At 38.3% G+C, this 57,671-nt stretch carries 53 protein-coding genes and 2 riboswitches (1 of these 55 running past the window's edge); of the genes, 37 read left to right on the top strand and 16 right to left on the bottom strand.

The window, feature by feature from the left end; translation table 11 throughout:
- A protein-coding gene (locus CJ191_RS05305; RefSeq protein WP_102199195.1) for a glutamate-5-semialdehyde dehydrogenase crosses the window boundary here: on the bottom strand, nucleotides 1–925 show its 5' portion. 344 nt of this gene lie to the left of the window's left edge; 925 of the gene's 1,269 nt are visible here — the first part of the coding sequence; it begins with the start codon at nucleotides 923–925; the stop codon falls past the left edge of the window.
- 92 nt (nucleotides 926–1,017) lie between these two features.
- On the bottom strand, nucleotides 1,018–1,821 hold the full coding sequence (gene proB / locus CJ191_RS05300) for a glutamate 5-kinase (protein ID WP_070469208.1): 804 nt from the start codon (nucleotides 1,819–1,821) through the stop codon (nucleotides 1,018–1,020).
- A gap of 145 nt (nucleotides 1,822–1,966) precedes the next feature.
- Between proB and CJ191_RS05295 the strand changes: the two genes are divergently transcribed.
- The gene (locus CJ191_RS05295) at nucleotides 1,967–3,010 is read left to right on the top strand and encodes a M15 family metallopeptidase (protein WP_102199194.1); all 1,044 of its coding nucleotides are present in this window, start codon (nucleotides 1,967–1,969) and stop codon (nucleotides 3,008–3,010) included.
- An 84-nt stretch (nucleotides 3,011–3,094) separates the two neighbouring features.
- Here the strand turns inward: CJ191_RS05295 and CJ191_RS05290 are convergent, their stop codons facing one another.
- A complete protein-coding gene (locus CJ191_RS05290) occupies nucleotides 3,095–4,348 on the bottom strand; it encodes a diaminopimelate decarboxylase family protein (protein WP_070469206.1) in 1,254 nt (417 codons plus the stop codon).
- Nucleotides 4,349–4,857: 509 nt separating this feature from the next.
- On the opposite strand from CJ191_RS05290, the gene CJ191_RS05285 reads away from it, so the two are divergent.
- From CJ191_RS05285 to CJ191_RS05275, 3 genes are read left to right on the top strand one after another with little or no spacing between them, the layout of a single operon-like run.
- The gene (locus tag CJ191_RS05285; RefSeq protein WP_102199193.1) at nucleotides 4,858–5,820 is read left to right on the top strand and encodes an ABC transporter substrate-binding protein; all 963 of its coding nucleotides are present in this window, start codon (nucleotides 4,858–4,860) and stop codon (nucleotides 5,818–5,820) included.
- 21 nt (nucleotides 5,821–5,841) lie between these two features.
- Nucleotides 5,842–6,741 (top strand): ABC transporter permease, encoded by a 900-nt coding sequence (locus CJ191_RS05280; protein WP_070469204.1) that lies wholly within the window; start codon nucleotides 5,842–5,844, stop codon nucleotides 6,739–6,741.
- A gap of 20 nt (nucleotides 6,742–6,761) precedes the next feature.
- A complete protein-coding gene (locus CJ191_RS05275; RefSeq protein ID WP_102199192.1) occupies nucleotides 6,762–7,565 on the top strand; it encodes an ABC transporter ATP-binding protein in 804 nt (267 codons plus the stop codon).
- A 105-nt stretch (nucleotides 7,566–7,670) separates the two neighbouring features.
- On the opposite strand, the gene trhO is transcribed toward CJ191_RS05275, so the two are convergent.
- Entirely contained in the window at nucleotides 7,671–8,642 is a 972-nt protein-coding gene (gene trhO / locus CJ191_RS05270; protein ID WP_102199191.1) for an oxygen-dependent tRNA uridine(34) hydroxylase TrhO, read from the bottom strand.
- Nucleotides 8,643–8,856: 214 nt separating this feature from the next.
- Between trhO and CJ191_RS05265 the strand changes: the two genes are divergently transcribed.
- Nucleotides 8,857–9,417 (top strand): GNAT family N-acetyltransferase, encoded by a 561-nt coding sequence (locus tag CJ191_RS05265; protein ID WP_070469201.1) that lies wholly within the window; start codon nucleotides 8,857–8,859, stop codon nucleotides 9,415–9,417.
- A gap of 49 nt (nucleotides 9,418–9,466) precedes the next feature.
- On the opposite strand, the gene CJ191_RS05260 is transcribed toward CJ191_RS05265, so the two are convergent.
- A complete protein-coding gene (locus CJ191_RS05260; RefSeq protein WP_070469200.1) occupies nucleotides 9,467–10,213 on the bottom strand; it encodes an amino acid ABC transporter ATP-binding protein in 747 nt (248 codons plus the stop codon).
- 220 nt (nucleotides 10,214–10,433) lie between these two features.
- On the opposite strand from CJ191_RS05260, the gene CJ191_RS05255 reads away from it, so the two are divergent.
- Both CJ191_RS05255 and CJ191_RS05250 read left to right on the top strand, forming a co-directional pair.
- Nucleotides 10,434–11,360, top strand: coding sequence for a YitT family protein (locus CJ191_RS05255; RefSeq protein WP_246819087.1), 927 nt, complete (start codon nucleotides 10,434–10,436; stop codon nucleotides 11,358–11,360).
- Nucleotides 11,361–11,432: 72 nt separating this feature from the next.
- Complete coding sequence (locus tag CJ191_RS05250) at nucleotides 11,433–12,119, top strand: hypothetical protein (RefSeq protein ID WP_070469198.1); 687 nt, start codon at nucleotides 11,433–11,435, stop codon at nucleotides 12,117–12,119.
- Nucleotides 12,120–12,204: 85 nt separating this feature from the next.
- Here CJ191_RS05250 and CJ191_RS05245 read toward each other — a convergent pair whose 3' ends face one another.
- Nucleotides 12,205–13,137, bottom strand: a complete 933-nt coding sequence (locus CJ191_RS05245; RefSeq protein WP_246819028.1) for a helix-turn-helix domain-containing protein — start codon at nucleotides 13,135–13,137, stop codon at nucleotides 12,205–12,207.
- Between the two features lie 396 nt (nucleotides 13,138–13,533).
- Here CJ191_RS05245 and CJ191_RS05240 point away from each other — a divergent pair, with 396 nt between their 5' ends.
- Nucleotides 13,534–14,619: a tetratricopeptide repeat protein gene (locus tag CJ191_RS05240; RefSeq protein ID WP_257994129.1), complete on the top strand. Its 1,086-nt coding sequence runs from the start codon at nucleotides 13,534–13,536 to the stop codon at nucleotides 14,617–14,619.
- 142 nt (nucleotides 14,620–14,761) lie between these two features.
- Nucleotides 14,762–16,063, top strand: coding sequence for an adenylosuccinate lyase (purB, locus tag CJ191_RS05235; RefSeq protein ID WP_070467585.1), 1,302 nt, complete (start codon nucleotides 14,762–14,764; stop codon nucleotides 16,061–16,063).
- A gap of 39 nt (nucleotides 16,064–16,102) precedes the next feature.
- On the opposite strand, the gene CJ191_RS05230 is transcribed toward purB, so the two are convergent.
- The 4 genes from CJ191_RS05230 to CJ191_RS05215 form a co-directional block, all read right to left on the bottom strand.
- On the bottom strand, nucleotides 16,103–16,972 hold the full coding sequence (locus CJ191_RS05230) for an AraC family transcriptional regulator (RefSeq protein ID WP_102199189.1): 870 nt from the start codon (nucleotides 16,970–16,972) through the stop codon (nucleotides 16,103–16,105).
- Nucleotides 16,973–17,098: 126 nt separating this feature from the next.
- Nucleotides 17,099–17,989, bottom strand: a complete 891-nt coding sequence (gene dapA, locus CJ191_RS05225) for a 4-hydroxy-tetrahydrodipicolinate synthase (protein ID WP_102199188.1) — start codon at nucleotides 17,987–17,989, stop codon at nucleotides 17,099–17,101.
- A 167-nt stretch (nucleotides 17,990–18,156) separates the two neighbouring features.
- Nucleotides 18,157–18,305: riboswitch (Lysine riboswitch) on the bottom strand.
- A gap of 90 nt (nucleotides 18,306–18,395) precedes the next feature.
- Complete coding sequence (alr, locus tag CJ191_RS05220) at nucleotides 18,396–19,559, bottom strand: alanine racemase (protein ID WP_102199187.1); 1,164 nt, start codon at nucleotides 19,557–19,559, stop codon at nucleotides 18,396–18,398.
- A gap of 118 nt (nucleotides 19,560–19,677) precedes the next feature.
- On the bottom strand, nucleotides 19,678–20,223 hold the full coding sequence (locus CJ191_RS05215; protein WP_102199186.1) for an FUSC family protein: 546 nt from the start codon (nucleotides 20,221–20,223) through the stop codon (nucleotides 19,678–19,680).
- A gap of 120 nt (nucleotides 20,224–20,343) precedes the next feature.
- On the opposite strand from CJ191_RS05215, the gene CJ191_RS05210 reads away from it, so the two are divergent.
- A complete protein-coding gene (locus CJ191_RS05210; RefSeq protein WP_070467593.1) occupies nucleotides 20,344–20,712 on the top strand; it encodes a hypothetical protein in 369 nt (122 codons plus the stop codon).
- Between the two features lie 237 nt (nucleotides 20,713–20,949).
- On the opposite strand, the gene CJ191_RS05205 is transcribed toward CJ191_RS05210, so the two are convergent.
- Both CJ191_RS05205 and CJ191_RS05200 read right to left on the bottom strand, forming a co-directional pair.
- Nucleotides 20,950–22,062, bottom strand: a complete 1,113-nt coding sequence (locus tag CJ191_RS05205) for a M24 family metallopeptidase (RefSeq protein ID WP_102199185.1) — start codon at nucleotides 22,060–22,062, stop codon at nucleotides 20,950–20,952.
- Between the two features lie 17 nt (nucleotides 22,063–22,079).
- Nucleotides 22,080–22,871 carry a hydrolase gene (locus tag CJ191_RS05200; RefSeq protein ID WP_257994128.1) on the bottom strand — a complete coding sequence of 264 codons (792 nt, stop codon included), beginning with the start codon at nucleotides 22,869–22,871 and terminating at the stop codon, nucleotides 22,080–22,082.
- A 331-nt stretch (nucleotides 22,872–23,202) separates the two neighbouring features.
- Between CJ191_RS05200 and CJ191_RS05195 the strand changes: the two genes are divergently transcribed.
- The 14 genes from CJ191_RS05195 to CJ191_RS05130 all read left to right on the top strand — a co-directional run bounded on the left by CJ191_RS05195 (nucleotide 23,203) and on the right by CJ191_RS05130 (nucleotide 37,485).
- On the top strand, nucleotides 23,203–23,931 hold the full coding sequence (locus CJ191_RS05195) for an amino acid ABC transporter ATP-binding protein (protein ID WP_070467597.1): 729 nt from the start codon (nucleotides 23,203–23,205) through the stop codon (nucleotides 23,929–23,931).
- Nucleotides 23,932–23,966: 35 nt separating this feature from the next.
- Entirely contained in the window at nucleotides 23,967–24,782 is an 816-nt protein-coding gene (locus tag CJ191_RS05190) for a transporter substrate-binding domain-containing protein (protein ID WP_070467599.1), read from the top strand.
- A gap of 12 nt (nucleotides 24,783–24,794) precedes the next feature.
- Nucleotides 24,795–25,448 carry an amino acid ABC transporter permease gene (locus tag CJ191_RS05185; RefSeq protein WP_070467601.1) on the top strand — a complete coding sequence of 218 codons (654 nt, stop codon included), beginning with the start codon at nucleotides 24,795–24,797 and terminating at the stop codon, nucleotides 25,446–25,448.
- A gap of 16 nt (nucleotides 25,449–25,464) precedes the next feature.
- Nucleotides 25,465–26,157 carry an amino acid ABC transporter permease gene (locus tag CJ191_RS05180; RefSeq protein WP_070467603.1) on the top strand — a complete coding sequence of 231 codons (693 nt, stop codon included), beginning with the start codon at nucleotides 25,465–25,467 and terminating at the stop codon, nucleotides 26,155–26,157.
- 417 nt (nucleotides 26,158–26,574) lie between these two features.
- Complete coding sequence (locus CJ191_RS05175) at nucleotides 26,575–27,291, top strand: TraX family protein (protein WP_102199184.1); 717 nt, start codon at nucleotides 26,575–26,577, stop codon at nucleotides 27,289–27,291.
- A gap of 44 nt (nucleotides 27,292–27,335) precedes the next feature.
- Nucleotides 27,336–28,718 carry a Sapep family Mn(2+)-dependent dipeptidase gene (locus CJ191_RS05170; RefSeq protein WP_102199183.1) on the top strand — a complete coding sequence of 461 codons (1,383 nt, stop codon included), beginning with the start codon at nucleotides 27,336–27,338 and terminating at the stop codon, nucleotides 28,716–28,718.
- A 21-nt stretch (nucleotides 28,719–28,739) separates the two neighbouring features.
- Entirely contained in the window at nucleotides 28,740–29,414 is a 675-nt protein-coding gene (rpiA, locus tag CJ191_RS05165) for a ribose-5-phosphate isomerase RpiA (protein WP_102199182.1), read from the top strand.
- Between the two features lie 546 nt (nucleotides 29,415–29,960).
- Nucleotides 29,961–31,037, top strand: coding sequence for a mannonate dehydratase (uxuA, locus tag CJ191_RS05160; RefSeq protein WP_070467611.1), 1,077 nt, complete (start codon nucleotides 29,961–29,963; stop codon nucleotides 31,035–31,037).
- 62 nt (nucleotides 31,038–31,099) lie between these two features.
- Nucleotides 31,100–31,954 carry an SDR family oxidoreductase gene (locus tag CJ191_RS05155; protein ID WP_102199181.1) on the top strand — a complete coding sequence of 285 codons (855 nt, stop codon included), beginning with the start codon at nucleotides 31,100–31,102 and terminating at the stop codon, nucleotides 31,952–31,954.
- A gap of 109 nt (nucleotides 31,955–32,063) precedes the next feature.
- Entirely contained in the window at nucleotides 32,064–32,915 is an 852-nt protein-coding gene (locus CJ191_RS05150) for an HAD family hydrolase (RefSeq protein WP_070467615.1), read from the top strand.
- 43 nt (nucleotides 32,916–32,958) lie between these two features.
- Nucleotides 32,959–33,609, top strand: a complete 651-nt coding sequence (locus CJ191_RS05145) for a bifunctional 2-keto-4-hydroxyglutarate aldolase/2-keto-3-deoxy-6-phosphogluconate aldolase (protein ID WP_070467617.1) — start codon at nucleotides 32,959–32,961, stop codon at nucleotides 33,607–33,609.
- Between the two features lies 1 nt (nucleotide 33,610).
- A complete protein-coding gene (locus tag CJ191_RS05140; protein ID WP_070467618.1) occupies nucleotides 33,611–34,642 on the top strand; it encodes a sugar kinase in 1,032 nt (343 codons plus the stop codon).
- Nucleotides 34,643–34,678: 36 nt separating this feature from the next.
- Nucleotides 34,679–36,103 (top strand): glucuronate isomerase, encoded by a 1,425-nt coding sequence (uxaC, locus tag CJ191_RS05135; RefSeq protein WP_102199180.1) that lies wholly within the window; start codon nucleotides 34,679–34,681, stop codon nucleotides 36,101–36,103.
- Between the two features lie 227 nt (nucleotides 36,104–36,330).
- The gene (locus CJ191_RS05130) at nucleotides 36,331–37,485 is read left to right on the top strand and encodes a hydroxymethylglutaryl-CoA synthase (protein ID WP_102199179.1); all 1,155 of its coding nucleotides are present in this window, start codon (nucleotides 36,331–36,333) and stop codon (nucleotides 37,483–37,485) included.
- 54 nt (nucleotides 37,486–37,539) lie between these two features.
- Here the strand turns inward: CJ191_RS05130 and CJ191_RS05125 are convergent, their stop codons facing one another.
- On the bottom strand, nucleotides 37,540–38,853 hold the full coding sequence (locus CJ191_RS05125) for a hydroxymethylglutaryl-CoA reductase, degradative (protein ID WP_102199178.1): 1,314 nt from the start codon (nucleotides 38,851–38,853) through the stop codon (nucleotides 37,540–37,542).
- A gap of 67 nt (nucleotides 38,854–38,920) precedes the next feature.
- The gene (locus tag CJ191_RS05120) at nucleotides 38,921–39,244 is read right to left on the bottom strand and encodes an iron-sulfur cluster biosynthesis family protein (protein ID WP_070467625.1); all 324 of its coding nucleotides are present in this window, start codon (nucleotides 39,242–39,244) and stop codon (nucleotides 38,921–38,923) included.
- Between the two features lie 208 nt (nucleotides 39,245–39,452).
- Nucleotides 39,453–39,549, top strand: a riboswitch (TPP riboswitch).
- Between the two features lie 145 nt (nucleotides 39,550–39,694).
- Between CJ191_RS05120 and thiT the strand changes: the two genes are divergently transcribed.
- Nucleotides 39,695–40,258 (top strand): energy-coupled thiamine transporter ThiT, encoded by a 564-nt coding sequence (gene thiT, locus CJ191_RS05115; RefSeq protein ID WP_070467627.1) that lies wholly within the window; start codon nucleotides 39,695–39,697, stop codon nucleotides 40,256–40,258.
- A gap of 171 nt (nucleotides 40,259–40,429) precedes the next feature.
- Here the strand turns inward: thiT and CJ191_RS05110 are convergent, their stop codons facing one another.
- Nucleotides 40,430–41,065, bottom strand: a complete 636-nt coding sequence (locus CJ191_RS05110; RefSeq protein ID WP_070467629.1) for a 50S ribosomal protein L25 — start codon at nucleotides 41,063–41,065, stop codon at nucleotides 40,430–40,432.
- 266 nt (nucleotides 41,066–41,331) lie between these two features.
- Here CJ191_RS05110 and thrC point away from each other — a divergent pair, with 266 nt between their 5' ends.
- On the top strand, nucleotides 41,332–42,816 hold the full coding sequence (gene thrC / locus CJ191_RS05105; RefSeq protein ID WP_070467631.1) for a threonine synthase: 1,485 nt from the start codon (nucleotides 41,332–41,334) through the stop codon (nucleotides 42,814–42,816).
- Between the two features lie 24 nt (nucleotides 42,817–42,840).
- Nucleotides 42,841–44,064 carry a bifunctional phosphopantothenoylcysteine decarboxylase/phosphopantothenate--cysteine ligase CoaBC gene (gene coaBC / locus CJ191_RS05100; protein WP_102199177.1) on the top strand — a complete coding sequence of 408 codons (1,224 nt, stop codon included), beginning with the start codon at nucleotides 42,841–42,843 and terminating at the stop codon, nucleotides 44,062–44,064.
- A 43-nt stretch (nucleotides 44,065–44,107) separates the two neighbouring features.
- Here coaBC and def read toward each other — a convergent pair whose 3' ends face one another.
- Nucleotides 44,108–44,680 carry a peptide deformylase gene (def, locus tag CJ191_RS05095; protein WP_102199176.1) on the bottom strand — a complete coding sequence of 191 codons (573 nt, stop codon included), beginning with the start codon at nucleotides 44,678–44,680 and terminating at the stop codon, nucleotides 44,108–44,110.
- Between the two features lie 383 nt (nucleotides 44,681–45,063).
- On the opposite strand from def, the gene pdhA reads away from it, so the two are divergent.
- The 10 genes from pdhA (at nucleotide 45,064) to ltrA (ending at nucleotide 57,601) form a co-directional block, all read left to right on the top strand.
- Nucleotides 45,064–46,173 (top strand): pyruvate dehydrogenase (acetyl-transferring) E1 component subunit alpha, encoded by a 1,110-nt coding sequence (pdhA, locus tag CJ191_RS05090; RefSeq protein ID WP_102199208.1) that lies wholly within the window; start codon nucleotides 45,064–45,066, stop codon nucleotides 46,171–46,173.
- A gap of 2 nt (nucleotides 46,174–46,175) precedes the next feature.
- Entirely contained in the window at nucleotides 46,176–47,153 is a 978-nt protein-coding gene (locus CJ191_RS05085; RefSeq protein ID WP_070467638.1) for an alpha-ketoacid dehydrogenase subunit beta, read from the top strand.
- 107 nt (nucleotides 47,154–47,260) lie between these two features.
- A complete protein-coding gene (locus tag CJ191_RS05080; protein ID WP_102199175.1) occupies nucleotides 47,261–48,889 on the top strand; it encodes a 2-oxo acid dehydrogenase subunit E2 in 1,629 nt (542 codons plus the stop codon).
- 7 nt (nucleotides 48,890–48,896) lie between these two features.
- The gene (gene lpdA / locus CJ191_RS05075; protein ID WP_070467641.1) at nucleotides 48,897–50,309 is read left to right on the top strand and encodes a dihydrolipoyl dehydrogenase; all 1,413 of its coding nucleotides are present in this window, start codon (nucleotides 48,897–48,899) and stop codon (nucleotides 50,307–50,309) included.
- 288 nt (nucleotides 50,310–50,597) lie between these two features.
- On the top strand, nucleotides 50,598–51,458 hold the full coding sequence (locus CJ191_RS05070) for an AraC family transcriptional regulator (protein WP_070467643.1): 861 nt from the start codon (nucleotides 50,598–50,600) through the stop codon (nucleotides 51,456–51,458).
- A 57-nt stretch (nucleotides 51,459–51,515) separates the two neighbouring features.
- Nucleotides 51,516–52,688 carry a Gfo/Idh/MocA family protein gene (locus CJ191_RS05065; protein WP_102199174.1) on the top strand — a complete coding sequence of 391 codons (1,173 nt, stop codon included), beginning with the start codon at nucleotides 51,516–51,518 and terminating at the stop codon, nucleotides 52,686–52,688.
- Between the two features lie 20 nt (nucleotides 52,689–52,708).
- Nucleotides 52,709–53,719, top strand: a complete 1,011-nt coding sequence (locus CJ191_RS05060; RefSeq protein ID WP_070467646.1) for a Gfo/Idh/MocA family protein — start codon at nucleotides 52,709–52,711, stop codon at nucleotides 53,717–53,719.
- Entirely contained in the window at nucleotides 53,712–54,566 is an 855-nt protein-coding gene (locus CJ191_RS05055; RefSeq protein ID WP_070467648.1) for a sugar phosphate isomerase/epimerase family protein, read from the top strand. Before CJ191_RS05060 ends, CJ191_RS05055 begins: the two co-directional genes overlap by 8 nt.
- A 57-nt stretch (nucleotides 54,567–54,623) precedes the next feature.
- Nucleotides 54,624–55,706 carry a Gfo/Idh/MocA family protein gene (locus CJ191_RS05050; protein WP_219721556.1) on the top strand — a complete coding sequence of 361 codons (1,083 nt, stop codon included), beginning with the start codon at nucleotides 54,624–54,626 and terminating at the stop codon, nucleotides 55,704–55,706.
- Nucleotides 55,707–56,305: 599 nt separating this feature from the next.
- A complete protein-coding gene (gene ltrA / locus CJ191_RS05045) occupies nucleotides 56,306–57,601 on the top strand; it encodes a group II intron reverse transcriptase/maturase (protein ID WP_257994127.1) in 1,296 nt (431 codons plus the stop codon).
- Nucleotides 57,602–57,671 lie beyond the last annotated feature (70 nt).

Here is a 57,671-nt window from a genome sequence, read left to right as displayed (position 1 = left end):
CTGGTAGTATATCTATCTTTCCTTGTAAGATGTCACGTGTTCTTTGGTCACCATGGATAATGACATTATCGGCTTTAAAGGTTTCGACAATTTGCGGTAAAAAGGCTTCCGCAATCTTCTCATCTACCAACAGATTCTCTACAGCATTACATACCGAAACGCGTTGTAGCTTCCCATTTTTCAAAATAGCTAAAGCTTTGTCTAAATCAGCCGCTTCATGAACATAAAGGTGGTCATTACCAACACCAGTTTCGATCGTTGGAACAGTTGCATTCTTTACAACATTTTCAATCAATGCCGCACCACCACGTGGGATTAAAACATCTAAGTATTGGTTCATTTGCATAAACTGAGTCGCTAAGGCACGGTCTGGATTATCAATTAAGTTGACAGCATCAGTTGTCACATCCGCTTCAGCTAAACCAGCTTTAATGGCTTTAATAATGGCTAAATTAGATTGGATGGTTTCACTACCACCACGTAAAATCACTGCATTCCCAGCTTTAAAAGTGAGCGCAGTTGCATCTGCAGTCACATTAGGACGTGATTCAAAAATAATGCCGATAACGCCAAGAGGTACACGCTTCTTGCCAATTTCGATGCCATCTTCTGTAAACCACATTTCATCAGTTTGGCCAATGATATCCGGCAAGTTTGCCACCTTTTCAAAGCCGGCGGCCATGTCGTCAATTCGACTTTCAGTTAAAGTCATACGTTCAATAAAGCTCTCAGGTCGTTTACCAGCCTCTCGTGTATGATCAATATCTGCTTGGTTGGCAGCTAAAATATCGGTTTGACTAGCGCGCAAATGTTTCGCCATCGACACTAAGGCAGTATTTTTTTGTTGGCTAGATAACTTGCCTAGTTGTCGTGAAGCAACTTTTGCAGCTTTACCAAGCGCGATTAAACCTTGTGCATCAATCATGTCTGTACCTCCATTACATTAGAATTATGAGTGTTTTCTCATATTTTGCATTCATTATAACCCTTTTTTATAGTAAAGGCTATTAGATTTGTTTATTTTGGCATGAAAAGTGTCCCGATAGATTGGCCTTTAACCAGGTCGAGAATCTGCATTGGGTCTTCAGATGACATAATTACCGTCATTTGGCCATCTTTTAAAGCTTCATTTGCAGCGATTAATTTTGTTTCCATTCCCCCCGTTGAAAAGGCCGATACGTCGCCTTTTGCCATATCCATCAAGTGATCTGTCACTTCATGAAGGACATCAAATCTAACAGCATCCGGATTTCGTTTTGGATTATCATCATAGAAACCATCAACATCTGTTAGAAAAATTAATAAATCTGCATCCATAGTTGACGCAACTAAGGCAGATAGGGTGTCGTTATCACCAAAACGGGTTTGGTGATCCATTTCATCTACAGCAACAGCATCATTTTCATTGATAATCGGTAAGATTTTTTGGCCTAGTAAAGCGTTCATAGCATTTTTGTAGTTATTGTAAGAGTCGGGGAAATCGATAATATCTCGCGTTAATAAGATTTGACCGATATATTGATTGTAGTAATTAAAAGACCGACTATATAAGTTCATTAAAGCTACCTGACCAACAGCGGCTGTTGCTTGCTGTGAAGCCATATCGGTAGGTCGAGTCGTTAACCCCATTTTGACTGAACCGACCCCAATTGCACCTGAGGTTACTAGAATGACTTCTTTACCTTCTTGGATTAAGGTAGAAAGTGCTAAGGCTAGGCGGTCAATCCGGTAATAATTGATTTGATTTTGGCTATTTAAAAGCGAATGTGTCCCAATTTTGACAACAATTCTCTTTGCATTTAAAATTCCTTCACGATTCATTTTTTTCATCCTTATCTAAAAGTGGTATATTAGAAGTAGTTTTTAATTTTTTAAATCTAATTGAAATCATACGCAATTATTATAACATAGAGTATGGTTGAGAATCAGATATACCAAAAAATGGGAACAGTAGGGAGTGACTTAAGTGTCAAAAATCAATATCAGTCTATTTAATAAAGCATATATCGCTGTTGTATTGGCCTTTATCTTGGTTATTGCAGCCTATGATATCAACTATAGAAAGACCAATGCAGGTGGAGAAATTGCCAGTAACCAAATAGTCAATACTAAGCAAGGAACAGACAGAACTACTGACCAGACAAGTGCTAATGAGGATGCAGAAAAAAGGGATGAAGCACGGAAAGCTGAATTAGCAGAAACCATTACTACACCAGTCGCATCAAATGCCACTACCGAAGAAGAAGCAAGTCAAATGGCGGAGTTTTCAGCTGATTATGTAGATGATATCCAAACTTATACAGTGAAAGAGATTGCATCAAATGTAGCGACTACTTTGGAACTGGACGAAACTAAAGCCTTAGCCAAATTACTGACAGACTTACCTAAAGATGTAGATGTAGATGCCACACAATATCAATTAGTCAATAAATTGAACCCATTACTTACTGAACCAGTAATGGATTTCGCTTATGGAAATTCAGGAAAAGCATATAATGCGCTAATCACAGATGCTTATACTGCTTTAGTTGCTGGTGCTTCTAATGACGGATATACCCTTGCGACGATTTCTGCCCATCGAACAATTGCTTACCAAGCACAAAATGTGGAGAATGGGTATCAAAATTACTTAGCCCAAGGTTATTCAGAAGCAGAAGCGCGTGACCTAACAAATGCTTATTTTGCACCAGCCCAAGCTAGTGAGCATTCAACTGGACTAGCTTTCGACTGGTTAGGCACTGAATGGACAGCTATAGGTGGCGGTTTAGATGAGCGTTATGCAGACCAACCTTCAGCTCAATGGTTAGTAGAGAATGCCCAAGATTATGGTTTTATTTTACGTTACCCACAAGGAAAAGAGCAGGTAACAGGATATCGTTTTGAACCATGGCACTACCGTTATGTCGGCGTAGAAGCTGCCCAATACATCACTAAATATAACCTCACATTAGAAGAATTTCTAGCCCTAGTAAACTATCAAACAGCATTGACAGAAGAAGGATTAGCCTAAAAAATTGACTGAATTGTTCACAAATCAAAAGCATATATTTAAAAGCGCCCGAACATCATAATCGGGCGCTTTTGCTGTATATTTTTAGAAATTAAAGTCCATAGTTGCGAAGTAGTCTTCTGGTGTTTCAGGACGACGGATTTGTTTGAATGACCCGTCTTCTTTTAACATGACTTCAGCCGAACGTAATTTGGCATTGTATTGATATCCCATTGATGCACCGTGTGCGCCAGCATCGTGAATCCAGATGTAATCACCGACATTTGTTTTTGGTAGTTGACGATCGATAGCAAATTTATCATTATTTTCACATAAACCACCAGTCACATCATAGATTTGATCAGCAGTCTCATCTTCTTTCCCTAAAACGGAAATATGGTGATAAGCACCATACATAGCTGGGCGTAATAAGTCAGAAGCAGAAGCGTCTAAACCTAAGTAATCCTTATAAGTGTTTTTTTCATGTAATACTTTAGCGACTAAACCACCATTTTCAGCTAACATCCACCGACCTAATTCTGTAAAGATAGCAACATTCCCTAAGCCAGCTGGTGTCATGATATCTTCATATGCTTGGCGAACACCTTCACCAATGATATCGATGTCTGCAGGTGTTTCTTCAGGTTTATAAGCAACCCCAACACCACCAGAAAGGTTGATGAAAGCAATATTTAAATCAGTTTGATCTTTTAATTCCACAGCTAATTCAAATAAAGTACGGGCTAATTTAGGATAGTATGCATTTGAAGTAGAACCTGAAACTAAGAAAGAGTGGATACCAATATTTTTCACGCCGTAGTCAGCTAATTTTTGGAAAGCTTCACGGGTTTGTTGAGGTGTCATACCGTATTTGGCGTCACCAGGGTTATCCATAATGCCGTTAGCTACTTCAAAGGTACCTCCCGGATTATAACGGATACAAACTGTTTCTGGGAATTCGCCAACATGTTCTTTAAAGAAATCAATATGCGTAATATCATCAAAGTTGATAATCGCACCTAACTCAGCAGCTTTTTTGAAGTCAGCTGCGGGGGTAACGTTAGATGAGAACATAATATCGTGACCTGAAAAGCCAACTTTATCTGCTAGTACAAGTTCAGTATAAGTTGCGCAATCCACGCCCATGCCTTCTTCTTGCATAATTTTTAATACATGTGGGTTAGGGGTCGCTTTAACAGCAAAGTATTCATGGAAGTTAGGGTTCCATGAGAAAGCTTTTTTTAAGCGACGACAGCGGTCACGAATGCCTGCTTCGTCATATAGGTGGAAAGGTGTTGGGATTTCAGCGGCAATTTCTTCAACTTTTGCCAAAGTAGTAAATGGACGTTTGTTTTGCATGAATAATTTTCTCCTTTAAATTTAATCTTACGCTCATTATGAAGAAAAAGCCTTCTTAATGCAAGTTTAGAATCCCTATATAGTAGCGACCTAATGAAAAAGGCTATAAAATATATAAAAATGAAAAATCTATGTGAATTAGCTTGACAATTTTTTTATTTAAATCTATGATAATGCTAACGAAAGACGCAACTGTATGAATTATAGCACTATTCGAAAGGGATTTTTTTAATGAAAATGAACAGCCTACATACGAATAATCGCTTTTACTTTAGCTATTTTAGGTAGTTTGTATTTATGAAATCTGTTTTAAGATCATAGATACAAACGTCAGTAAACAACTGAACCGTATCTATGATGGCTAAACATTTTGTTGCGTAACAAGTGGCCACGTAGAGATAAAATCTATTGTGGCAAGCTATTTATTTCTAGCGCTATAAGCACCTATTTAGATTTTATCTGGATAGGTGCTTTTTTCTTTGGATTAATGAGATAAAGGGGAGTAAAAAATGAAAAAAATAAGCTTAAAGAAAAGCTTGCTAGTATTCATAGCGAGTTTAGCTATTATAGTAGCTGGCTGTCAGCGTACTGAAGATAATAATATTTTAGATATTGGTATATTGTCCATTATGGACCATAATTCCTTAAACGATGCTGAGCAAGGCTTCATCGATGGAATGACGGCATTGGGTTATGAGGAAGGTGTCGATGTGACTTACCACCGGATGAATGCGCAAGGTCAACAAGCAAATTTATATCCAATGGCAGGTCAACTATTGAAGAATGCCGAATTGGTTTTAGGTATTGGAACACCAACCATCCAAGCCCTAGCCGTTACGGAGGAGGAGAAGCCACTCCTTTTTACTGCTGTAACAGATCCGATATCAGCAGGTCTAGCAGAATCGCTAAGCGCATCAGGGCGCAATGTTACTGGAACTAGCGACCAGATGCCAGTTGAAAAGCAAGTTGAACTCTTAATTTCAATTAATCCTGAAGCCGAAAAGGTAGGTATTATCTACAATACAGGTGAAGTCAATTCACAAATCCAAGCAGAACAAGCCAAGGAGGCCATTCTAGCTGCAGGGAAAACACCCGTTATTCGTACGGTAACTTCAACGAATGATGTGCAACAAGCTTTGAATTCCGTTATGTCAGATGTCGAATTACTTTATGTCCCAACAGATAATATTATGGCTGGTGCAGCTTCAACTGTTGGTGCAGTTTCAGAACAATATCAAGTGCCAGTTGTTGCTGGATCAATTGATCAAATTGAAGATGGTGGGTTAGCAACTTACTCACTAAACTACTATGAATTGGGCCGTCAAACAGCAGAAATGGCTGTACGGGTAATTGAGGGCGAAGATCCTTCGACCATGCCAATTGAGCAAGCAAAAGCATTGGAATTATTTGTAAACGAAGATATGGCGGAAGCATTGGGGATCGATCCCGATAGCATCCAAGTGGCAGAATAAGAGAAAAGAGAGGGTTTCAATATGAGTGTGATTTTAGGCAGTATATCAGAAGGTTTATTGTGGGGATTATTAGCTATGGGGGTCTACTTGACTTACCGGATCCTAAATGTTGCGGATATGACAGTTGAAGGTTCATTTGCCTTAGGTGCTTCCTTAGTTTCACGATTAATTTTTGAATTTGCGATGGCACCATGGCTTGCCACGTTATTGTCTTTTGTAATAGGTGCTAGTGCCGGCTTAATTACAGGTTTATTACATACAAAATTGAAAGTTCCGGCATTAATTGCTTCGATTATTACAATGACTGGGTTATACTCCATCAACCTACGAATTCTAGGTCAAGCAAACTTACCTTTATTGAGTCAAAATACTTTAGTCACCCAAATGCGTCAATTCATCCAAGATAAAACATTAGCTGTGATTGTCATTGGGATCATTATAGTTGTTGCTATCGTCGCATTATTAAAATGGTTCTTTGACACACAAATTGGTTTAGCTATTCGTGCAACAGGAGACAACTACATGATGAGTGAAGCGAATGGGATTAATACTGACTGGACCAAGATTATTGGCTTTATGGTAGCCAATGGATTGGTTGGGTTATCTGGTGGCTTACTTACGCAAAATAATGGGTATGCCGATGTAAATATGGGGGTAGGTGCGATGGTTATTGGTCTAGCCTCAGTCGTCATTGGAGAAGCGATTGGTAAGAATTTAACTTTTGTGAAACGTCTATTAGCCATTGTACTTGGATCAATTATTTACCGAATGCTATTACTACTAGTGTTAGAATTAAACTTCAATCCAAACGACGTCCGTTTATTCTCAGCTTTAATTCTAGCGATAGCACTTGGTGTACCAGCAGTACGTAAACATGGGAAGAAAGTTGTAAAGAACTCACTTACAAGCAAAGAAGCATAGGATAGAGGGGAGAATGACCAATGACTAGCGTATTAACATTAGAAAACATCCGTAAAACTTTTGAAGCCAAAACACCAAATGAAAACCACGTATTAAAAGGTATTGATTTAGAAGTAGAAAAAGGCGATTTCATTACCATAATTGGGGGTAATGGGGCAGGTAAATCAACTTTTTTAAATTCAATTGCTGGTTCACTGTTAGTTGACCAAGGATCTATTAAGATTGAAGAGAAAGATGTTACGAGTTTGACAGCGAATAAACGTGCAGGATTGGTATCACGCGTATTCCAAGACACCCGCATGGGAACTGCCAGTCGATTAACCATCGAAGAAAATATGGCCATTGCAGACCGCCGCGGACATAAATTTGGCTTTGGTCGAGGTGTCAACAATAAGCAACGTGAGGCTTTTAAAGAAGCTTTGAAATTATTAGATCTCGGCTTAGAAAACAGATTAACGGCTGAAGTTGGTTTATTATCTGGTGGACAACGACAAGCGTTAACTTTACTGATGGCTACACTGAAAAAGCCAAAGGTCTTACTACTAGATGAGCATACAGCAGCCTTAGACCCCAAGACATCTGATATGGTATTAAAATTAACTGAAGAAGTGATTGAACGCGACCAATTAACAGCGCTGATGATTACCCATGATATGGAACAGGCAATTCAAATGGGTAACCGGTTATTAATGATGGATAATGGACGAATCTTGATTGATATTCGTGGTGAAGAGAAGAAACAACTGACTGTACAACAATTATTAGATATGTTCAAAAAGCAATCAGGTAGAGCATTAAACGATGATGCTTTAATACTTGCTTAAGTTAGACAACTATATACCAATAAAATCTGTCATGAATAGATATTCATACAAAAAAACCATCAAGCATCTTAAAATGTGCTTGATGGTTTTCTCATTTAAAGCAAATTATTTTGCTTCGATTTCATATTTTTCACCGATTGCTGCTAAACGTGCTTCGATTTCATCGTGTGACCAACCTTTAGCTTGTACATAGCGATTGCGTGGATGAACACGACAATCGTGTGTACAACCACCAAGATATTTTTCTTGGTTTTCTTCAGAGGCTAAGATTTGCTTATTACATTCTGGGTTACCACAGTTTACGTAACGTTCACAAGGGCTACCGTCGAAGTAGTCTTTACCAACGATTGAAGGATCTACACGGTTGATAGGGACTGAAATACGTTCATCAAAGACATACATCTTACCTTCCCATAAATCCCCACGTGTTTCATCATCTTGACCATAGTTTTCAATACCACCATTTAACTGGCTAACATTTTCGATCCCTTCGCGAATCATCCAACCTGAAAATTTTTCGCAACGAACACCACCAGTGCAGTACACAAGAACTTTTTTGTCCATGAACTTTTCTTTATTTTCACGAACCCATTCAGGCAACTCGCGGAAGTTACGGATGTCGGGGCGAATGGCACCTTTGAAGTGACCAAGATCATACTCATAATCATTTCGTGTATCCAATAGCACAACATCTTCATCTAACATAGCTTCACGGAAATCAGCTGGGTCTAAATGCGTACCAGTTAATTCATTAGGATTTAGATCATCTTCTAAGTTTAAAGAAACAATTTCTTTGCGGTAACGTACAAACATTTTCTTATGTGCATAGTCATCCGCTTCATTAATTTTGAACCAAAGGTCAGAAAATTCTGGCATCGCATGCATATGATCCATATAGCGTTTTGTCACTTCAACTGGACCTGAAACAGTACCATTAATACCTTCTTCGCTAATCAAAATCCGACCTTTTAAGCCGATTGACTTACAGAATTGTAATTCGTCTTTTGCGAACTGTTCGGCATCTTTAATCGGTACGTATTTATAATAAAGTAGTACCTGGAAATCATTATTACTCATTTTTTATTCCTCCATCATATTGCAGGTATGACTGCGAGTTTTTTACGGATTACATTATAAGACATAAACTAGCAACAAACAAGTACTATATTTGTTTCATAAGTTTAAAAAAGCGGACAAGTCTATTTTTACAGCTATAAAACATGCTATAATGAGATAATGAAATATGGGTCGATTACATTTTTTCTTTGTAGATCGTTAGTAGAGGTTAGTTATGAATCATAAAGGAACCAAAACAATAGAAACTAAGCACCTATTGTTACGTAAATTCAAAATAAATGATGCCAAAGATATGTTCAAAAACTGGGCAGGTAATAGGTCAGATACAGCATTTGTTACCTGGGAGAAACACCAATCGGTTTCTGATAGTAAAGATTTGTTGGAGAAGTGGGACAAACGTAAAGATCGTAGTAAAACCTACAGATGGTGTATAGAAGAGAAAGCTTCTGGTGCAGCAATAGGTGAAATTGTTGTGACAGAAATACACAAAGATACCCAAGCTGCAGACTTGGCATTCTGTATGGGGAAAGCTTATAAAAATAAAGGGTTAGCCAAAGAAGCCCTAGAAACTATTGTGCATTTTCTTTTCAAAGAAGTACAAATGAAGCGTCTATCATTCGATCAAGATAGCCGTAATACTGCAGATAGAGAACTTGCTACTGCGTTAAACTTTGAATATGAAGGACTACAAAAAGCAGCCTTAGCGAATAATTCAGGCATTTCAGATAAGGCCTTATATGGCGCTATTAGACAAAATGGCAGCCAATCCAAATAAAAAGGTATGTGATATTTTCTATCACATACCTTTTTGTCGGCTACCAGTATTATAGCACTTTGTCTAAGAATGATTTTGTACGGTCATTTTGTGGATTGTTGAAGATAGTTTCAGGTTTACCTTCTTCAACGACATAACCACCATCCATAAAGATTACGCGGTCAGCAACTTCACGCGCAAAGCCCATTTCGTGTGTGACAACAACCATGGTCATACCTTCTTTAGCAAGGTCCTTCATAACGTTTAATACATCACCGACCATCTCAGGGTCAAGCGCTGATGTTGGTTCATCAAATAACATAATATCTGGATTCATTGCTAAAGCACGGGCAATAGCGACACGTTGTTTTTGACCACCAGATAAGGAATTTGGAAAAGCTTCTGCTTTGTCAGCTAGTCCAACTTGTGCTAATAAAGACAAGGCTTGTTCTTTACTAGCGTCCTTTTGTGTCTTACCTAATTCTGTTGGTGCTAGCGTAATATTGTCCAAAACGCTTAAATGTGGAAATAAGTTAAAGTGTTGGAATACCATACCAATATTTTGACGCGCTTTATTAATGTCGATAGATTTGTCCGCAATATTTGTGCCATCAATTAAAACTTCTCCACCGTTGATCTCCTCTAAACGGTTTAAACAACGTAAGAATGTTGATTTACCAGATCCTGATGGACCGATAATGCAAACGACTTCACCTTGGTCGATAGTTAAATCGATACCTTTAAGTACCTCATTTTTACCAAAATTTTTCTTTAAATTATTTACAATAACTTTTGCAGTTGCTGTTGTTTCAGCCATTTTCTCATCCCTCTCGGATTTCATTCTTATTCATCTATTCGTATATTTTCGATTGATAAATTTAATGGTATTTTAATTTGAAATCGTCACTTTGTCAACTTTTATCACAAGGTTATCATTTAGCGATGACATTCGTATTCACTAATTGCTTGAAAAAGGGTATTTTGTTATATTTTGTATATTAGATTTGGCTAGAGAGGAAGGTAAAAAATTGAAAAAAGTGTTAAATGCTGTAGACATTCAGCAACTATTTGTCATAACATTGGGCACACTCAGCATGACGATTGGATTATATTTCTTCATGGTGCCTGATTCTTTGGTTGGTGGAGGTACAGGTGGTATGGCACAAGTTTTAGCGCCATTTATTCCGCTACCTTATTCAGTGATCCTTTTTGCGATTAATATCATTTTACTCGTTATTGGTATCGTGGTGATTGGAAAGGAATTTGGTGGTACAACCCTATACTCAGTGATCTTATATTCAGGTTTTTATGCCTTATTCGAACGATTTGTCCCAATTTCCGGGTCACTGGCAGATGATCCTTTAGTGAACTTAATTCTAGGGCAGGTCTTACTTTCAACAGGTGTAGGATTAGTTTTTAATGCTGGTGCGACGACAGGTGGAGTAGATATCATTGCGAAAATCATGAATATGTACTTGCCTGTGACCTTTGCTACTGGCGTAATGATCTCTGATTTAACGATTCTTTTAGCTAATATGCTGGTATTCGGGATCGAACGTGGGTTATATGCAACAATAGGTGTGCTATTAGGAAATGTAGTGATTGATCGCGTCATTACAGGGGGCTCTGCCCGCTATAACGTGAACATCACCTCTGAGATTTCTGGACAAATTAACGATTTTATTTTAACAGATATAGGCCGGGCGACTACTATCTATAGTGCTAAGGGTGGTTATACGAAGAGGGCGCGGGCAGTGATTACAACAGTAGTTGACAGGGAAGAATTGTTACGTCTGAAAAATTTTGTTACTGAAATAGATAGCAATGCTTTTATGTATGTATCACCAGTATCTGAGGTTACGGGACGTGGCTTCTCCTTTGAAGTAAGGCCAAAACAGTCTAGAATTGCGAAAATAAGAGAACGAGCACTAAAAGGAAAGGAAGTTAACAATAATAAGAATTAATCATTTTATGTAATAATCATGTATAATAAGGCATATATCATTAAATGATTACAACATGAACGGAGGGCTAGTGTGAGAACAGATGAATTATATTCAAAGTTGATCAATTTAGGATTTATAGAAAACTACTATGTAGCTAGCAAAGAATACAAGGACGGGTCAAAGCATCGGATATTAAAAATTTATGATGATGATTCTAAACTAGCTGAAGTAGCTTTAGACCAACCATATATGATCCGTACAACCTATGAAGGGTTTGAGGCAAGAAATGAACTGGAGAAACAAGCCTTATTAAATTTACTCATCAACTATGCACAAACCCCAATCGAAAGCCGTCAATCAGCCCTATATTTTGCTTATTATCATGATTTAAATAATATTGTGCACTTCATTAAGCGTCTGCGAAACAAACGTTTAACAGACGATATGATTCCATTAGCGTATTTTACAACGTTAACACCAGAACAAAGGGAGAGTTTCTTATTCTCAATGTCAGAATTTGAGGATTTTCCAGAAGCATACCGACCGCGATTTACCCCAGATTCATTCGTAAAAGTTATTTCTTATGAAGAATTTTCACAAAATATCCATGATCGCTATAATTTGGATATGCCTGAAGAAGAACCATCTTACAGCAGGGCAGATGAAGAAGATGATAATGAAAGTATGAATAGCGAAGAAAACGGTCGGACAAATTTTAGTGAAATCCATGATGTTTTGGATTTTAGAAGAAATGATGAAGAGGATAAGCCTGAGTAAAATAAGAGATAAAAAAACAGAAGCACGGTATTTAGGATCTTTTTCCTAGATATCGTGCTTCTGCGTTTTATGAACTTAAATTTATTTAAAGTATGGTCTGTGTACTTTGTTGCGCATATTTTTTAGGAGAAGTATGATAAACTTTCTTGAATGAACGGTAGAAAGTTGAATAATCTCCAAATCCCGATGCAGTGGATACATCTTGTAAGGACATCTTATTGCTATTCATATTATTAATTAATTGTGCAGCATAGTTGGCACGTTTTTCAATCAAGTATTCATGGAAATTTTGGTTCATTTCTTTACGGAATAATTTTGATAAATAATATGGCGAAATATCAAATACCTGGGTAATTCGGTCTAATTGTAAATCAGCTTCTCTAAAATGCTGATCTATGTAGTAAATAATGTGACTAAAATGTTTGTCATCTTTATAGTTACCAGATAATGATGGGATTTTCTTAGCATGGTAGACATTCATCAACGCATGGTATAGGTGATAAGCAGTTACAAAGGCAGTTTCGTCTACCTCCTCATCACTATAAGTAAGTATTTTATTTAAATGCGTAATGGTCTTATCTAGATTTTCTTTATCTAAACGGTAATGACCTGGTTCATTATAAAAGCGACTGATATCTTCATAAAGATGATCATTTACCATAGCATATTGATTCATCAACTTCTCAGGCACCATGCAGATATAACGGGTGTTATTAATGCCTTCTTCACTAGACATCAAATGCGGAACGTTAGGTGGAATGATCATAATATCACCATTGTAGAGTGTGTAGCCAGTATCGTTTACTATAAACTGACATTGGTTCCCTAAGTAGATGAGAATTTCAAAATGATCATGATAATGCATACCCGCAGTAATCCTAGAATATTCTTCAAGATCTATATCAACGAGTTCGAGTGATTCAATATTATTATAGGATTTACGCATCATTGTACGTCGCTCATCATGATAGCTGAGGGATAAGTGTGTCTGAAATGTATTAACGGCAATTGCTTCCAAGAGTTCACCTTCTAATTTATTTATATATATATTTTGTACTTTGCAATATTTAACCTGTTATCTTAGTTTACTAAATTTATCCAAATAGTTTCAAGGCTTTTTATAATTTAATTTTAAGACCGCTATAATGGCGTAAAAATACGATAAAATATGTTATAATTTTATTGGTAAATAAGGTCTTTGATAACCATATCCAATTTTAGTTAGATGCAATAACGTACTTTTACAAGAAGTAAGCATAATGCCAATATCGTTATCTGATAACTTTTCAGCTATGGAGCTAAAGAGATGCTAAAGGGTTTTGGTTTCAATAACATAGAAAAAACAGTACAATAAAATTTGGTGTAATGAAGAATTTATTTTATGCTGAAATTTATTGCTTTAGGAGACGAGCTTATGGATAAGGACCAAGAAAAACTTATACAAAGAATTCAAGCTGTGCCAACAGATGATTACAGCTATTGTATTCAAGTTATCTCAAAAATTTTAAGAGATAACCACAAACTCACCGGTGATGAAGCATTTATTGAAGCTTTCAATGAAGTCATGATGGATAAATTCCCAAATGAATTTACAGATTATAATCAAATGATTGCTGAAATTAAAATGCAAGATGATGCAGAGTTCGTTAAGCGAATTCGTGGTATTATGGCAGTTGATCCAGTTCGGGCTAATTTTGAAATGTCTTTATATATTCGCCGGATGGAGGACGACTTTGACCAATTCACACCAAAGAAAAATGTTAAAAATTTAAGTATTTATGATGAACTAGACCTTTTCCAATTTATCTATAATAATGATACAGGTTTAGAATTAGCACCCACCACGCGTGATTATGCGGGGATGTATGTGGAGTATGCTAAAGTGCAAATTAAAGCGAATGAATGGCGGGAAGCTATTGATTCCTACCAACAGGCACTCTTATGGAATCCATATGCTGTAGATACCATTTATGCATTAGCTGAGTTATATCAAGAGATGGAGCAGTATGGGATGTCATATCCAACTGTTTTAAATGGCTTAACCTACTCTTTAAGGGTTGAAGATTTGGCATATGGATTTGCTTTAATTGGTGACTTTTATTATCGAAAAGAAGACTTCGAAAAAGCTTATATGTTATACCACATTTCCTTAATGTGGAATGAAAATAATAATGCCAAAGCAGGGTTAGAAGTCTTAGAAGAGTTAGGGCCTGAGTGGCCAGAAGTGCTAGAAGGGGAGGACCAGGAGGCCTTTCTAGACGAACTAGGATTGAACAATTATCCATCCATGGATATGTTAACGGCTTTAAAAGAATCCGCTTTTCGATTTAATGAACATGATCAATATGAAGCTGCCTATGAATATTTAGCCATTTATGAGGATATTTTAGGCAACGTTGATCCCCAAGTTACCGCAGTCTTAGACCAGTTAGAGGCTGATCATCCGGACTTATTGATGGCAGAACACGATCACGGTTCAGACCATGAGCATGATCAATAAAACACAAAAGTGTATCAGACGAGACCTATGACCTATGCGTTTTAGATCTCGTCTTTTTGTTAAAAATAATCCGTGTTAAAACCCTCCTTATGATATAATTGTTCCGTATAAAAATTGAACGCCTGCCGTAAAGGAGAATGTTATGATACCTAGATATACTCGTCCTGAAATGGGACAAATCTGGTCACAAGAGAATAAATATGCATCTTGGTTGGAAGTTGAGATACTTGCGACTGAAGCGTGGGCTGAGTTAGGCGAGGTGCCACTTGACGATGCTAAAGCGATTCGAGAAAAAGCCACTTTTGATGCCAAACGGGTTGAAGAAATTGAAAAAGAAACCCGCCATGATGTTGTCGCTTTTACCCGTAATGTGTCTGAATCATTGGGTGAAGAACGAAAATGGGTACATTATGGCTTAACTTCTACCGATGTTGTAGATACAGCTCAAGGATACCAATTGAAACAAGCGAACGATCTTATTCGTAAAGATTTAGACCGGTTTTTACAAGTATTAAAAGCTCGTGCTATTGAACATAAATATACAGTGACTATGGGACGTACTCATGGCGTCCACGCTGAACCAACGACATTTGGTTTGAAAGTTGCACGGTGGTATTCAGAATGCAAACGGAATATCCAACGTTTTGAAACGGCAGCTCGGGGTGTTGAAGCAGGAAAAATATCAGGTGCTGTGGGTACCTATGCTAATGTACCGCCTTTTATTGAAAGTTACGTGTGTGAGCATCTAGGTATTCACCCTCAAGAAATTTCTACACAAATTTTACCACGCGACTTACATGCAGAATACATCTCTTCATTAGCCTTGATTGCGACGATGATTGAAAATATTGCGACAGAAGTTCGCGCATTACAAAAGTCGGAAACCCGCGAAGTGGAAGAATTTTTTGCCAAAGGTCAAAAAGGGTCAAGTGCTATGCCACATAAACGAAACCCAATCGGTTCAGAAAATATGGCCGGTTTAGCGCGTGTTGTTCGTGGTCATGTCATGACAGCTTATGAAAACATTACATTATGGCATGAAAGAGACATCTCGCATTCCAGTGCAGAACGCATTATTTTACCTGATACAACCATCTTAGTCGATTACATGTTAAATCGTTTCGCCAATATCATGGAAAACTTAACCGTCTTTCCTGAAAATATGAAACGTAATATGGATGCAACGCATGGCTTAATCTATTCTCAGCGGGTATTACTAAAACTAGTAGATGCAGGCTTGTCACGTGAAGCAGCTTATGACTTAGTACAACCACTAACAGCTATTGCATGGGACGAAGGTAAAAGCTTTAAAGGCCTTATTGAAACCAATGCAGAAATTATAAGGCACTTAGACCCTGAAGCAATAGATGAGGCCTTTGATTATCATTATCATATTCAAAAAGTAGATGACATCTTTGAAAAACTTGGTTTAATTGAAGATTAGATGATACACCTATTCTTAACTATCTAAAAAAGGAGAATCTTACGATTCTCCTTTTTTAGGTACCTCATGTGGTCTAATATGATAATGTTTAATGAAGGCTCTATAGAAGTTACTATAATCATTAAAGCCAGCTTTTTGCCAGGATTCAGTGATAGATAAACCACTTTCAATAAGGGAGTAAGCATAGCCCAATCTTAAATCCAATATAAATTGATAAATAGTTGAATGGAAATAGGGTTGGAATACCCGGTTAACAGTTGAAGTGGAAATATCGAACTTATCTGCAATATCTTGTAGGGTTAAATCTTTTCGATAGGAATCTACAATAAAATGTTTAATTTCATAAGCTAGAATTTCTCTCTCTGACATCTCTAAACGATTCTGTTTAGAGGCAGATGACAGTCTATAAAGTTCAAGGAAAATGGTCGACACAATGCTGAAAACCATTTTCTTTTGAATAGCGTCTTCGGGCCGTTTTAATTCCAATTGCAATTGAATCAAAGTTTGTAGTAGATGTTGCCAAGTGACAAATGAAAAGCTGAAAACATGTGGTTCATCAAATATTTGCTTTACTTCGGGCGTCTCTACAAAGTCATTCGCAATGGCATCTATGTAAGGCTCACCTAGAGATAAAAGGTAAGCGTACACTTTTTCCTCAGAGGGTTTAGTGGTCTCTTCTTGGTGCCCCCCATTTTTATCCGGTAAGATCAACCGTCGCATAATGGGTTCCGGAAGCACAATAATTTGGCGTACAGAGACGTCAATTTTCTTGTCTGCTAACTCAATAGTGAAGGGTTTTAAGGAAATTAAAAGTTCATTTCTATGGAAAGAAGAGCGATTATAAATGTCAACCATTTCTTGATCAACTTTTTTTAGTTTGATTCTAAATGGCAATGTTCCAGTTGGCATAAATCAAAACTCCTATTATATATTCAATCTAGCTATTACTGATAAGCTGAGAAAATAAGAAAGGGTGTGCATTAATACAATACACACCCATTTAATATACCACAGTTTAGCTTTTAAATGGAAAGCCTAAATCAAATTTAACCGTGTCATTTCAGCTTCAAGGCAAGCTACGGTTTCTTCTTGCGCGGGAACTAATGGTAAACGAACTGAACCAGTATCAAAACCAAGCATAGATAACGCTTTTTTGATAGGAATTGGATTTGGTTCGCTGAATAAAATATCAATTAATGGTTTAAATGTCGTCTGCAATTCAGCAGCTTTTTGATAATCACCATTAAGAGCATAGTGGGTCATTTCGTGGACTTGTTTAGGCGCGATGTTGGCCAATACAGAGATCACACCTTGTCCACCTAAACTCATCAAAGGAATTACAGTGTCATCATTTCCAGAATAGACATCAAAATCAGGCCCTACATGAAAGCGTGTATCCACAGCATTTGCTAAATCACCAGTGGCATCTTTAAGGGCTACAATATTATCAATATTCTTTAATTCAGCCAATGTTTTAGGCGCAATTGACATGCCAGTACGACCAGGTACATCGTATAAAATAATCGGTGTAGTCTTAATGGCATCTGCAATAGCACCATAGTGGGCTAATAAACCAGCTTGACTCGTCTTTAAATAATAGGGTGTTACTGATAAAATGGCATCGGCACCAGCAGCTACACAGTCTTTGGTTAATTGAATGCCGTGAGCAGTATCATTAGACCCAGCACCAGCGATTACAGGTACACGACCATTTACTTGTTCAACACAAAACTTCACTAGTTCAACTTGTTCTGCATCGGTTTGGGTAGAAGCCTCACCAGTTGTTCCAGCAACAACAATTGCGTCGGTACCATTTTCAATTTGAAATTCGATTAAATCGGTAAATACGTCATAATTGATATTTTGTTCTAATGAATTATCGTAAGGGGTAACAATTGCTACCGCAGAACCTTTAAAAATTGACATGAGCATCCTCCTATATTTGTGCATACTATGTAAAAGACTGAATGAATAAACGATTGTATAGTTAAAGCATAAAAAAGGCAGACAAGAGCCACTCTCTTTGTCTACCTAGGAAATCGTGTCAAAAAATACCGATAAAGTCCTACAACCCTAACAGTTTTAATCCCTAGTATTAGACAAGCGCTCCGCACCTTAATGGGCATTAAGGTTTGACAGGAATAACCCTATTCAGTATTATCCCCAACACAGAAAACTGCATTTCGGCACAACCACCTTTCACACTTCGTTACTGATTGGCTGCGCAACCTCTATATCTATACTTTCTATTCGTATAATCATTAGTTTAAAACTAACATGATAATGAGTTAAAGGCAAGTGATAAATGAAAAAACTATTAGATTTTAAAAAATTATTTCATTTTCTTCTTTTTTGTTAAAGTATATTCTCTTGGTAAACGCGGACTTAAATTCGTTAATACCTCGTGAGCAATGGTACCGGCATGATGCGCAACATCAATCACATCAATCGTTTGATCACCATTTGTACCAATTAAAGTAACTTTTGTGCCAACAGGCATTTCATGTGGTAAACGGATGATCATTTGATCCATGCAAATTCGCCCGACGCTTGGACACAACTCACCATCAACGATTGCGTTCAAACCTAAATAACTTCTTTGCCAGCCATCTGCATAGCCAATTGGTAGCGTAGCGATCCATTCATCTTCACTGGCTGTATATTCGGCACCGTAGGAAATGGTATCACCAGCATGCATTTTTTTAACATAGATGATTTCTGTTTCTAAAGTTAATGCTTGTTGGAAGTCAACTGGCGATGCTACATCTTCCATACTAGGCTTCGATCCATATAAGCCAATGCCAAGTCGAACAGCATCCAGCGCTTTCTCCGGATGCCATACGCTCAAGGCAGAATTTGACTGATGGAAGAGCGGGGTATAGCCTAAAGCTGAGTAATCTAATTGACTAAGGATATCATCGAAAAAGTCTGATTGTGCTGAAACTTTATCCTTACTATGGTCAGTAAAGGAATCCGCCGTCGCATAGTGGGTAAAAATCGAAGCTAATTTAAATTTTTTAGGGTGTTTGGCAATATAATTAATGATTTTTTGTGCTTCTTTAACGGTACGAACACCAATTCTTCCCATACCAGAGTCTATTTTTAAATGAACATTTAATTTATGAAGACGTGAGAAATCCTTGTCATGTTTCTTCGCATATTTAAGATAATCTAAATTAGATACAGTTACGCCAATTTCTAAGTTGGCTAATAACCAAGCGTCATCCGGGTCAGTTAGACCGAGAACCATGATAGGTGCAATCATACCAGCATCTCGTAACGCGATAGCTTCATCTGCTAAAGCAACAGCAAATCCGTCTACACCACGAGCTTGCAAAGCGTCTGCAATTTCTACAGCGCCTAAACCATAGGCGTTCGCTTTGATAACTGCCATGACAGCTTTATTACCGACATGTTTTTTTACGGCGAAATAATTATGGATAATCGCATCTAGGGACACGATAGCCTTGCTAGGGCGATGATAACCAATGGTCATAGTTAAAACCTCTCTTTAATCATATAGATAAATAGCTATTGAATGGCATATACTACACACATGTCACTCAATAGCTATTATAACACTTATTATCTATTACGCCCATGAAGCATGTTGTTTAAGTATTATCAGTAATTGAAATTTGTAGAAATTCTGGTACATGACGGTTGTAAGCTTTGACCCAGGGTATAACACGATGTCTTGGGAATAAGTACTCAATACTTACAGAGATAATTGCGCCTAGGAATGTATCCAAAATGCGTAATAGGGCATAAATGTATTGATTTTCGGCAGGAATATTAAAGACAATTACCAAAAAAGTGGCACTCCCTCCAATCACACCTTGAGGATTATTCAATAACAAATTTGTTTTAATCGTGATCATAATGCCTAAACCGGCTAAAAGTGCTGTAATTAAAAAATGTTTTGGTAACAAATGACTTAAAAAAATAAAAATAATAGAGGCGAAAGCACCACACACGATGGATAGTGTTCTGTGCAGTCCAAAAGATAGTGAAGTATTGATATCTGCTCTTTGAGAAAATACTGCCGATAGTGCAGCAATTTGTGGATCGATTGGAATAAAGGCTGAAATGAGGACAGCAGAAAATACACTGAAGGCCGTTTTTAGTGTCCGCATGCCAATATGGAATTTTTCTTTCACTATTAAGCTCCTTTAACGGGGAATATGGCCACCCCTTAGTCTACAATTTGAATTTTCTTGTAAATAGATTATACTAAGAATACTTGATAAAATGAATAAAATTTAAAGGTGGTGTATTAGGTGAAACGGCAAACATATCGCCAAGCCAAAAAAGCGCTTGAACGCGAGAAAAAGTATAACCAAAAGCATTATGGCAAATCTTTTTCAGATAACTTAAAATCTTCAGTACCTGAAACCACACTCACACAGGATACTACTGAATTTGATATTGAGACGTTTGCAGAAACACCAGTACCAAAAGAGACCTTCCAAGACTTAGATACAAATGAAATCTTCTTTGAGAGACAAAAACAAAAACAGTACTTTTGGTCAGGGGCCGGCAATGATACACGAAAAATTTTAGTATGGATTATTCTAGCATTAGCAATTTTAGCTGTCGCTTTGTTAGGGCCAAGAGTATTTGAATATTTCCAACTGATTTTTAAATAGTCACTGCAAGGCGTATAAATCGTAAAATGATTGTTTAATCAAAGAAGGTGAGACAAAAGTCGTTTAGAATTGACGTACTGGACCAAAAGACGAGCAATAATGAAATATTATTGGAGACTTTTGGGAAGTATCGGATAATTCTGACTTTTGGAACCCAATTATAAACGTTCTTATATAGCAAAGAGAGGCTGAGACATTTTTGTCCCAGCCTCTTTTGATTAATTATACGCATCTTCCTTATTTTGGTTCAATAATAAGCATTTCTTTGGTGAAATGATTCAGGTTTTCAGTTTGTCCATCATGGGCAATGACTAAGTCTTCAATGCGAACGGCTGTATTTCCTGTTAGGTAGATACCTGGTTCAATAGAGAAAATATTACCATCTCTGATCGTATCTGTATTTGCTTGTGATACATCACCTTTTTCATGGACTTCACGTCCGATGAAATGGCCTAGTCGATGTGTGAATTGAGGACCATAGCCTTCTGCTGTAATGTGGTCACGAGCTGCAGCATCAACATTGGCAAAAGTTTCGCCTACCTTAACAGCATGAATGCCTCGTAGGTTGGCTTCTAACACAATTTCGTATACCTTTTTGGCTTCATCACTAGGTTCACCATAATAGACAGTACGCGTCATATCAGAACAGTAATCATCATGTCTACACCCAATATCAATCACAATTGAATCCCCCTGTTTAGGTAGGGTGTGGTCTGATTCGTGATGTGGATCAGCTCCGTTTGGTCCGTAGGCAATGATTGGTTCAAAAGAGAAGCCAGCATCAGCACCTTCCTCGTCGTAAATTCGTGCTAATTCATCTACAGCAGCGAGTTCATCTAAGCCAAGAGGTAAAACTTCTTCGATTAAGCGCGCCATAGCACGATCATTAATTTCGGAAGCTTTCCGCATTTTTTCTTGCTCTTCTGCTGTTTTAATCGCTCTTTGGTTATCTACCAAGTCAGATGCCACTTCAAATGTCGCTTGTGTATAGCTTTTAGCAATCGCTAATAATTGGTCAGCCCGCCACAATTTATCAACACCAATACGTAAAGGCGCGTCAGTAGCAGGGAAGTCTGTTAGGTTGGCAAAGGCTTCAGTGATGGTGTTGTTGTCATCCACCCAAGTCACGTCAATGCCAGATAATTCATCGAAAACAAATAGTTTGTTCGCTATAATTTGCGGACTTTTTTCTGGTTGGATGATGAGTAACCAAAAACGTTCCATAGGGTCAAAAACAACCCCAGTGTAATAATCAATAGATGCCTTGTCGCTAATGATTAAGGCATCTAAGTGGTAATTTTTAACTTGTTGTTGAATCGTTTTTAAACGATTGTGATGCGCTTGATTCATAAATCCTCCATTAATTGTTATAAGTATCCGTCAGAAGCGTCGTCAGAATACTGTTTCTCAGCTCCTGGGTTTTCTTCAATATATTCCTCAAATTCATGTAAGGTCATACCATCGTGTGTTTCAAGGAAATCTTCACGGCGATTTTTACGGTATTTGACCATTTTCTCTTTAAAGATTTCTCCAGTTGTAGGTGGCGTCCAAGATACTGCGTTAGCACCAGCTTCAATTACTTTACGGATTGACTCTTCATTTGGGCCACCAGTTGCAATAATCGGCACATCTGGGAAATCACGGCGAATACGTTCAACGATAGCAGCTGTTTCCTTTCCTCCAGAAACGTTTAGAATATCAGCACCAGCCGAAATACGTGCTTCAATATCATTATAGGGAGAAACAACGGTCGCGACAATAGGGGAGTCAACAGTATGTTCGATATCTAAAATATTCTCAGCAGTCATCGGTGCGTTCACCACGACCCCTTGAACACCAGTTGCCTCTGCAAAGAGCGCAATATCTACACTCCGCTTACCTTGGGTAGTACCGCCACCAACACCCGCAAATACGGGTTGACTAGCGACAGAAGTCACTGCTGAAATAATAGCAGGATGCGGGGAGAAGGGATAAACAGCTAAGACCGCGTCAGCGTTACAATATAAAATTGTCGCAGCGTCAGTAGTAAAGACGAATGATTTTAAAGTCCTACCAAATACACGAATACCGGATGCTTCGTTAATCACTTCTGGCACCATCACCATATCACTTCTGAATTGTGAAGAGATATTTTGAGAGCCGTTTTTTGATTGATTCAATACGATAACCTCCAATTTGATTAAAAGAATTGGGTTTTTATATAATGCTACTCCCATTATAGTACTTATGTAAAACGAATAACAATTTAAAAGTTTGTTCTAGCGTTTGATAGAAGGCCAAAAAACATTGTAAAAGCCTATGTTCACTTGAATCGATTGTGAAATAAAAAATAACATTTAAATCGATACATGTTAAGAAACCTATCAATAAAAGTTGACTAGTACTTAAAAAATGATTAGAATAATTTTACCTTTATGCAAAAAATGCATTTTTGCAAAAATGATTGCAAATATATAATAAAAAGAAAATCAAATAAGAAGAGGTGCTATGATGATTACATTTGAACATGTTGAAAAATATTATGGTAAGTTCCATGCGTTAAAAGACATTAATCTGAAGATCAATGAGGGCGAAGTTGTGACTTTGATTGGACCTTCTGGTTCAGGGAAATCGACTTTGATTCGGACGATTAATGCTTTGGAGAAAGTTGACTCAGGTCGCTTAATTGTAGACGGAAAAGACATTACTGACCGTAATACGGATATTCGTCAAATTCGTCGCGACTGTGGAATGGTTTTCCAACACTTCGAATTATATCCTCACATGACTGTGTTAGAAAATGTGACATTGGCACCTTTAAAAGTATTGAAGAAGACGGATAAAGATGCTCAGGACCGGGCAGAACGTTTATTACAACGCGTAAACATGTGGGATAAACGTGATGCATATCCAGGTCAATTATCTGGTGGACAAAAACAACGTGTAGCCATTGCACGTGGTTTAGCTATGCAGCCAAAAATGATGTTGTTTGATGAGCCTACTTCAGCTCTTGACCCAGAAATGGTTGGAGAAGTTTTAGACCAAATGAAACGCATTGCTACTGAAGATAATATGACCATGGTTGTGGTGACACATGAAATGGGATTTGCCAAAGAAGTATCTAATCGAACAATCTTTATGGCTGATGGTGAAATTTTAGAAGATCGTCCTTCTAAAGAATTCTTTGAAGATCCACATGATGAACGTGCGATCCAATTCTTAAGCAAGATTTTAGTCTAATCACCAAGTCACGCTTAAGGAAAGAGGGAATAAATATGAAAAAAATATGGCGAATGATGACGCTTTTGACCTTCAGCTTTTTCATGACAGCCTGTACAAGCAGTGCTGCTAGCCAACAAAATATTGCTGAGCGAATTGACAGCCAAGCATATCCTGTGATCACTTGGGGGGTAAAAGTGGACACGAACTTATTTGGTAAATATAATATCGCTGAAAATCGTATTGAAGGGTTTGATATCGATATAGCGAAAGAAATTACTAAACGAGTTGGCGGTGAGAATGCTGAACCTGAATTTGTTGAGGTCACTTCAAAAACGCGTATTCCATTACTAAAGAATGGGAATGTTGATGCTTTGATTGCTACAATGACGATTTCAGAAGAGCGTTTAAAACAAGTAGACTTCAGTCAAGTTTATTTTGATGCCGGACAAGCCCTGATGGTACCTGAAGATTCTGATATTGAAGGTGTGGAAAGTTTAACAAGTGAGGACACTGTTTTGGCCGTTAAAGGATCAACTTCTGCCCAACGTATCAAAGAAGCAGCTCCAGAGGCAAATATCTTAGAATTAGAAAACTATGCAGAAGCCTTTACAGCCTTAAAATCTGGTCAAGGGGATGCAATGACAACTGATAATGCGATTTTATTGGGTATTATAGAACAAAACCCCGGATATAAACTTGCGGGATCAACCTTTACAACAGAACCATATGGTATTGCTATAAACAAAGGGCAAGAAGATTTTTTAAATGAAGTCAATCAAGCCATTGATGATATGGTAGCCGATGGTACGTATCAAGAAATTTATGCAAAATGGTTTGGTGACGATACAGAGTCATCCATTGCAGAGTAGGAGGTTGAGTAAATGTTTGAACTATTAACTAGTTATAGTGATTTAATTATTGAAGGCTTCATCAATACTTTAATTGCATCAGTGATCGCCCTAATCTGTTCGTTGATTCTTGGTGGTTTGATGGGTATTCTCCAAACTTTAGAAAACAAAGTATTAGCCAAAATTGGGGACATCTATGTGGAATTTTTCCGTAATATTCCATTATTGATTATTGTAATGTTTTTCTATGTTGTGATTCCTTTGTATGGTGTTGATATTACCGGATTCCAATCAGGGATTATCGGGTTAACCTTGTATACATCGGCCTTCATCGCTGATGTCGTTCGTTCAGGTATCGAAGCAGTACCAAAAGGCCAAACAGAAGCGGCAATTTCACAAGGAATGACTTACATACAACAAATGCGCTTTGTCGTCTTACCACAAGCAATTAAAATTGTCATTCCACCATTAGGGAACCAATTCATTAATTTAGTGAAAAACTCTTCAATTTTAGCGATGGTAGCCGGGTTAGATCTAATGTATTACGGTGATGTGATTGCTAGTGAGACCTTTAATACATTAGGTACTTACACAATGATCGCTTGTATTTACCTAGTAATCACAGTACCTTTAACCCTATTGGTCTCCTTTATTGAAAAACGATTAGCACAACAGGACATACGTTAGAAAGGAGCAGTAATAGATGAATTTTGTAGATGCATTTCAATGGATAAATATCCAATTTTTACTTGATGGTCTATGGGTTACGCTTCAAGTAACGTTTTATGCTATTATATTTTCTTTAATTTTAGGCGCTATTTTTGGCATTATTCGTTTTATGGGGATTCCAATCTTATCAAAAATATTAGGGTTAATTGTAGATATCATTCGTAATTTACCTTTATTATTGATCATCTTCTTTACTTATTTTGCCTTACCGCAATTAGGTATACGCTTGAATATTTTCTGGGCAGCAGTGGGCGCTTTAACGATATTTGAATCAGCTATGATTTCAGAAATTATTCGGGGTGGTTTAAATGCTATTCCAAAAGGACAAACAGAAGCAGGGATTTCTACTGGATTAACTCGTGTACAAACGCTTCTGTATATTTTATTACCACAAGCTGTACGGTCAATGGCACCTTCTATTGTGTCACAATTGATTGCCTTAATTAAAGATACTTCGCTAGCTACGATCATTTCTTTACCAGAATTAACCCACAATGCGAAAATTATATACAATCAAAACACAGCTTATGTCATTCCAATGTTTATCATTATGACCTTTTTATACTGGCTCGTATGTTACACATTATCGAAATTCTCAAAATACCTATCCAAACGACGCTCAAGCAAAGCAATCGCAAAAGACGGCGCACTAAAAACACTAGGATAGGTAGGATGCGATACAGAGCGTTAAGGCAGGAGACGGTGGAAGATGTAGGGGTAGTGATGGGACATCACGTACCCTAAATCTGAAGCGGAACCCTGACTGCTCTGTAGAGCTCGACTAACAAGGTGCGACACAAACCGGTAGAAATGAACCGTTGGAAGATTAGTGCAGTGACTGACGCAGTCAGTTGCAAACTAATCTGAAACGCAGTCATTTCTGGTTTGAGGAACCCGATTAAGGTAGGATGCGATACAGGCGATTAAACAGGTATATTCAATTGAATATAAATGCACATAGAATGAAAGGTCGAGACGTTGTCTTGGCCTTTTTTTTACCTTCAATGATAATACCAAAAGAAAAATGAAAAAATTATGATAAAATAATCATATCGTGAAAATGATTCAAAAGGAGGCGGTGGATATGGCACAATCATCAATCACGAAAAGTAGTCCAGGTGGCTTATCTGGTGCATCATTGAAATGGATCGCTATGGTGACCATGATCATTGACCATCTTGGTGCAGCTATTTTGCTGCCTTTACTAAATAGTGGACAACTTGAAACCTTTCACTATTCGCTAGCTTATACAGCTTATACGTGTTTTCGCTTAATAGGTAGAGTGGCCTTTCCAATATTTTGTTTCTTACTGATTGAAGGCTTTCACCATACTTCAAATAAGCAAAAATACGCGATGCGCTTAGGGACTTTTGCTTTGATTTCAGAAATTCCTTTTAATCTAGCCATTAGTCAACAATACTTTGATTACACGCATCAAAATGTTTTCTTTACCTTATTGTTAGGCTTATTAGCTGTGTGGTTAGCTAGTAAAGAGCATAACAGATGGTTAGCTATCCTACCAATTATCGTGATGGCGGTAGTCGCGGAATTTATACAAGCGGATTATGGTATGTTTGGCGTCCTTTTAATTGGGACCCTTTATTTAAGTCGAAGCAACCGCCTCATTCAGTCTCTAGCGGGTGCCTTTCTAGTCTTATGGGAAGTGACGGCACCAATAGCCTTTGTAATGACCTACGCTTATAATGGCTTAAGAGGACGATACAATGCTTCATGGTTATATTGGATTTATCCTATTCACCTATTGATCTTTGGCTTAATTGCTCGATATATCATTCTATGAGCCATTCATATATATAAGAAATAATAAAACTTGAGGAGAATAATATGTTAGACAAAATTGATTTTGCAAAGTATTTACCACAAATGATTGAAGACATCCAAGGATTGGTACGCATTCCATCTATTCGTGATGACCAAGCAGCTACTTCAGAAGCTCCATATGGACCGGAAGTTCGTAAAGCCTTGGCTTTCATGCATGGATTAGGGGAGCGCGACGGTATGAGAGTTGGTGATGTTTATCCTTATACGGTCCATATTGAACCTCAAAATAGCGGTTCCAAGCAACGTGTAGATATCGTGAGCCACATTGATGTGGTACCTGTTGGGGCCTCATCAAATTGGACGAAAGAACCATTTGGTGCCGAAATAATCGATGACCGTATGTATGGTCGTGGTACATCAGATATGAAACGTAATGCGATTTTAACCTACTATGCAGCGAAAATTTTACAGGATTATCAAGTTCCCTTGAAAAACAATATTCGTATCGTCATTGGCTCTGATGAAGAATCAGATATGACAGATATTCCACAATATGTAATCAAAGAAGGCGCACCTGACTTTGCGATTACCCCAGATGGCCAATTTCCATTACAAATAGGGGAAAAAGGGGCTACAACTTGGAACTATGCTGGTGAGTTAAACTTGAATACCATCATTAAAAGCATTGTTGGTGGTGCTGGTGCTAACGTAGTAGCATCTGAAGCAACTTTTATTATTGAAGGGACGCCAAACCCAGGATTAGAAGCCTATGCCAAAGATAAGGGTTGGTCAATCGCTATTCAAGAGGATAATGGGGATACCAAAATGACAGTGTACGGTATTTCTGCCCATGCATCTACACCTGAAGTAGGGGATTCAGCGATTACCCGTGGTTTTGAAATCATCGCGAATAATTATCATGACGCTTTTGCAGATAAATGGACACGTTTATTCCGCCTATATGATGGATCTGGATTTGGCATTGCACGTGATCACCAAATTATGGGCCCTTTAACGATCAATCAAGGTGTCATTGAGAAAACAGAAGAAGGTCACATTAGTTTCACCATCGATGTGCGTTATCCAGCGAATATCACTGAACCAGAATTGACAGCAGCGTTCACTAAAGAATTTCCTGATATTCCATTTGTAAAATCATTTGATACACCTCCGATTCTTTCCGATGTTAATCTACCAGCCAATCAACTATTGCTAAATACTTTCCATCAACATTTCCCAGATCATCCTATTGAACCTATTATCTCTGGTGGGGTATCATATAGTAAAGTAATGCCAAATTGCGTATCATTTGGAATGAACTTCCAGCATGATGCACATGTAGCACATCAAGCGGATGAGTATATCGAAATGGATACATTAGAAGCGTTATTAAAACTATATACAGATGCTTTCATCCAACTTGGTCAAGCAGATCAATTAAGATAGGAAGATAAATAAAGGAGTCATATGGTGAACGAAAAAGAATTAGTTGGGGTAGCAGCGGCACAGTACGTTGAAGACGGCATGGTTGTTGGGTTAGGAACAGGCTCTACAGCTTATTATTTGATTACGGCATTAGGTAAACGAATGAAAGAAGAAGGCTTAAGGTTCACTGGTATACCAACATCTATTCAGTCTGCTGAATTAGCTGCTAGTTTAGATATTCCCATTGCTTCATTAAATGATGTGGCCAAAATCGACTTAACAATAGATGGGACCGATGAATTTGATCCACAATTAAATGGCATTAAAGGTGGCGGTGGCGCGCACTTGATTGAGAAAATTATCGCAGTGAACAGTGAACGCGTTATTTGGATTTGTGACCATACAAAACAAGTAGATCAATTAGGCGCTTTTCCCTTACCAATAGAAGTGATTCCAGCAGCTAGTCAACACTTATTCTATGCATTTGAGGATAAAGGTTATGCACCAACATTTCGTTTATCCCCAGATGACAATAAATTTGTGACTGATTCAGGTAACTTTATTATTGATCTTCATTTAGAGAAAATTGTAGATGCAACCAAGTTAGCGGCCGAGTTAACGCAAATGGTTGGTGTTGTTGAACATGGCTTATTCTTAGGCATAGCGGACAAAGTGTTAATGGCCAAAGATGGGCAAGTCGTAGAATTTAATAAGTAGTATTTGATAATAAAAGCGAGCTAAGGAAAAATGCCTTAGCTCGCTTTTTCTATATTTATTTAGTTGGTTTTGCTTCAAACTCATCATGTCATTGCAAATGTTGCTCCAAACTGCTATTTATAAAAAATGTCAATAAAACAAGAAAAAAATTGTTTTTTGACATTTTAAAAGATAAATGTATTAGATCACTATGCCTTATCGTCATCAGAATTTAGAAAACTTTGTACAATAGTGAAAATGATTAAGACTAGATACCATAGGATTTTACGGTTTCTTTTCTTTTGTGCCTTACTCGTTGGCATGTGGCCACCCCCTATAAATAAATAACTTTTTTGATATGTTTTATTATACCATGAACAAGATAAAAAATTAAAGCAATAGCCTTTAGAATTGTATCCCCTTACATTTTTTGTTAAAAAATTGCATTAATTGCCATTTGCCCCTTGAAAAAGCGCTTCCCATTATGTAGAATGTAATTGAATGAGCGTAAGCGATTGCTCATAAATATATAATGCGAATTTATATCACGCGAAAAGGAGTATTATTATGGAAATGAGTTTTAGATGGTATGGACAGGATGATCCTGTTACATTACAACAAATCCGTGAAATCCCTGGTATGCAAGGTATCGTTACAGCAATTTACGATATTCCTGTAGGGGAAGTTTGGCCAATGGAGCGTATCGAACAACTTAAGAAAGATGTTGAAGATGCAGGTCTACATATTTCAGTAATCGAATCAGTACCAGTTCACGAGGATATCAAACAAGGTAAACCTAATCGTGACCAATTAATCGAAAACTACAAAACAACTTTAACGAACTTAGGTAAAGCAGGAATTCCTGTGGTTTGCTATAACTTTATGCCAGTATTTGACTGGACTCGTTCTGACTTAAACCATGACTTACCGGATGGTTCTAAATCGTTAGCATTCATTAATGAAGATGTTGAGCGTATGGATCCAGTTGAAGGTGAACTGTCATTACCAGGTTGGGATTCTTCTTACACCAAAGAAGAAATGAAAACTATTTTAGATTACTACCGTGATAACGTAGATGAAGCTAAACTTTGGGAAAACTTAGAATACTTCATTAAAGCAATCATGCCTACTGCTGAAGCTGCTGGCGTAAAAATGGCTATTCACCCAGATGACCCTCCATACTCAATCTTTGGTTTACCACGTATCATTACTGACCAAGAAGCAGTTACGCGTTTCTTAGACATCTATGATTCAGAATATAATGGTATTACTATGTGTGTTGGTTCTTACGCTTCTGATCCTAAGAATGATGTTTTAGCGATGACTAAATCAGCATTAGAACGTAACCGTATCAACTTCATGCATACGCGTAACGTTAAACGTGGAGACTGGGGCTTCCAAGAAACAGCACACTTATCTGAAGCTGGTGACATCGACATGTACGAAGTAATCAAAATGTTAGTCGACCATGACTGGCAAGGTGCATTACGTCCAGACCACGGTCGTCGAATTTGGGGTGACCAAACAGTAACACCAGGTTACGGTTTATATGACCGTGCATTAGGTGCTACTTACTTCAACGGTTTATATGAAGCAGCAATGAAAGCTGCTGGTAAAACACCTAACTTTGGTACTACTAAATAATTAACCGTAGCAAAGACAATGAATTACTGGACTTCCAGTAGATAAGAAAGAGGTAATGAATAATGGCAAACCAATTTACTCATGACTTTACAGGTAAAACAGTCGTATTAACAGGTGCTGGTGGTGTATTAGTTTCTAAATTTGCAGAAGCTTTTGCTCAAGCAGGTGCTAACGTTGCTTTATTAGACTTAAACGCTGACGCAGCGCAAGCACGTGCTGACGAAATTAACGCTTTAGACATCCCTGGTAAAGCAATCGCTGTAGCATGTAACGTATTAGAAATCGATTCAATCAAAGCAGCTAAAGAGGCTGTAGATGCTGAATTCGATGGTACTGACGTATTAGTAAACGGTGCTGGTGGTAACAACCCTCGCGCAACTACTGACAACGAATACCATGAATTAGACTTACCGGAAGAAACAAAAACTTTCTTCGACCTAGACCAATCAGGTGTTGAATTTGTATTTAACTTAAACTTCTTAGGTACTTTATTACCAACTCAAATTTTCGCTAAAGACATGATTGGACGTGAAGGTGCGAACATTATCAACATTTCTTCAATGAATGCATTCACACCATTAACAAAAATTCCTGCATACTCAGGTGCTAAGTCAGCAATCTCTAACTTCACTCAATGGTTAGCGGTTCACTTTGCGCATGTTGGGGTTCGTGCTAATGCAATCGCTCCAGGTTTCTTAGTATCTAACCAAAACATTGACATGATGTTTGAAGCAGACCACAAAACATTGAAACCACGTGGTGAGAAAATCATTAATGGTACACCAATGGGTCGCTTTGGTGAACCAGAAGAGTTATTAGGTGGTTTATTATTCTTAGCTGACGAAAAAGCCGCAAGCTTCGTAAACGGTGTTGTATTACCGATTGATGGTGGTTTCGCTGCTTACGCTGGTGTTTAATTCTTCAATAAAATTAAATCATACACATACAAAATAACTGGAGGGCTTTGGCAGGGGTATCATATCAATGCTCAAAGCCCTTTTTCTGTTAAACATAGGAGGAATATGAATGGCAGTTTTACCAAATGAATTTACAAAACAAAACCAATTCTTAGTTTGTGTTGACTCAGATGGTTGTGCAATGGATACCATGAACGTTAAACATTTTGAATTTTTCGGACCAATTGCTGCAGATGTTTTTGGGATCGAAAATAAAGAAGCCTTCCAAGAAGACTGGAATCGTGTAAACTTATTTTCATCTACTCGTGGTGTAAATCGTTTTACAGCTTTGGTCATGTGTTTAGATGACGCTGCTGCCGCTGGCGAATCCATCATGAATATTGATGCATTACGTGACTGGGCTAACTCAGCAACTTCATTATCAAATGCATCATTAAAAGAAGCTATCGAAGCAAATGAGGAACCTTCACTAGTGACAGCTTTAGACTGGTCTAACAAAGTAAATGAAGGTATTCATACCGAACTTACTGGACGCGATGAACCATTCCCTGGTGCTAAAGCAGGTTTAGAAAAATTGGCAGAAGCAGGAGACGTAGCCATCGTTTCTTCAGCTAACTCTGAAGCGTTACAATCTGAATGGACTCGTCATGACTTGATGCCTTCAGTTGACGTTATCTACGGTCAAGAAGCTGGTTCAAAAGCAGATGCAATTGCTGACTTATTGAAACATGGTTATGCAAAAGATGAAATCTTAATGGTTGGAGACGCACCTGGTGACTTAAAAGCAGCGCAAACAAATGGCGTTCTTTACTACCCAATCTTATTTGGAAATGAAGAATTCTCGTGGGACCGTCTACGTAATGAAGCGTTAGCTAAATTCAACAACAAAGAATATGCTGGTGAATACCAAGATAAAGTGATTGGTGAATTCCAAGACTTATTAGCAAAATACGACGCATAATTTCATCAATTAAATCAATGTATGCAATTTAGGAGGAATAAAAATGGCAAATAAAGCAGAAACAGTTGTACAAATGCAAAAAAACTTCTTATTCGCAGTAGTACGTGGCGAATCTGAACAAGCAGGTTACGAAATCTCTAAAGCAGTTTACGAAGGTGGGGTTAAAAACATCGAAGTTACTTTCTCAACACCTGGAGCTGAGAAAGTAATGGCTCGTTTATCAGAAGAATTTGCGGGTACTGACATGGTTGTAGGTGCAGGTACTGTTTTAGATGCAATTACTGCACGTATCTCAATCTTAAATGGGGCACGTTTCATCGTTTCACCAACATGGGTGCCTGAAATTGCTGAAATCTGTAACTTATACACAGTGCCATACTTACCAGGTTGCGGTACTGTAAGTGAAATCCAACAAGCATTAACTGCAGGATGCGAAATCGTTAAAGTGTTCCCAGGTGGTGTATTAGGTTCTGGATTTATTAAAGATGTCCATGGTCCATTGCCACAAGTTGAAATGATGCCATCAGGTGGCGTTAACATCGACAACATGGAAACTTGGATTAACAATGGTGCATGGGCAGTTGGTGTTGGTTCAGCTTTAACTAAACGTTACAAAGCTGATGGGGCGGACTCTTGTCGTGAAGAAGCACAAAAATTTGCTGATAAATTAGCAGAAATCCAAGGCGGAAAATAATATGCGCAAAAAGGTTGTGACGCTTGGAGAAATCTTGATTCGCTTAACAACAAATGACAGCGAACGCTTTTCTCAAGCGCAAAAATTAGAAGTCACATATGGTGGGTCTGAAGCGAATATAGCATCTACTATAGCGCATTTAGGTATGTGGGCTAGTTTTATCACAGCTGTACCTGATAACGAATTAGGGAACAGCGCCATTGAATTTATGCGTAAAAATGGGGTACACACTGGCTACATGTTACGTCAGGGTGACCGTTTAGGTATATATTTTGCTGAAAAAGGGTACTCTATTAGACCGTCTAAGATTGTTTATGATAGAAAGAATTCCGCTTTTACAGAATCTAAGATCGATGATTATGATATGGATCTGATTTTCGAAGATGCAAACTGGTTCCATACTTCTGGTATCACGGCAGCCTTATCAAATAACTTATTTGATTTAACCAAGGCTACTATGCAAGAAGCTAAAAAACGTGGTTTAAAAGTCTCTCTAGACTTAAATTACCGTGCAAGTCTATGGGATTTTGAAGTTGCCCGTGAAAAAATGGCAGAATTATTACCGTATGCAGACATTTGCTTTGGTATTGAACCTTTATTCGTTCCGGATGAAGACGGCAATGACTATAAGGATACGAATAATATTAAGCGACCATATGATTTCGATAACATAGATGATACGCTTGAATATATTTGTAATTATTATGACCTAGAAGCGATTGCATTGACAAAACGTCGTGTGATTAATGCAAATCGTAATATCTTACAATCTTATATGTATGCGAATAAAACACTCTATGCTTCTAAAGTGTTTGATGTAGATATTGTTGACCGTATTGGTGGAGGCGATGCCTTCGCTGCTGGTTTAATATACGCGATTAATTCAGAAAACTATACGCCTAAGGAATGCGTTGAATTTGCCAATGCAACATTTGCACTGAAACATACCATTCCAGGGGATATGGGCATTGTGACGCTAAGCGATGTTCACCAATTAATGAATAGTGATGAAGGCTTCGATGTAAGTCGTTAGGCAACTATTTTTCAATCGAAAGGAGAACTTTACAAGATGGCTTTTATTAATGAAGACTTTATGTTACAAAGTGAAACTGCAAAACATTTGTATCATACTTATTCTGAAAACCAACCAATTTTTGACTACCACTGTCACCTATCACCACAACAAATCGCTGAAGACTATACATTCAAAAATATTACTGAATTATGGTTAGGTGGCGACCATTATAAATGGCGTGGACTACGGGCAATGGGGATTCCAGAAGAGAAAATTACTGGGAATGCTTCAGATGAAGAGAAGTTCCAAGCATGGGCTGAAACTGTTCCAAATACAGTAGGTAACCCATTATTCCACTGGACTGCATTAGAGTTAAAACGTTACTTTGACGTTGACGAAATGTTATCTGCTGATAACTGGAAAGAGATTTATGATGCAGCTAATCAAAAATTAAAAGACGAAAACTTAACTGCTCGTCAATTAATTAAAAATTCTAATGTCACATTTATCTGTACAACGGATAACCCTTATGACACATTAGAATTCCACAAACAAATTGCGGAAGACGATACATTTGACGTTACTGTTGTGCCTGGTTTCCGTCCTGATGAAGCTTTTGCAGTTGGCGAACAAAAATTCATTGACTTCTTACCAAAAATGGAACAGGCAAACGGCATTAAAATTGATTCATTTGCTAAATTAGTGGCATCTCTAGAAGACCGTATTCAATACTTTGCTGACCACGGTTCAAACATTTCTGACCACGGTTTAGCGAAATTAGTATTCCGTCCAGCAACGAATGAAGATGCAGAAGCCGTTTTTACAAAAGCTGTGAACGGTGAAGCCATTTCAGAAGATGAATATGGTCAATTCCAAACCGCATTAGTACGTGAATTAGGTAAAATTTACAATGCTAAAGGTTTTGTGATGCAATTCCACTTTGGGGCAATCCGTAATAACTCTGAGCGCTTATTTAAACAATTAGGTCCAGACGCTGGTTTAGACTCAATCAACGACCAAACGCATGTTGCTGAAGCTTTAAACGGCTTATTAAACGAAATGGATAAAACAAACGAATTGCCTAAAGTTATTCTTTACCCATTAAACCCAGCATACTTTGACTTAGCAGCAACCACTGCAGCGAACTTCCAATCTAATGACAAAGGCATCAAGAGTCGCGTGCAATTAGGTTCAGGTTGGTGGTTCAACGATACGAAATACGGTATGTTGAAACAATTCAAAGCCCTAGCTGAAGGTGGCTTACTCATGAATTTTGTTGGTATGTTGACGGATTCTCGTTCATTCATCTCTTACACACGTCACGAATACTTCCGTCGTTTATTCTGCGACTACATCGGTGACTTGGTTGAACGTGGTGAAATTCCTAATGATGAAGCATTATTAGAAAAATTAATTACGAACGTTTCTTATAACAACGCAGTAGAATATTTTGACGCTGCTGACGTCGTGTCAAAATAAAACATTTTGACAAATAATGACCTGTAACTAAAGTATTCGCCCAATTGACCAGACAGTTTCCATCTAGGAGAGGCATGACAACTCTGTTGTGTCTCTCTTTTTTCATGAAAAAATGTTCAGAATTTCCTAAGAATGCTACAAATGCGGATAGAGAGAGGAAACTATGATAGAATGAACAGTGATAAATTACGTTATCCGTAAAAAATGATGTTGGGAGAGTAACAAATATGAATATTGGTATAGATAAACTACATTTCTTCACACCACATATCTATGTGGATATGGAAGACCTGGCTGAAGCTAGAGATGTCGAGCCAGCGAAGTTTACAATTGGTTTAGGTCAAACCCAGCAAGCGGTAGCCCCCTTAACCCAAGATCCAGTTTCAATGGCCGCTAACGCGGCTTGGCCAATATTAACAGCAGAAGATAAAGAGGCTATTGATTTTATTATAGTTGGATCAGAATCAGGTGTGGACCAATCAAAAGCAATGGCAGTTCATGTACACCAGCTTTTAGGGATTAACCCATTTGCCCGTGCGATTGAAATGAAAGAGGCATGTTATGCAGCAACTGTAGGTCTTCAAACTGCAGTATCCCATGTCGCTCGTCATCCTGAGTCAAAAGTGTTGGTGATTGCAACTGATATTGCTAGATATGGCTTGAATACTTCAGGAGAATCAACGCAAGGTGCAGGTGCAGTGGCGATGCTAATCTGTAAAGATCCTCGTGTGGCAGTCATCAATGATGATGCGGTTTCTTACACTGGTGATATTTATGATTTTTGGCGACCAAACTATTCCGCTTATGCACAAGTAGATGGGCAGTTTTCTAATGAACAGTATCTTGCTTATCTTGAAACTGTTTGGACGGAATATAAAAAGCGTAGCAACAAAACCTTAGATGATTTTAAAGCTTTGGCATTCCATTTACCATATTCAAAAATGGGGCTAAAAGGCTTGCGCCAATTATTGCCAGAAGTGGATGAAGCTAAACAAGCTAGTCTAACAGACCAATTTGAAGCAAGCCGTGTTTATAATAAACGCGTTGGAAATATATACACGGGTTCCCTATATTTAAGCTTAATTTCCTTATTAGACCAAAGTCAAAATCTTGAAGCCGGAGACGTCATTGGATTGTATTCTTATGGTTCAGGAGCAGTTGGTGAATTCTTCTCCATTACTTTAGTAGAAGGTTATAAAGATATGCTAGCAGTAGATAGCCACGAAGCAATGTTAGATAACCGGGTACAATTATCTGTTGCTGATTATGAATTGATTTTCCAAGAAGAACTGCCGACTGACGGTAGTCAATTAGTGCTAGCTGATGATGAAGAACGATTCCAATTGGCTGGTGTTGAAGATCATAAACGACTATATAAATAAAGAAAATCGTTACCTACAAGAAGTGTGCTTAACTTCAAGTGGGTAACGATTTTTTTATATATTTCGTAATTTTTCTAATAATGCACTAGCAGTCGCCAAGTTTTTATGGTTAGCTTTTTCTAAGGCAGATACTAATTGATTAATTTCTTGATCACCTTGTGCACCGGCTTGGATGGCTAGAGATTTAGCCTGTAATTGCATATGACCAGCTTGGATCCCTTCAGAAACCAGGGCTTTGATTGCTGCAAAATTTTGGGCTAACCCAAGTGATACAGCAATTTCCATCAATGATTTAGCATCTGTTTGGCCAAGGATCGATTTCGTTACTTGAACCGTTGGATGGATACCGATAGACCCGCCTACAGCACCTAAAGCTAAAGGTAGGGTGAGTGTGCCAGTGAGCAATTCACGATCAGCATTGTATGACCACATAGCCAACCCACGATAATGTCCGTCTCTGGTCGCATAGGCATGTATACCCGCCTCAACGGCCCGCCAGTCATTACCAGTAGCTAATACAAAAGCATCTACACCATTCATAATACCTTTGTTGTGGGTTGTTGCCCGGTATACATCCACTTGTGCCAGTTGACTTGCTAAGGCTATTTTTCTAGCCACTTCAGTTCCTTGAACATCTCCCTTATTTAGTAGATGAGCCGGAATCTCACAAGTTGCCGTAGCGGTTGCCTCCAGCGCATAATTTGATAGAATAGCCATCAAACCTTCAAGGCCAGGAATAAAATCCACATGATTTAAGATATAGGTCTTTAAAGCCTCCAACATAGTATTCATCATATTTGCCCCCATGGCTTCTTTTGTATCGATCGTTAGGTATATAACGAAAAAAGAGGCATTATCGGCTGTTGTAGGGTAGTAGTGAGAGCGAATCGATTTTGCACCACCACCACGCTCAACAATAGAAGGGTAGGCATCGTTAGCGACAGCTAGTAGGTTATTAGAAACTTCAGCTACCCATTTTTCAAAATCTAAGGCTTGGCTTTCATGTTCAACACCCGTAAAAGCGATTTGTCCAGTCATCAGACGTTGGTTCACTTGCGCTTTAAAACCACCAGCTTGTTGGACGATTTTCCCACCATTTGATGCAGCGGCAATGACAGATGGCTCCTCAGTAACCATAGGAATTTGGACTTCTCGATTATTAATTAGGAAGTTGAGTCCTAGACCATAAGGAAGTCGGTAGGTAGAGAGGGCGTTTTCAATCATATTATCGGCAATTTCATTCGTTAACCCCTCACCATTCTTTAAAAATGCGCCTTGGTCCTCGGTAATTTGTTGCTGATTGACTAAAATATCGATACGTTCTTGCCGAGACTTTTTATAGTATGCTTGGAATTGGTTTTGAGACATATTTACTCCTTTTTTTAATAAAGAAACGGACCAGTAGTCCTAGCCCGTTTCGCTTGAGAATCATCTATTATGACGCTTTTTGTAGGTAAATGTCATCGTTCATCACATGACCATCAACAATTAACACAAAGGCTTGTCTGAAATCATCAAAATCAATGCGGTTGTCGTGGCCTAAAAATTTTAATGCATTCTCTCTCACGTGAACTTGGCCAATATGGGTCTCCAAGATATCATCATAAGCAGAAAAATCTGTCTCATTCGTCCGTAAAACCAAGTCGATTTCTTGTCCATCAGAAATATGTAAATACTGTGTATCATTTAAACAAATATGTTCAAATTGTGATAATGATTGTAATTGATTGATCGCTTTATCCGAAAAAAATAGCTTCAAATTTCATCCCCCCATAGACCTCTAAATAATAGAATGCATAAATAATTTCCTAAAAATATATCATATTGGTGATATATATACAATAGTGTGGTTTTGATGAACCAGCGCTCAATCTCATTATACAATAAGTCTGAATGATTATGAAATGTTTGCGGTTACCACTTGCTAAAAATACAATATTAGCATATACTATAAGAAATGATATACTTGTATGCACTAGGGGAGCTTTTGCTGAGATGTTTAAAGACAGACCCTCATAACTTGATCCGGTTTATACTGGCGTAAGGAAGTGTTCAATAGCCATTTGTTGGTGAATGATTTAATGCGTTAAATCGTTGAATACATTGAGCGGTCGTGTTTGTCACAATTGTGATAAATGCGATTTTTTATTTACTCTGATACCATTTCAAATCAGTTTTCACTGTGCCTACAAAAGAATGGAGAAGAAGAATGAGATCAGTTAAGTTGAATGAAAATATCGAGGCCGCTATTGCAGCTGTTATTGCTTTTATAGTATCGCTGATACCAATTGAAATTGGGCCAAGTTTTGGGGTCCAAATTTCATTAGCTATTATTTATATTCTAGCATTTAGAAGAGGGCTTCGTGCAGGTTTATTGTCAGGATTCTTGTTAGGCCTGATTAAATTTATTTCTGGATTTGCCAGTATTTTAACGCCAATACAAGGTATTATTGAATATATTTTTGCTTTTGTGTTAGCTGGATTAGCAGGTATTTTTGCCCTAAAAATTCAAGAAGCAGCAAAAAACAACCAAGAAAAAAATCTTTTACTATATGTTGGTTTAGCGACTTTTATAGCCATCTTTTGTGAATATTTTGTTCATTTTCTAGCTGGGGTAGCCTTTTGGGGGCAATTTGCACCAGAGGGCATGAGTCCTTGGGTATATTCAGGTGTGATGAATACGATGTCAGGACTCGCAACCTGGATCGCGTGCTATGTTATTTCTTACCTACTAATCAAAACAAATAAGAAAATTATCCTAGTTGACAAATAAATATAATACAGTAAAGCAGGCTGGTGACATATACAAGCACCAACCTGTTTTTTTGATTTGCTAGAAAATTTGCTAAAGACTTCTGGGAAAAAAGAAAAGATGAATCAGACAAAAAAACCGGTGTGAGATCAATCACACCGGTTTTGGCTAGTATAAGACATTGAAAAAATCTTAGTTTTCAGTATCTTCTACAATTTTGCCTTCTTTTTCATCGATTACTTCTGGTTCAGCAACTTCAGCATCTGGATCTACTTCTTCTGGTTCTTCAACTGGCGCAGAAATCGCTACAATAACTTCTTCAGCATCAGTTACTAACTCAATATCGCTTGCAAGGTTTAACTCACCAGCAGTTACTGAATCACCGATAGCTAAACCTGTAACGTCAACTTCAACTGAATCTGGTGCAGTTGCTGGGTCAGCAATAACGTCTATTTCAAGTGTTGTAGTAGATGCTACACCTTCTTTATCTGCTAAAGCATCTTCGTTGACAACAACGATAGATAATGGCATTTCAAGTTTTTGACCTTTTTTGATTGCTTGTAAAGAAATGTTGTAGATAGTTGGTTTCAACGCAGATTGTGAAATTTCACGTACGTATACTGTACGAGTTTCGCCATCTAACTCTAAATCAAATACTGAGTTAAGACCTAATTCACGACGAATTTGTTCTACATCAGAAACTGACATTGAGATGTTAATCGGATCTAAGTCACTTGCGTATACAACGCCTGGAACTAAATTTTCTTTACGTAATTGTTTAGCTGCTGAAGTACCAGAGCCATCACGTTTTTGAGCTGTAAATTTCATTCAAATACCTCCTGAGTATATACGTTTGTATTGACGTTTCTTACAATTTAAAAAATTAGAAACACATTTTATATTAACATATATGAGTAATAAAATCTATTTCAACCTAAAAACACGCCATTATTTGGATGGATTTTCTAATAGCGTATGATGAGAAAAGGTAGCCTACACTGCCATAAATGGACCTTCTATGGTAAAATGAAGCAAATATAAAGAGTGACAGGTATGGATCAAAAGGGTAAAACGAGTCGCTTAGGAGGAATATGATGCAATTTAAAAGTACACGAAACCAGGAAAATATTGCCACTGCTTCACAAGCTATTGTTCAAGGTTTAGCAACTGATGGTGGGCTTTATGTCCCGACGGAATGGCCAAATATTGACATAAACTGGTCTGAACTAAAGGAAATGACTTATCAGGAATTAGCTTATTTTGTGATGTCTATCTTTTTTGATGATTTCTCAGAAGTTGATTTAAAAGCCTGTATTGATGCTGCGTATGACGAAAAGTTTGATACAGATGTTATCGCACCACTGGCTAAAGTGGGTGAAGATTATTATTTAGAATTATTCCACGGGCCAACAATTGCCTTTAAAGACTTGGCTTTACAAATCTTACCGCATTTAATGAAGAAGTCGGCTGAAATGAATAATAACGATAAAGAAATTGCGATATTGACAGCTACATCAGGAGATACTGGTAAGGCTGCTATGGCCGGTTTCGCAGATGTTCCTGGTACCAAAATCATTGTCTTCTATCCTCAAGGAGGCGTATCAACTATTCAAGAAAAACAAATGATTACTCAAAAAGGAGATAATACATTTGTTGTAGCGATTGAAGGGAACTTTGATGATGCCCAAACTGAAGTGAAACGTCTATTTAATGATGAAACTTTACGCGCTGATTTAGCAGCAAAAAATATCCAATTCTCTTCAGCAAACTCAATGAATATCGGGCGTTTGATTCCTCAAGTTGTTTATTATTTCTATGCCTATGCCCAATTAGTGAAATATGAAGAAATTGAAGCGGGTAGTCCCGTTAATTTTGTGGTACCAACAGGAAACTTTGGAGATATTCTAGCCGGTTACTATGCGAAAAAATTAGGTTTACCAGTGGGTAAATTGGTTTGTGCTTCAAATGATAACACTGTCTTATACGACTTCTTTAATACAGGTGTTTATGATAAAAACCGTGAATTTAAATTGACGATTTCGCCATCAATGGACATCTTAGTTTCAAGTAACTTCGAGCGAATGTTATTCCATGCGCTAGGTGATGATGTGGCACAATTATCTGCCTTAATGAATGACCTAGATGAAAAAGGGCGCTACGAATTTCCAGCTGATGTAAGCGAAAAATTTGCTGATTTCCTTGGTGAATTCGCTGATGAAGCAGAGACTAAAGCAGAAATTGACCGAGTTTACCAAGCATACGACTACTTAATGGACCCACATACCGGGGTAGCTTCAGCAAGTTTACAAAAATTGAAAGCGAAAGATACCTTAAGTGGCCCAAGTGTTGTTGTATCAACCGCTAGCCCATACAAATTCCCGCAAGCTGTTTTAACAGCCATTGGACAAGATGTAGAAAATGCTTCTGATGATGAATTAGTGGCCAACATTAAAACTGCAGGTAATCGCGATTATCCAAAGGCTATCAAGGAAATTCAAACAGCAGAAGTACGTCACAACCGTGTATCTACAGTTGCAGATATGAAAGCGACTGTCGTAGGCATTTTAACGGGAGAGTAGTTCAATAAGAAAGTGGAGGAGATCATGCTTAAAGGATTAAATTTAACAGTCGTTGTCACAGGAGGCATTGCTGCGTATAAAGTACCCGATTTTGTCCGCACCCTCATTAAAGCGGGGGCCAATGTGCGCGTGGCTTTGACACCGTCTGCGAAACAATTTGTTACGCCATTTACCTTTGAAGTGCTCACCAAATATCCACCATTAGTAGAAGACGTTCAAAGTCCAGACACAGTTGCCCATATCGCTTTAGCCGATTGGACTGACTACGCCATCGTTGTGCCAGCAACCGCGAATACAATGGCGAAATTTGTCAACGGTATCGCGGATAATGAAGCACTTTCTATGATGCTGGCGCTTGATTCGCCACTTTTATTTGTGCCAGCAATGAATGAGAAAATGTGGGCCAACCCAGCGACAAAACGTAATGTTGACCAACTTCGTTTAGACGGTCACACGGTAGTTGAACCAGATACCGGTTTCTTAGCAGAGGGCTATGAAGGTAAGGGCCGGATGCCGGCTCCTGAAGCAATATTCCAATCCCTATTGGCCTTTATTACGATCAATAAACAAGCGAAGACACTTGATCTAACGGGATACCGATTACTTGTATCTGCTGGCGGAACAACAGAGAAATTGGATCCCGTCCGCTTCTTGACCAACCGTTCCTCCGGGAAAATGGGATTAGCGATTGCCAATGTCGCTTTGCTTGCTGGCGGCCAAGTAACGTTAGTGCGCACAGAAAATGCTAAAAACTTACCCGTTTTACCTGGCATTGAAGTGGTGACTGTCAAATCGGCTCAAGAATTATATGATAAGATGCATGCCCATGTTACAGACAAGGATATCGTTATCATGTCTGCTGCTGTTTCTGACTACCGGTCAGCTAACCCAGTTAATCAAAAGATGAAGAAGGACCAACTCTCTAACCAAGATGGACTGTCAATTCAATTAACGGAGAATCCTGATATTTTAGCAAGCTTGCCTAAAGCAGGGCATTATATGGTGGGATTTGCTGCGGAAACGCAAAATGTCATTGAGTATGGCCGCAATAAGTTGGTTAAAAAAGGGGTCGATATGATTGTAGCCAATGATGTTTCAGACCAAACAATCGGTTTCAATGCAGATGACAATCAAGTGACTTTAATCACCAAAGATAGTGAGCGCACGCTAGAAAAGCAAAGTAAAATTGGTGTAGCAGTTGAGATGCTAGCACATATTCAAGATAATATTTCAAAAAGTAAAAAATGATGTCAGCATAAAGTGCAGACATCATTTTTTTAATAAAGGTAAATTATTCATCACCTAGTAGGTGTGTGTGCTCATCAAGAGTGAAGGGCGTTTCTTCATTAATATGATCATAGAACATGATACCATTTAAGTGGTCAATCTCATGTTGCAATACGATGGCTGGGTAGCCAGAGAAACGTTTTTTGTAAGCATTACCATCGATATCATTGTAAGTCACAGTGATACGGGCATGGCGAGGGACATAACCTGGTACATCGCGGTCGACAGACAGACAGCCTTCACCTTCGCGCAGACAAACACCTTCAACTGAGTGGCTGACAATGCGCGGATTTAGAAATACACCGCTTAATAACGGTTCTGCATTTTCTGGATCCACCAAATCTGGCACTAGTAATGCTGTCATTTGAATAGATACATCTAATTGAGGGGCAGCCAGGCCAACGCCACCACGTAAACCATATTTTTCGGCTAACACTTCATCTTGGCTATTGCGTAAAAATGTCATCATATCATCAGCTAACTGACGAATGTCATCAGAAACTGGGAAAGTGACTTTCTCAGCTTTCTTACGTAAGGTAGGATGCCCTTCGCGAATAATGTCATCCATAGTAATCATCTGAACAACTCCTTTTCTTCTATCATAACTGATATATTTTCTCATATAAAGACTCTGAATGCAAAAATACGACCCTATGTAAAATCATCCACAAAATAAAACAGAAGTCGAACAGCAACTAGTACAGTTAAAAAACACCACTAAAACAATCGATTTCAAAAAACGTTGAAAATAGCTTAGTGATGGAAAAAGATAAAGAATACTATAAAAATCAAAATGGAAGGGTTTTCTAAAAACGGTTTCTGTATTATAATAGATTTTGTTGCAAAAATTGCAAAAGGATTGAAAAGGCTCGCATGTTTTGATAAGGTTAATCAGTAAGGTAAATAAAATAACACAGATTGACAATAGTTTGTGGCATTTTTATAAAAGAGAGGAATGTGATACAAATGGCTAAATTACCAGTGGATTATGAAGCACAGCTAGATGCTATCAGTGCTCAATTTCAAATGGTTCAAATTTTAGATGAAGATGGAAATGTTGTTAATCCTGACATTATGCCTGATTTATCAGATGAAGAATTAGTTGAGTTAATGAAACGTATGGTTTTCTCACGTACACTTCATGAACGCTCAATGGCGTTGGCAAAACAGGGTCGATTAGGTTTCTACGCACCTACTTTAGGTCAAGAAGCTTCTCAAATGGCAAGTTCTTTTGCATTTACGAAAGATGACTGGTTGTTCCCAGGCTATCGTGATATCCCTCAATTAATCGCTCATGGTTTAAAAATCTCTCAAGGATTCTTATGGTCTCGTGGACATGTTGAAGGTAACAACTATCCAGCTGATCTAAATGCCATGCCACCACAAATCATCATCGGTGCACAATACATTCAAGCGATGGGTTCTGCACGTGCACAAAAATTAAATGGTGACAAAGCTGTAACATTTACATATACAGGTGACGGTGGTTCATCACAAGGTGACGTATATGAAGGTATGAACTATGCCTCACGTTATAAAGTCCCATTAGTATTCTTTATCCAAAACAATGGCTTTGCGATTTCAACTCCTCGTTATAAACAAACTGGTGCTGAAACATTAGCGCAAAAAGCAGTATCTGTAGGTATCCCTGGTGTTCAGGTAGATGGTAACGATGCTTTAGCAGTTTACGCAGTTTCTAAACAAGCACGTGAATGGGCATTAGCTGGTAATGGACCTGTTTTAATTGAAACAGTTACAAACCGTTTAGGTGCTCACTCTACTTCAGGTGATGATCCTAAGATTTACCGTACGCAAGAAGACATCGATAGCTGGACTAAACGTGAACCGTTAATCCGTATGCGTGCATTCTTAGAAGGTAAGGGTCTATGGTCTGAAGAAATCGAAAATGAATACGTAGAACAAGTTCGTGAAGAAATCAAAGAAGCTGCTAAAGAAGCTGACAAGGCACCTAAACAAACGATTACGCAATTCTTAGAAAACATGTTTGAAGTGCCTGGACAAAATATTCAAGAACAAATTGAAGAATATTCAGCAAAGGAGGCTAAATAATTATGGCTAACTTAACAATGATCGAAGCGATCACTGAAGCACTAGACCAAGAAATGGCTCGTGATGAAAAAATATATATCTTTGGTGAAGATGTTGGTAAAAATGGTGGGGTTTTCCGTGCGACTAAAGGTTTATTTGACAAATATGGCGAAGAACGGTTAAGCGATACACCATTATCTGAATCAGCTATCGGTGGTATGGCGATTGGTATGGCATTACATGGCTTCCGTCCAGTAATGGAAATTCAATTCTTTGGTTTCGTCTTCGAAGTATTTGACTCATTAGCTGGTCAAATGAACCGTACGCGTTTCCGTATGGGACAAACGCGTAACCTACCAATTACAATTCGTTCACCATTTGGTGGTGGTGTACATACACCAGAAATGCATGCAGACTCCCTAGAAGGTTTAATGGCACAAACACCTGGATTGAAAGTAGTTATCCCATCAAGCCCATACGATGCAAAAGGTTTATTAACTGCTGCTATCCGTGACAATGACCCTGTACTATTCTTAGAACATATGAAACTTTACCGTTCATTCCGTGAAGAAGTTCCTGAAGAACAATATGAGTTGGAGCTTGGTAAAGCTAATGTAGTTCAAGAAGGTTCTGATGTGACAATCATCGCTTATGGATACATGGTTCGTGAAGCAATTAAAGCTGCTGAAGAATTAGGTAAGAATGGCGTATCTGCTGAAATCGTTGACTTACGTACAGTTTCTCCACTCGATATGGAAACTATTACAAAATCAGTTGAAAAAACTGGTCGCGTAGTGATTGTACAAGAAGCACAACGTCAAGCAGGTGTAGCGGATAAAGTGGCTTCAGAAATTTCTCAACGAAGCATTTTATCTCTAGAAGAACCTATTAGAGTTGTAGCTGCGCCTGATACAGTTTACCCATTCGGTATGGCTGAAAATGCTTGGTTACCAAATGCGACTGATATTGTAGCGGCGACTAACGAAATTACAGGTAAATAATCGATTAAAATAAGCTGGTAAAGAGTAAGGAGTATCTTACTCTTTGCCCCTTTATAACTTGTTTAAATAAAACTTTAAGCGCAAATTAGAAGGGATGAATAACAAATATGGCCTTTGTATTTAATTTACCAGATGTCGGCGAAGGGATGGCGGAAGGCGAAATCGTTTCATGGCTAGTAGCTGTAGGCGACCAAGTAAATGAAGAAGATCCAATCGTTGAAATCCAAAATGATAAATCAGTTGAAGAAATTTACTCACCAGTTTCAGGTAAAGTAACTGAATTACATTACAGTGAAGGTGATGTTGCCACTGTAGGTACACCATTAATCACTTTTGAAGGTGAAGGATTAGAAGACAATGCGGCATCAGCAGCACCAGCAGCAGAAGCTGCAGCACCTCAAGAGGAAGCATCAGCTGCACCTGCAACAGGTGGTGGCGTATACCAATTCACATTACCAGACGTAGGTGAAGGTATGGCTGAAGGTGAAATCGTTTCTTGGTTAGTTGCTGAAGGCGACGAAGTCAATGAAGAAGATTCATTAGTAGAAATTCAAAATGATAAATCTGTTGAAGAAGTTGCATCTCCTGTAACTGGTAAGATTGTACGTATCTTAGTTGAAGCTGGAACGGTTGCCAATGTTGGTGACGTATTAGCTGAAATTGATGCACCAGGTCACAACCAAGAAGCATCTGCACCAACTTCTACACCAGCATCACCAGCACAAGAAGCAAAAGCATCAGACCCTGCAGCAGATGTAAATACAAACTCATCAGCAGGCAATGTACCAGTAGCATCAGACCCTAATAAACGTGTCTTAGCAATGCCATCTGTACGCCAATTTGCTCGCGAGCAAGGTGTTGATATTACAGCAGTTACAGGTACTGGTAAAAACGGTCGTGTGTTACGCGAAGACGTTGCGAACTTTGATAGTTCACAAGCAGCATCACCAGCTACTGAAACAGCACAAGAAACAGCACAAACTGCTGATAAACCAGCTAAGAAAGCACCAGCAGCAGTTGCTGATAATTCAGACCGCGTAGAACGTATCAAGATGACACCAATGCGTAAAGCAATCGCTAAAGCAATGGATACTGCTAACCATACAGCGCCATCTGTTACATTATTCAAAGATGTTGAAGTTTCTAAATTATGGGATCACCGTAAGAAGTTCAAGGACGTTGCAGCTGAACGCGGTACTAAATTAACCTTCTTACCATATGCAGTGAAAGCATTAATTGCAGCAGTTAAGAAATATCCACAATTAAACGCGTCAATTGACGATGAAAACCAAGAGTTTGTACATAAATATTACTACAACATTGGTATTGCAACAGATACAGATGCAGGTCTTTACGTACCAAACATCAAGAACGCAGATACTCGTTCAATGTTCGATATCGCTGATATCATTAACGAAAATGCTGCAAAAGCACATGCTGGCGAACTTAAAGGACCAGATATGGCTGACGGAACAGTTTCCATCTCTAACATCGGTTCTGTTGGTGGGGAATTCTTTACACCAATCTTAAACTACCCAGAAACAGCAATCTTAGGTTTCGGTGCAATTAAACCTGAACCAGTAGTCAATGCTGACGGTGAAGTTGTTGCCGGTCGTGTATTGAAGTTATCATTAACATTTGACCACCGTATCGTTGATGGTGCAACTGGTCAACAAGCGCTTAATGAAATCGCTCGTTTAATGGCTGACCCTGAATTATTATTAATGGAAGGATGATTTTAGAATGGTAGTAGGCGCATTCGCAATTGAATTAGATACAGTTGTAATTGGTTCTGGACCTGGTGGCTATGTAGCTGCCATCCGTGCCGCACAAATGGGTCAAAAAGTAGCTATCATTGAACGTGAGTTCATTGGTGGTGTTTGCTTAAACGTTGGATGTATTCCATCTAAAGCCTTGATCCAAGCAGGTCATGCTTACCATAATGCTAAAGGTGGCGATGCTGTCTTTGGTGTAACTTCTAGTGACGTTAAGTTAGACTTCAAAAAAACACAAGACTGGAAGAACAATACTGTGGTGAATACTTTAACTTCTGGTGTTGAAATGTTACTTAAGAAGAATAAAGTTGAAATCATCCGTGGTGAAGCGTACTTCAACAACGAAAATGAATTGACTGTAATGGGTGCAGATGACTCTCATCAATTATACTCATTCAACAATGCTATCGTTGCAACTGGATCTACACCAATTGAAATCCCAGGATTCAAATTTGGTGGCCGCGTAGTAGATTCAACTGGTGCTTTAAACTTTGAAGAAGTACCTGAAAGCTTAGTTGTTATCGGTGGAGGAGTTATCGGATCTGAATTAGGTATGGCATACGCTAACCTAGGTTCTAAGGTAACTATCTTAGAAGGCTCTCCACAATTATTACCAACATTTGAAAAAGATATGGTAAAAGTTGTAGAGAAAGAAATGAAAAACATCGGTATCGAAACAGCAGTTAACGCTATGGCTAAAGAAGCTGTAGACAATGGTGATTCAGTAACGGTTAAATACGAAGTGAAAGGTGAAGCAAAAGAAATCACTGCTGACTACGTATTAGTATCTGTAGGTCGCCGTGCCAATACAGAAGACTTAGGTTTAGAAGCTGTAGGTGTTGAATTAACAGATCGTGGTTTAGTAAAAGTTGACAACCAAGGTCGCACTTCAGTGAAAAACTTCTTTGCAATTGGTGATATTACGCCAGGCGCTGCATTAGCACATAAAGCATCTTATGAAGGTAAGATTGCAGCAGAAGCAATCTCTGGTAAACCAGCAGCTATTGACTACAAAGTAATGCCATCTGTAGCTTACACTACGCCTGAATTAGCATCTTACGGTTTAACTGAAAAAGAAGCAAAAGAGCAAGGTTTAGATGTAAAAACTGTGAAATTCCCATTAGCTGGTAATGGTCGTGCATTATCATTAAATGCTGGTCAAGGTTTCATTCGTTTAGTAGCTACTAAAGAAGATGATGTATTAGTCGGTGCACAAATGGTTGGTGTTTCAGCATCAGACGTGATGGCTGAAGTTGGATTAGCCATCGAAGCTGGCATGAACGCAGAAGATATCGCTTTAACAATTCATGGTCACCCTACATTATCAGAAGCTGTAATGGATGCAGCTGAAGGATTATTGGGTCTGCCAATTCACATGTAATCCCTGTCAATATGTTACAAATTGAATATTCAGACGAGAAAACCCCGTGTAAGGTTTAACTTACGCGGGGTTATTTTTATATTCAATAACATTGCAGCATATCAAGATACTCTTGATGTCGCATGAGGAAATAAATTAGGAGCCTTACATTGTGATCTTGCAAAATTTGTGTTTTAATAGACTCGAAAGCAGTTTCAGTCAATTGATTGGTCAATTCAAGCATATCCATGCAATGAATAAAAGCGCTTTCTTATATATAATAGGATTATGAAGTGAAGGAGTGCACAAATGACAGTAGGAATCGGTTATGAAATTCAGGAAGGGAGAAACCAACTTGCCTTTCACACACATGCTACATTTGAATTGTATATGCTGTTGGAAGGAGAATGTACCTTCCAAATCGGTGATCAATTTTTAGAGTTGCAGCCAGATGACATTGTACTGATAGATGGGATGACGCTTCATAAAGCCTTTGTTAGTGATGAGAGTGGGCCATATAAGCGGACAGTTGTTCATTTCGATAGAGCGGATATTGAACCTGTTTTAACTAGTCTAAATCAAGAAGCAATCCTAGATATGTTTTCTAAAGAGCAAGGTTATATGTATCGATTGGAAAGTGTGGCAGATAGACAACGGGTTAAAAGCTATTTAGCTGACCTAGACCGTATTTCAAAACGAGATGACAAAACTTTTGTGCAAAGCCAATCACTTTTGCTTTTGACTCAAATACTGATGGAAATTGACTCTAGCAATCTTGAAACAGCTAAAATTGAAAGTCAAAGGGACATTAAAATTACCCATGCTGAATCGATTGCTCGGTATATGACCTTGCATTTTAAAGACAAGATCGATATTGCGACGATTGCTAAGGAAACAAATCTTAGTCCGTCTTATCTATCGCATGTTTTTAAAGAAGTTACAGGTATGACGGTTATGACATTTTTAATGTCTTATCGTTTATCGCAAGCCATGTTTTCATTACGTTTGCGTAGGGATCTACAGATTAATGAAATTGCGAAAGATGCTGGTTTTGAATCAAATGCCCATTTTTCACGCTTTTTCAAGAAACATGTAGGAAAGACACCTGCTCAATATCGGAAGTCATTTCATACGTCAGATGCATCAAGTCAGTTGGATCAATACCTATAAATTTGAATATAAATGTAAACGCTACCTTTTTAAAGGGGCAAAGGAGGATAATTTTTTATGGCAACAGAAAACAAAATTCGTTTTGGTATCATCGGATTTGGTAATCAAGGATCTATGTATGCAAAATTTATTACTGATGGCATGGTGCCAAGTATGGCATTTGTCGCGTTAGCAGATATTGACCCTGCAAAACGTGAAAAAGTGGCCGAATTATATCCAAATGTACAATTGTTTGATGACTATCAAGCGATGATTGATTCTGGACAAGTAGACGCAGTTGTGACAACTGTGCCTCATTACTTACACCCTGAAATGGCAACATATGCCTTATCTAAAGGTATTCATGTATTAAATGAAAAACCTGCCGGTGTTTACACAAAGCATGTAAAAGAGTTGAATGAATATGCTAAAACAGTGGATGCTACTTATGCAATTATGTTTAACCAACGTAACAATCCCCTATATCAAAAATTGAAAACAATTTTAGATAATCAAGAAATTGGAGATATTCGTCGTGTTAACTGGATTATTACGACTTGGTGGCGTCCACAAGCCTACTATGACCAATCTGAATGGCGTGCTACATGGGGTGGTGAAGGCGGTGGTGTCCTAGTTAATCAAGCGCCACACCAACTTGACTTAATCCAATGGTTAACAGGTGTACCAGAAGCGGTGACTTCTCGTGTGCAATACGGTTACCAACGTGATATTGCCGTTGAAGATCAAGTACATGCCATTTTTGAATATGAAAATGGGGCTACTGGCGTATTCGTCACATCTACAAATGAAATCATCGGTTCAGACAGGTTAGAAATTGTTGGTGACAAAGGGATGATTGTGGTTGATAAATCAGCTACTGCAACAGTTTACCGGTTGAAAGAGTCTGAAACGGCGATTAATCAAAATATGGATGTTGATGGTGTCGTCAAATTAATGACTGGTCAATTACCATTTGAAACATTATATGATGTTGAAGTCATTGAAGAAGAAAACGTTTGGGGTCAACAACACTCAGGTGTTCTTGAAAACTTCGCGCAACATATCTTAAACGGCACACCCTTAATTGCAGATGGTCAAGAAGGAATCAATGGGGTACGCTTAGCTAATGCTATCCATTTATCAAGCTGGACTGGTGAAAAAGTATCCATACCAGAATTTGATGATGACCAATACTTAGCATTGCTAAATGAACGAATTGCTGAAGAAGGCAAATTCGAAACCCGCTCATAAGATAGAAGGGACTGTATTTCATGTTAAGAGTAGCTGTAATAGGGTTGGGGACGGTATCTATCGTCCATTTACGCGGGATTATCCAATCAGACATGGCTGAATTAGTAGCGGTTTGTGATATTGATCCTAGTAAGTCAACCATCGCGGGAGATACCCCTTTTTATACGGATTATCAAGAGATGTTGGACCATGAAGAACTGGATGTCGTACATGTCTGCTTACCGCATTACTTACACGATACAGTGACCCTAGAAGTAGCCAAAAGAGGCATCCATGTCCTATGTGAGAAACCCGTGACAGTGAATTATCAACGGTCACAGGCCTTAGTAGATGACTTAAAAGCATTAAATAATGGTGCTAAGGTAGCTATTTGCTTTCAAAATCGATTAAATGCCTCAGTCATTGAGTTGAAACGTATCCTTCAAGAGGAGGATACGACAGATATTGTAGCGGTTAAAGGGTTGGTTGCCTGGTACCGAGGAGAAGAATACTATGAGGAGAAACCTTGGCGAGGAACGATTGAAGAGGCTGGCTCTGGGACAATCATCAACCAGTCAATTCATACACTCGACCTGCTCCACTATGTCATTGATGATCAGTGGGTTGATGTACGGGCTTCAGTCCATAATATTTTAGATTATGATATTGAAGTTGAAGATTCAGCCAATGCCAATTTTACCTTCGAAAAAGGGGCACACGGCCTTTTCTATGCGACCAATGCTTACTATGGTAACGATTCAGTTGAGTTGCAGGTTGTGACCAAACAGTCTCGTTATACCATAAAGGACAATAAGTTGTTTAACGATGAATGGAAATGTCTAGCAGAAGATGCTAAACTGCCTGATTCAAAAATCTACTATGGTCCCGGCCATCAAGATTGTATGGAACAGTTCTATAAAGCAGTTAACGAAGATACAAACGATTATTGTTCAGTAGCGGATGCACTGCCAACAATGGAAATGATTGACGCTATGAAACGTTCAAGTAAAGAAAATAAACGAATTTATAAGGAGGCCTTCTTAAATGGTTAAATTAGGTGTACAAGGGATGACAGTAAAAGATGCATTCAACGAAAATGCATATGACACAATGAAACGTCTAGCAGGAATTGGCTATAAATCAGTAGAGATTTCACAAATTGAAACCAGTCCAGAAAATATTCAAGCATTGGTGCAAGCTTGCCAAGACTTTGACATGGAAATTGCCTCAATGTCAGCTTCATTAGAACCACAAACAGAGGGTGGAGAAAGTTTAACAACCGACTACGATAAGATTGTTGCTGACTGTAAGGCAGTTGATACCGACTTATTACGTATTGGTATGTTGCCATTAAACTACATGTCATCTCTAGAAAAGGTGAAAGAATTCAGTGCCAAAGCGAATGAATATGCAAAACGTTTAAAAGCAGATGGCATCAAATTGTACTACCATAACCACCATATTGAATTCGTGAAATATGATGGCAAATATTTACTAGACATCATTGCTGAAGAAGCACCAGAACTAGGTTTCGAACTAGATATTCATTGGGTACAACGTGGTGGTGGTAACCCAGTCGACATTTTAAACCAATACAAAGGTCGTGTAGACTTAGTACACTTAAAAGACTACCGCGTAAACCCAATCCCAGAATCCGCCATCGAAGGATTATTCAAAGGCGAAATGGATGAATTCAGTAAATACTTCTACAACAACGTAGAATTTGCAGAACTAGGCCAAGGTTCATTAGATTTACCAACGATCATTCAAGCAGCTATTGATGCCGGCGCTCGTTACTTATTAGTTGAGCAAGACGATACTTACGGCCGTGACCCATTTGATTCATTAACTGATTCCTATAAGTGGTTGGTAGACAATAACTATAATGATTTATTCTAATCATTAGAAAAAGCCTTGCAAACTTCAAGCAAACAAACATTTTAAGGAGTGAGTAACTTGGTAAATCAAGACGGTATGAATTACGCGCCGAAAGGTAAAGTGAATTTAGTAGTTGAACCCGGTGAATTTAATGTGGGGGTAACTGCTTTAGATCACGGCCACATTAATGGTATGTCAAATGGTTTAATCGAAGCTGGTGCCACAATTAAATATGTATATGACGCTGATCCAGAAAAAGTAGCGGCTTATGTTGAACAATTCCCTGAGGTTGAGGTTGCTGAATCCCTGGACGAAATTCTATCTGATGAATCCATTCATATGGTTGCAGCAGCAGCAGTACCCAACTTACGGTCAGCATTAGGCAATAAAGTCATGAAATCTGGTAAAGATTACTTTACAGATAAAACAGGTTTTACTTCCTTAGCACAATTAGAAGAAACGAAAAAAGTTGTCGCTGAAACAGGTCGTCGCTATTTCGTGTACTTCTCAGAACGTATTCACGTTGAAGCAGCTATTTTAGCTGGCCAATTAATTGAAGAAGGTAAAATTGGTCGTGTTATTCAAGTAACAGGTTTTGGTCCACACCGCTTAGATAAGGATGCTCGTCCAGATTGGTTCTTCAATAAAGAGCAATACGGTGGGATTTTAACAGATATTGGGTCGCACCAAATCGAACAATTCCTATACTATACGGGGAATACGGATGCTAGAGTTGTTGCTTCAAAAGTAGCAAATTACAATAACCCAGACAAACCTGAGTTAGAGGATTATGGTGATGCCACTTTAATTGGTGAGAATGGGGCGACTTTCTTCTTTAAAGTCGATTGGTTTACACCAGATGGTTTAGGTACATGGGGTGATGGTCGTACCTTTATTACGGGTACTGAAGGCACAATTGAACTACGCAAATATATTGATGTTGCTGAATCAGACGAAAAAGACCATGTTTTCTTAGTCAATAAAGATGGCGAAGCGCATTACCAAGTCACTGGCCAAGTAGGCTTCCCATTCTTTGGCCAAATCATCTTAGACTCACTAAATGGGACAGAAACGGCGATGACACAAGAGCATATCTTTAAAGCGCAAGAACTATGCTTATTAGCCCAAGAACAAGCAGAAGTCATTGAATTAGAAAAATAAAACGCCATTTAAAAGGGAGCTGTGAAGTCAATTTCATAGCTCCTTTTATATGTGTCATATTTTTTAGAACAAAAAGAGGCTGGGATATTTTTGTCCTAGCCTCTTTTTCTGGTGCGCCCGGCATGGGCGCTAACTTGGTGGTGAAAGTCCACTACAGGCCTGGCAGTAGGAACTGTTAGCTAATGGCAAGGGTGTCCATCGCGAGGTGGAATCTGAAGGAAGCCGGAGGCAAACACTCGCACTGACGAACAGAAATTTCATATGAAGGCTGAATTAGGATGGATGAGCTTGCCAAACAAAGTGAAGTCCGATACTGCACAAGTCCTATACAGTAAATGAGGCAGTGACATGAGTGGAAAGTTAGCGCTCTTACCCGGGGAGATCTCACTAGCGCTTAGTAGTAACAACGAATAGTGAGAAGTCAGCAGAGGTCATAGTAGTGACAATGTCACGAAGGACTGAACAATATTTTATACAAATTATAGATTGGAGGTTAAGGTTTACGAATATGACAGAAAACAACCATAGGTTGGCAAGTGACTGACGAGATAGGTGGAACTGAAGTAGTCAGTCAATGTGTCTAGTAAACTTTAGGTGAAATGAAAGAAATGTATCGTAAGCAACCATCACTGATGGAAAAAGTTGTTGATAAACGAAATATTGCCGATGCCATTAAAGCTGTCAAACATAACAAAGGCGCAGCTGGCATCGACAATATGAGTGTCGCAGAGATTGAAGAACATATATATAAATACTATGTACCGTTAAGAAGTAAGCTTCTCGATGGCACATACAAACCACAACCAGTGAAAAGAGTTGAGATACCAAAACCCAATGGGCAGGTTCGTAAACTTGGTATACCAGTTGTGAGAGACCGTGTGATTCAACAAGCTATACGACAAGTAATCGAGCCACTTATAGACCCACATTTCATGGAAAATAGTCATGGTTTCCGTCCTGGAAAGGGTACGCACAGTGCCTTAAAACAGTGTGTGAAATACTATGAAGAAGGCTATAAATTTGTGGTCGACTGTGATTTAAAAGAGTGTTTTGACAAACTAAATCACGATAAGCTTATACACTACCTAGAACAATTCATCCAAGATAAAATGATTATTAAAATCATTCGCAAGTTCTTATTAGCAGGTGTTATAGACCTGTCTGGCGAATTCGTAGAAAGTAAAACAGGCGCACCTCAAGGAGGGGTACTTTCTCCCCTACTGAGTAATATTTACTTACATGAATTGGACAAAGAATTGTCGAGACGTGGACATCGATTCGTGAGATACGCAGATGACTTCGTCATCTATATCAAATCAAAACGAGCCGGAGAACGTGTATTAGAAAGTATCACTAAGTTTATCGAAAAGGATTTAAAACTCATTGTGAACACAGCAAAGAGTCAAGTAGGGTCGCCAACCCATTTAAAGTTCTTGAGCTGTCTGATTCATACAATGAATGGCCAATGTCGTTTTATCCCTACCAAGCAGGCAAAGCAGAAATTCAAACGTACTTTGAAACGATTGACTAGCCGCAAAAGACCTGGTACGTTCAAAGAAATTATACAACAAATCAATCGAGTTACACGAGGCTGGATTAACTATTTTGGACTGGGATTCATAAAAACCTTCATCCAAAGGATAGAACAATGGCTACATCGCAGAATTAGACAGCTTATTCTTAAACGTTGGAAACGACCAAAGACAATCATTAGAAAATTAATGTCCTATGGACTTGATACTGATTCTGCCAAACGCATTGCATATTCACGCAAGAAGTACTGGCGATTGTCAATAAATCTACAATTACACGTGGCATTTTCAACAAAAAGACTCTACCATTGGGGCTTAGTGCCTTTAAACCAATTAGTAGAGTCTGCTTACGCAAAATATTGAACCGCCGTGTACGGAACCGTACGCACGGTGGTGTGAGAGGTCGGAATCGAAAGATTCCTCCTACTCGATT

Origin of the sequence: Aerococcus viridans (genome assembly GCF_002871935.1) — a bacterium.
GTDB lineage: Bacteria > Bacillota > Bacilli > Lactobacillales > Aerococcaceae > Aerococcus > Aerococcus viridans_B.
The sequence above is the reverse complement of the archived record's forward strand: the minus strand, read 5'-3'. Positions and strand labels throughout refer to the sequence as shown.

Coding starts and splice junctions, on each gene's coding strand:
- CJ191_RS05260 (WP_070469200.1), bottom strand. CDS start 10,213: ATGGCTGAAACAACAGCAACTGCAAAAGTTATTGTAAATAATTTAAAG.
- CJ191_RS05110 (WP_070467629.1), bottom strand. CDS start 41,065: ATGAAATTTACAGCTCAAAAACGTGATGGCTCTGGTACTTCAGCAGCT.
- CJ191_RS05130 (WP_102199179.1), top strand. CDS start 36,331: ATGAATATTGGTATAGATAAACTACATTTCTTCACACCACATATCTAT.
- CJ191_RS05195 (WP_070467597.1), top strand. CDS start 23,203: ATGATTACATTTGAACATGTTGAAAAATATTATGGTAAGTTCCATGCG.
- CJ191_RS05150 (WP_070467615.1), top strand. CDS start 32,064: ATGGCAGTTTTACCAAATGAATTTACAAAACAAAACCAATTCTTAGTT.
- CJ191_RS05080 (WP_102199175.1), top strand. CDS start 47,261: ATGGCCTTTGTATTTAATTTACCAGATGTCGGCGAAGGGATGGCGGAA.
- CJ191_RS05125 (WP_102199178.1), bottom strand. CDS start 38,853: ATGTCTCAAAACCAATTCCAAGCATACTATAAAAAGTCTCGGCAAGAA.
- trhO (WP_102199191.1), bottom strand. CDS start 8,642: ATGAGTAATAATGATTTCCAGGTACTACTTTATTATAAATACGTACCG.
- CJ191_RS05230 (WP_102199189.1), bottom strand. CDS start 16,972: ATGCCAACTGGAACATTGCCATTTAGAATCAAACTAAAAAAAGTTGAT.
- CJ191_RS05185 (WP_070467601.1), top strand. CDS start 24,795: ATGTTTGAACTATTAACTAGTTATAGTGATTTAATTATTGAAGGCTTC.
- CJ191_RS05070 (WP_070467643.1), top strand. CDS start 50,598: ATGACAGTAGGAATCGGTTATGAAATTCAGGAAGGGAGAAACCAACTT.
- uxaC (WP_102199180.1), top strand. CDS start 34,679: ATGGCTTTTATTAATGAAGACTTTATGTTACAAAGTGAAACTGCAAAA.
- CJ191_RS05085 (WP_070467638.1), top strand. CDS start 46,176: ATGGCTAACTTAACAATGATCGAAGCGATCACTGAAGCACTAGACCAA.
- purB (WP_070467585.1), top strand. CDS start 14,762: ATGATACCTAGATATACTCGTCCTGAAATGGGACAAATCTGGTCACAA.
- CJ191_RS05190 (WP_070467599.1), top strand. CDS start 23,967: ATGAAAAAAATATGGCGAATGATGACGCTTTTGACCTTCAGCTTTTTC.
- CJ191_RS05290 (WP_070469206.1), bottom strand. CDS start 4,348: ATGCAAAACAAACGTCCATTTACTACTTTGGCAAAAGTTGAAGAAATT.
- CJ191_RS05285 (WP_102199193.1), top strand. CDS start 4,858: ATGAAAAAAATAAGCTTAAAGAAAAGCTTGCTAGTATTCATAGCGAGT.
- CJ191_RS05180 (WP_070467603.1), top strand. CDS start 25,465: ATGAATTTTGTAGATGCATTTCAATGGATAAATATCCAATTTTTACTT.
- CJ191_RS05155 (WP_102199181.1), top strand. CDS start 31,100: ATGGCAAACCAATTTACTCATGACTTTACAGGTAAAACAGTCGTATTA.
- CJ191_RS05145 (WP_070467617.1), top strand. CDS start 32,959: ATGGCAAATAAAGCAGAAACAGTTGTACAAATGCAAAAAAACTTCTTA.
- CJ191_RS05140 (WP_070467618.1), top strand. CDS start 33,611: ATGCGCAAAAAGGTTGTGACGCTTGGAGAAATCTTGATTCGCTTAACA.
- rpiA (WP_102199182.1), top strand. CDS start 28,740: ATGGTGAACGAAAAAGAATTAGTTGGGGTAGCAGCGGCACAGTACGTT.
- CJ191_RS05265 (WP_070469201.1), top strand. CDS start 8,857: ATGAATCATAAAGGAACCAAAACAATAGAAACTAAGCACCTATTGTTA.
- lpdA (WP_070467641.1), top strand. CDS start 48,897: ATGGTAGTAGGCGCATTCGCAATTGAATTAGATACAGTTGTAATTGGT.
- CJ191_RS05275 (WP_102199192.1), top strand. CDS start 6,762: ATGACTAGCGTATTAACATTAGAAAACATCCGTAAAACTTTTGAAGCC.
- CJ191_RS05280 (WP_070469204.1), top strand. CDS start 5,842: ATGAGTGTGATTTTAGGCAGTATATCAGAAGGTTTATTGTGGGGATTA.
- CJ191_RS05060 (WP_070467646.1), top strand. CDS start 52,709: ATGTTAAGAGTAGCTGTAATAGGGTTGGGGACGGTATCTATCGTCCAT.
- uxuA (WP_070467611.1), top strand. CDS start 29,961: ATGGAAATGAGTTTTAGATGGTATGGACAGGATGATCCTGTTACATTA.
- proB (WP_070469208.1), bottom strand. CDS start 1,821: ATGAATCGTGAAGGAATTTTAAATGCAAAGAGAATTGTTGTCAAAATT.
- ltrA (WP_257994127.1), top strand. CDS start 56,306: ATGAAAGAAATGTATCGTAAGCAACCATCACTGATGGAAAAAGTTGTT.
- CJ191_RS05170 (WP_102199183.1), top strand. CDS start 27,336: ATGTTAGACAAAATTGATTTTGCAAAGTATTTACCACAAATGATTGAA.
- CJ191_RS05175 (WP_102199184.1), top strand. CDS start 26,575: ATGGCACAATCATCAATCACGAAAAGTAGTCCAGGTGGCTTATCTGGT.
- def (WP_102199176.1), bottom strand. CDS start 44,680: ATGATTACTATGGATGACATTATTCGCGAAGGGCATCCTACCTTACGT.
- CJ191_RS05055 (WP_070467648.1), top strand. CDS start 53,712: ATGGTTAAATTAGGTGTACAAGGGATGACAGTAAAAGATGCATTCAAC.
- CJ191_RS05205 (WP_102199185.1), bottom strand. CDS start 22,062: ATGAATCAAGCGCATCACAATCGTTTAAAAACGATTCAACAACAAGTT.
- coaBC (WP_102199177.1), top strand. CDS start 42,841: ATGCTTAAAGGATTAAATTTAACAGTCGTTGTCACAGGAGGCATTGCT.
- CJ191_RS05065 (WP_102199174.1), top strand. CDS start 51,516: ATGGCAACAGAAAACAAAATTCGTTTTGGTATCATCGGATTTGGTAAT.
- thrC (WP_070467631.1), top strand. CDS start 41,332: ATGCAATTTAAAAGTACACGAAACCAGGAAAATATTGCCACTGCTTCA.
- alr (WP_102199187.1), bottom strand. CDS start 19,559: ATGACCATTGGTTATCATCGCCCTAGCAAGGCTATCGTGTCCCTAGAT.
- CJ191_RS05240 (WP_257994129.1), top strand. CDS start 13,534: ATGGATAAGGACCAAGAAAAACTTATACAAAGAATTCAAGCTGTGCCA.
- dapA (WP_102199188.1), bottom strand. CDS start 17,989: ATGTCAATTTTTAAAGGTTCTGCGGTAGCAATTGTTACCCCTTACGAT.
- thiT (WP_070467627.1), top strand. CDS start 39,695: ATGAGATCAGTTAAGTTGAATGAAAATATCGAGGCCGCTATTGCAGCT.